Here is a 57671-nt window from a genome sequence, read left to right as displayed (position 1 = left end):
ATTAAAAAATCCAGAGGTCGATACAGTTTACGTTGGACTTCCCAACCATTTGCATTATGACTATGCCAAAAAAGCACTGGAAGCGGGTAAACATGTTATCTGTGAAAAGCCATTTACCTTGCGTTTGGCAGAATTAGAAGACCTGATTGCTCTAGCAGAAGAGAAGGGACTTTTCTTACTGGAAGCCATTACTAATCAATATTTAGAGAATTTTACCTATATCAAAAAAGAGCTGGAACGGCTAGGCGAAATCAAGATTGTGAATTGTAATTACTCTCAATACTCGTCGCGCTATGACGTCTTTAAACGTGGTGAAATCGCTCCTGCTTTTGATCCAGCAAAAGGTGGTGGCGCTCTACGCGATCTCAATATCTACAACATTCACTTTGTTGTCGGACTTTTTGGACGTCCTGAGCGTGTTGAGTATCTGCCAAACATGGAGAGAGGTGTTGATACATCAGGGATTTTGGTGCTTGATTATGGCACATTCAAGGCAGTTTGTATCGGTGCTAAAGATTGCAGTGCTGACATTAAATCAACTATTCAAGGAAACCAAGCTTCTATGGCGGTGCTTGGTGCTACAAACACCATGCCAGAGATTAGTCTTACCCTAAATGGTCAAGAGCCAGAAGTGATGAACTACAATAGCGATCGCCACCGTATGCATGCAGAATTTGTCGCTTTTGAAGACATGCTAGCAAATGGAAAGGTGGATCAGGTGAAAAAAGCCTTGGATCATAGCCTATCCGTGATGAAAGTGCTAGAAGCCGCAGTAGAGAGCATGCCCTCTTAGTGCCAATAATCGTTTAATTCGTCAAGCTTAGTAGCTTGGCTTTTTTATATCCTTTAATTATGCTATAATAACTATCGTTTAAAGATGTATGAAAGGCTATCAGACTATAGGTCTGATGAGAAAAAACAAAATGACAAATTATGCGATAATTCTGGCTGCGGGTAAGGGAACTCGTATGAAGTCTGACCTTCCAAAGGTCATGCACAAGGTAGCAGGTATTACCATGCTAGAACATGTTTTTCGTGCTGTTTCAGCCATAAAACCTGAAAAAAATGTGACCGTCATTGGACACAAAGCAGAATTGGTCAAGGAAGTGCTTGGTGAACAATCGCAATTTGCCATGCAAACCGAGCAATTCGGAACAGGCCATGCAGTTATGATGGCTGAAGAAGAGTTGGCGGATCTTGAGGGGCAAACTTTGGTTATCGCCGGTGATACTCCCTTGATTACAGGTGACAGTCTTCAAAGTTTGATTGAGTATCATATCAGTCATAAAAATGTGGCAACTATCCTAACGGCAGAAGCTGACAATCCATTTGGTTACGGTCGCATTGTCCGTAACAAGGACCAAGAAGTGACCAAGATTGTTGAGCAAAAAGATGCGAATGATTATGAACAAGCCATTACCGAAATCAACACAGGAACCTACCTCTTTGATAACAAACGTCTTTTTGAAGCCCTTAAAAATATCAATACGAACAATGCCCAAGGTGAATACTACCTAACAGATGTTATCGGTATTTTTAAAGAAGCAGGTGAAAAAGTTGGTGCCTACAAACTTCGTGATTTTGATGAAAGTCTGGGTGTTAATGATCGCGTTGCTCTTGCGACAGCTGAAGGTGTGATGCGCCGTCGCATCAACCACATGCACATGGTTAATGGGGTTTCTTTCCAAAATCCTGATACCACTTATATTGATATTGATGTTGAGATTGCTGAAGAAGTTGTTGTGGAAGCTAATGTTACGCTTAAAGGTCACACTAAAATTGGTCGTGAAACAGTCCTAACCAATGGTACTTATGTCGTTGATTCAGAAATTGGGGCAAATGCTATTATTACTAATTCGATGATTGAGGAAAGTGTTTTAGCTGACGGTGTGACGGTTGGTCCTTATGCACATATTCGTCCAGGTTCTGAGTTGGCTAACAATGTTCACGTTGGAAATTTTGTAGAAGTCAAAGGGTCAAAACTTGGTGAAAATACCAAATCTGGTCATTTGACTTACATTGGTAATGCGGAGATTGGTAAAGACGTTAATATTGGTGCTGGTACCATTACCGTTAATTACGACGGTCAAAACAAATACAAAACAGTCATCGGTGACAATGCCTTTGTTGGCAGCCAGTCAACATTGATTGCACCGCTTGAAGTGGGCGACAATGCCCTAACTGCTGCAGGTTCAACCATTACTAAGGATGTTCCTAAAGATAGTGTGGCTATTGGACGTAGCCGTCAAGAAAACAAAGAGTTTTACGCTCTTAAATTACCACATCATCCAACTAAAAAATAAGTTATAGTCTTTTGAATTAACTTTGCTACATGGTCATTTTCGACTTGCCGTACTCAAGTACTGTCCGCGTCTTAGTTCCTTGTTCTGAAAGTTAATTCATTTGATTATAGAAAGTAGTTTTGAGGATTTATTATGGATTTTGAAGAAAAAACGCTAAAACGTGAAATAATTTTCGAGGGACACATCTTTACCGTAGCGGTTGATGACGTGGAATTGCCCAACAACTTAGGTCAATCTAAGCGAGAACTGGTCTTTCACAAGGGTGCCGTAGCAACACTTGCTGTTACCCCAGAAGACAAGATCATCTTAGTCAAACAGTATCGCAAGGCTATTGAAACCATTTCTTACGAGATTCCAGCTGGAAAGTTAGAAGTTGGAGAAGCGGGGTCTGAAAAAGAAGCTGCAGCGCGTGAGTTGGAAGAAGAGACTGGTTATGTCGGTGACTTGACTTTCTTGTACGAATTTTACACAGCGATTGGCTTTTGTAACGAAAAAATCAAACTCTACTTGGCAAATCATTTGGTAAAGGTGCCAAATCCACTTCCTCAAGATGATGATGAAGTCCTTGAGATTTTAGAATTAAGTTACGATGAGTGCATGGCGATGGTAGCTTCTGGTCAAATCCAAGATGCGAAAACCATCATCGCCTTGCAATATTACGCACTTCATATGGGGAAATAATCAGTTATGGGAAAACCATTATTAACAGATGAAATCATTGACCGTGCCAATCGTGGTGAAAATTTTGACGATTTCTACGATGATGACTTTGATGGGCAAAAAACAAAGGTAATTTCGACAGAGGAGACCTTTGATGCTTCCGCCAAAAGAGGATTCTTTTCATCTAAGAAGGATAAGCCTATCATCAAGAGCCGTCGAATTGAAAATGCCAGAAGAAATGCTTTTCAAGCTAAAATCAATCGTATTCTTTTGATTGTCATTCTGCTCATTGCCATTTTACTGGCAGCTATCTTTTATTTATAGAAAGTATTTATGAAAATTGGAATTATTGCCGCTATGGAGCAGGAACTGCGTCTTCTAGTGGAAAAACTTATGGATAAAACTGAGGAACGGGTTCTCGGAAATACCTATTACACCGGACATCTGGGAAATCACGACCTGGTCTTGGTTCAATCAGGTGTTGGAAAAGTCATGTCTGCCATGTCAGTGGCTATCTTGGCGGATCACTTTCAAGTAGATGCTGTCATTAATACCGGTTCAGCTGGCGCAGTAGCGAAAGGTTTAGCTATTGGTGATGTGGTTGTAGCTGACAAGTTAATTTACCATGATGTTGATTTGACAGCTTTTGGCTATGATTACGGGCAGATGTCCATGCAGCCCCTCTATTTTGAATCTGATGGTCAATTTGTGTCGGTTTTCCAAGATGTCTTAAAGAAAGCTGATGTCAATGCTCAAGTTGGTTTGATTGCTACTGGTGATAGCTTTATTGCTGGTCAAGACAAGATTGATGCTATTAAAGGTTACTTTCCTCAAGTCTTAGCTGTTGAGATGGAGGGCGCAGCCATTGCTCAAGCAGCAACAGCTTGTGGCAAACCCTTTATCGTTGTTCGTTCGATGAGCGATACAGCAGCACACGATGCCAATATCACCTTTGATGAGTTTATTATTGAGGCAGGAAAGAAATCAGCTGAGATATTAGTAGCATTTCTTGAAAAATTGTAACGAAAAGAGGTTGGATTAAGTCCATCCTCTTTAACTTATTCTAGTACAAACATAGTTACCATTTTCCATAATCAAAATCAAATAGCCTTAGCGGAATGCGAAGCAGATAATGGTAACGGTAGATTCTACTACAGTGTAGGTTCTTTGGTAATTGGTGATATTCATTTTCCAGTAGTGGAAGCATAGGAGGTTTATAATGTTAGAGTTATTTATGTTAATATTATATATAGGATTCGTTATAGCAAATATTTTTGTTTTGGTAGTTGGTGTAAAAGCCCTTATTGACTGGATTAATATGTGAATTATGGAAACTAAAGGTATATATATTGACTATCTAGAAGTTGAAAAAGAGGTTAAATATTTAGCATTTACTTACAATATTTTATCTGTAGACTCTTTTATGGAAGATGTTTTATCTATACTAGAGAGGAATGAGACTGATGTACAAAATAACAGAAGAGAAACATAGACAAGAGCTTGATTATTTACCTGATACTTTTAAAAATAAAAATCATGACTACAGTAATTCTTCTGAAACCTCTTTAAATTCATTTGGGTTTGTAGCTGGTATGGTATCCTAAAGAAACCTAAACAGGTTGAAGAATCTGTCTAAAATGGACTTTTTCTTCAACCTGACATTTTATTTCATTTGAAATAGGATTTTTAACATTTTTCAACAAATAATTGTTCAGTGACTATTGATGGGAGAATAAGTCTTTTTTGGTCCATACGAATAGTCATGGTTTGCGTAAAGGTATCTATTTTTTCAAGTTCAAATCTGTCGGATAGTGAGAGTTGATTTTCTTCAAGGTAATTTAGAAGTTCAAGTTGGTCATGATGTCTTCTGAGACTATAGGTGCCTAATTCAGTGACGTCAGCTAATCGGTTAGTATAGACTTCATTGAGACTTTCATCTTTTCGGGGGATACTACCTCCATGAGGGCAGGTCTCAGGGAAATCAAGGATTTTTTCTAAACGATCGATAAATTTATCAGAAACGCTGTGTTCTAAAATTTCGGCTTCTTCGTGTACTTCCTTAAAGCTGTAACTGAGGTTCTTAATTAAAAATAGCTCAATCAAGCGGTGTTTGCGATAAAGTTTGGAGACTAGGCGCATCCCTTTTTCAGTAACAAGATAACCTTTTTTTTTGTCTTTTGTGATCCAGTTTTCTTGGATCATTTTTTTGACCATTTCAGAAGCAGCTGGTGGCGAAACGTTCATTTGTGCTGCAATTTCTTTGTTGGTAATCTTAGCATTGTGTTCACCTAATTCATAAATGCGTTTGAGGTAATCTTCTTTATTTGGAGTCATATTACTACTTTCTTAATTCATATGTTGAATTAAGTATAGCAAAATTTTCGGAAAATTGTTGACAAAATGAAGATAAAAGGGTAAGCTATTTATAAAATTAAGTATACCTAATTTATTTAATAAACATATTTAAGGAGTTTTTTGATGAAAAAAATACTAAAAAGCCTATTGCTGTTAGGTTTGGTTTTTGTCGGTTTGACAGCTTGTAGCTCAAAAGAGAGTAGTCAAGCGTCAGGTTCTAAGCATAAGCAACCAGTTGTTACAGTTACAACCTCTTTTCTAAATGATATGGTAAAACAGTTAGCAGGTGACTATGTCAAACGTGAATTGATTATTCCTGCTGGTGAAGACCCACACCTTTATGTTGCCAAATCAAGTGATTTGAAGAAACTACAAAAAGCTGATTTGGTCTTGTATCATGGTTTACACTTCGAAGGAAAAATGGTGGATGCCTTAGAATCTAAAGGTAGTGCTGTTACTAAAGGATTTTCAAAAGAAGATATTGGAACCATGGATGAAGATGGTGAAAAAGTAGTAGACCCTCACTTTTGGTTTGATATTGACTTGTATAAAAAGGCAGTCAAGGAAGCCTCTAAAGAGCTTAAGTCACTGGTACCCGAGCATAAAAAAGAGATTGCTAAAAACACAAAAGAATACCTCTCAGACTTAGACGAGTTGGACCAATGGAATAAGGAAGCCTTGTCCGTCATTCCAAAAGAAAGTCGTTACTTGGTAACGCCACACGATGCCTTTAATTATTTTGCTCGTCGTTATGACTTCACCCTATATGCGCCACAGGGTGTCAGCACCGATTCTGAAGTGGCAAACAGTGACATGATGGAAACTGTTAACTTGATTAATGAACACCACATCAAAGCAATCTTTACTGAGTCAACAACAAACCCTGAACGCATGAAAAAATTACAGGAAGCTGTTGCTGCTAAGGGTGGTAAAGTTGCCGTTGTGACTGGGCACGGTAAAGAACTTTTCTCAGATTCTCTTGCACCTGATGGGCAAGATGGAGATACTTATATCGACATGTACAAACACAACACCAACCTTATCGTGGAATCATTAAAATAAAAGCGATTGAGAGAAAAATCAACTTCTTCTCAAGTAGTCATGCCGTTTGGACTCATCGTCGAAAAAACAAGTTGTACAATCATCTCGTCTCGACAACTCATTAGAAAGGAAGGGCACTCTGAAAAGAGTGCTTAACTATTATGTATGGAAACAGCTATTCAGATTAAGGATTTATCTGTATCTTATCAATCAAATCAAGCCCTCTCTCACCTAGACTTGGAGATTCCTAAGGGGAGTCGTACGGCTATTGTTGGTCCAAATGGGGCTGGGAAGTCAACTTTATTTAAGAGTATTCTTCAGTTGGAGAAGGCACAATCTGGTCACATTTCCCTACTTGGCAATGACCAGCCTTCTACTCAGTGGTTAGCCCAAAAAGTTGCTTATATTCCCCAAGCGAGTCAAGTGAATTGGCAATTTCCAGCAAGGGTTTTTGATATTGTTTTGATGGGGCGATACTCCTTGATTGGAAACTGGTTTAAGAAACCTGGGAAAAAAGACAAGGAAGCAACCTTACTTGCTCTAGAAAAATTGGATTTGTTAGATTTACAAAAACGTCAGATTGACCAACTATCTGGCGGACAGAGACAACGGGTATTCTTAGCTAGAGCCTTGGCTCAAGAAGCAGAATTATATCTGATGGATGAGCCGCTGGCAGGTGTAGACATCAAGACAGAACAGAAGATTATGGACATTCTTTGTGATTTTCAAAAAGAGAAGAAAACTTCAGTCGTTATTCACCATGATCTGCAAAGCGTGAGGAATTATTTTGATTACCTTGTTTGGCTAAACAGAAGAACGATTGATCAAGGAGACATAGAGCGAGTCTTGACGCAAGAAAATTATCAAGCGACCTATCAAGCCATATCAGAGTCACCATTTTTGAAATCAAGTAAGGAGGTTTGAGATGCTATCTGTTTTGATGGACTATTCTTTTTTAACTGTAGCCTTTGGAACATCGGTTTTTGCACTCGCCTCCAGTTTGCTAGGTTCGCTTAGTGTCTTGAAACGCCAAAGTCTTATTGGCGATGCTATTGGTCACGCTTCCTATCCGGGGGTTATCTTAGCCTTTATGGTTTTTGAATCGCGCAATCCGTTACTTCTGATGCTGGGAGCGATGGTGACAGGCCTAGTCTCTTATGGGTTGATTTACATCATTAACACTTATAGTAAGCAGAGCTTTGTCAATGCTCTATCCTTAGTATCAGCCTCGTTTTTTGGCTTAGGGATGGTACTTAAGAACCTTCTTCAAGGCAATCCTCATTACCAAAACGCTTCTCAGGCTGGACTGCAGACTTATTTATTTGGTCAGGCTGCCTTTATTCAGAAATCAGATATTTATTTGATTTTAGGCGTTTCTCTTTTATCATTAGGACTTTTCTTTTGTTTTTTCCAGCGTTTAACCCTTTATCTCTTCGATGAAGGCTTTGCCCAAGTTAGTGGTCTACCGCTAAGCTTGATAAAAGGAGGTCAAGTTATTTTGATGACAGCCTTAATTGCCGTTGGTTTGAAGGTGGTAGGTGCCATATTAATGAGTAGTTTCTTAATTGCACCGAGTGTCTTTGGTTTACTCTTAGGAAAGACCTATAAACAAAGCTTAGTTTTAGGAAGTCTGATGGCAATTGCTTCAGCTTTTCTGGGGAGTTTAATGAGTTCTAGTATCCGTGGTATGTCTACGGGACCTGCCATCATTGTTTGCATGACGTGCTGTTTAGGACTTGCTTTTTTCTGGTCTACTTATATTCGAAAGGAGAATCGACGTGTCTGAAGTGCTATTAATAATGATTGTCATTGCTATGTCTTGCAGTTTGATTGGCAATATTTTAGTTATTAGCAATCAAAGTATGGTTGCAGATGCCTTGTCGCATTCAGTCCTTTTGGGAATTGTGTTGGGCTTTTTTCTGACACAAGATCTAAATTCACCCTTGCTCTTAATAGGGGCAAGTGTCTTTGGGGTTCTGACGATTGTTGTGATTGAAGCCATTCACAGTCAAAAAATTGCACAAGATGCAGCGACAGGTTTAGTTTTCACGTTCTTTTTTGCATTGGGAGTCTTGCTGATTTCATTATTTGCTAGAAATGTGCATCTGGATTTAGATATGGTCTTGATGGGAGAAGTTCTGTTTGCTCCTTTTGTTAGAAGTCAATTTCTAGGAGTGGATTTGCCGTTTGCCTTACTTAGAGGGATCATACTTTGTCTTTCTCTTATGCTCTTTTATGCCTTATTTTTTCGACGCCTATCTCTTTATTTATTTGATAAAACACAGGCTAAACTAGTGGGAGTAAAAATTAGGTTACTGAAAATTTCTCTCATGTTTTTGGTTTCTCTGACGATTGTGGCTGCTTTTGATAGTTTAGGTTCTATTACAGTCATTAGTTTCTTAGTCGCTCCTGCCATGATAGCCAGCTTATGGGCACAGACTTTTCTGAATTTTACAGCACTTAGTCTCATTTCATCCATTCTACTGGCTAGTTTGGGATATTACTTGGGCATGCTGTTTGATGTGACAGTTTCTGGCATGTCGGCAGTGGTTGCTTTGACTAGTTTTCTAGCCCTTTTGTTAGTTAAAAACATCGTGGTTCTCATTTCAAAGAGAAAATCAATCTAAAAAAACACAGGTAGAACATGGTCCTAACACCATGTTCTACCTGTGTTTTTGATGATAAGTGCACAATTCAAAAAGTTATCTTTGACCTATCCTTGATAACCTCACCTTATATCTGTGGGTAGCAGGCTAGTCACAGTTTGATTTTTACTGAGTATTAGTTGGTTTTGGCTTCTTGTTTAATCGTAATTTTTTTAATCGTGACGTCTTCTTTTGGCTTGTCGCCATCGCCAGTTTCGACGGCAGCGATTTTATCCACAACATCCATACCAGAAATCACTTGACCAAAGACGGTATAGCCACCATCTAAATTCAAATTACCACCATCTTTGTAGGCCTCGATGATTGGAGCAGGATAGTCTCCTTCTTTGATTTGATTGGCTTGGTTGTTGGGATTTTGATTGATGAAAAATTGACTACCATTGGTATCTGCTCCAGCATTGGCCATAGAAAGAGCCCCTCTAAGATTGTAGAGGTATGGTGTGATTTCATTTTTGAAACCAGTGCCTGAGTCAATTTTAGCATCTTTGCCATTCCAAATTGACTGGCCTCCACTACCATCACCATTTGGGTCACCTGTTTGGATCATAAAATCTTTGATAACTCTGTGGAAAGTTAGACCATGATAGTAACCTTCTTTAGCATGGGTCATAAAGTTTTCCACAGCTAGTGGAGCGTATTTAGGGAAAAGTTTGATGTTAATATCTCCCATGCTTGTTGATAGGATGACTTGACTCTCATCTTTTGCCACCTTGTTAGATAGTTGAGGAAAGGCATCTTTTCCTGATTTCAACGCTCTTTGGATTTCTTTTTGATATTTTTCGTTGGTTTCTTTGGCTTGTTTCAGTGCCTCTTTTTGATTGACATAATCATCGCCCTTGAGGGTTCGCTCCACCTTGTCGCAACCTGTTAAAAAAGCAAGACCAATTAAACTGATTAGAAATAATTTTTTCATAGTAACCTCTATTTAACGGATGAATTAGTGAAATTATACCATAATTGCGGTTAAATTTGATGAAAAATCTATGGAAACGATTTTAATTATGATAAAATGTATGGGAAAGAGAAAGGAGATACTTATGGCTACAAAAGAAGAATGGGTAGGATTATTTGAAACTGTTGTGGGGCGCAAACCAACAGCAGATGAGTTTATGGCAGCTAAGGAGGGGGGATTTGACCCATCGCAAATAATGAGTATTGCTGGTTTTCATCAGAATCAGGCGGATTCAGCAAAAGCGACTCCAGGTAAGAATACAGAGGCAGTGACTCCTTCTAAGCAACCAATGGGCGGTGTTAATTCGCAGATTCCAAGTGCAAGCCAACCTGCAACTGGAACTACTAAATCATCCGTTGATATTGGCATGGTTTTAGCGATTGTTTCATTAGTTTTATCATTGATTTTCTTATTGGCAGCTTGGTTAACACCATTTGCAGTGACTTTCTTGGTGCTTTCTGTCTTAAATCTCATTTTTGCTGGAGTTGTTCTTTTCTTAAATCTTAAGAAACAAGGAAAGCTCTTATCTATTGTTGCAACGGCGGTAGCTGGAATGGTTCTTCTTTCTTCACTGGGTGCTTTGGTTTTCCATAATTCACAAGAAAATCAAGCTACTGTTGATGAACGAAAAACCAGTCAAAAAACTGATAAAGATGCAGCAGATGATTCGGATAATGATGATAAGTCAGATGGCAAGGATTCAAAAGATGCAGCTGATGATGACAAAGCAGATAGTACAGACGTTAATGACTATATTGATAAGAATGCAAAATTTGATTGGACGGAAAAGAATTTCACTGCCTTAAAATTTGCAGGTTATGATAGTAAAGAAGGGACTAGCCTAAAAGAAATTATCAAAGAACATGGTAAGGCAAATGATGCTGAGGTTTCAGGCAATGATTTGACTTTGACTTACGAATCAGGAACAGGTACAAACCGTAAGGAAGCACGTCTTCGTTTTGAAAAACAATACGATGGTCGCTTTATTTTATCTAGTGGTAGTGCTTATGGTATCAGTGAAAGCGTTAAAGTTAATAACAACTACAAATCAAATTGGACTAAAGCAGAGTATGACGAGCTAGCAGAAGGCGATAGTGAAACAGGTGATGGTGGAAGTAAGTGGACTGATATTCAGAAGAAATATGGAGATCCAAAAGATGCTTTTATTCACCTATCTAACTATGGAAATGGTTTTTCAAAAATGTTAGATGTCACCTATAGTGATTATGACTCGGATGATTCTAAGTTGTCCTATGTTGCCCTTGATTTTGTAGAAAAAGACGGCGAATACTACCTTGTTCATAAATACTCAGATCAGGATAACGATTAAGAAAAAGCAGGCTGATGCCTGTTTTTTTGATTGTGTGTCAAGAGATACAAAAACGGTTAAATAGTGTATAATAAAGATTATTTAAACAGGAAAATGGCTAAAAATGTTTTAAAAGAATGAACTTAGCTGATAACAAGAAAGGATTTGCCTTGCGAAAAGAAGTTTTACCAGAGCAACTTAATTATAATAAATTCCCGGGTCCTACTTTTCTTCATTTTGGTGACGTGGTTAAGAGTGAAGATGGGGCTATCAACTTTAAACTGCTTCAGAATGAGAAGAATGCCTTTAACCCAGAAACGTTTGGACAGCGTTTTTCAGAGCTCCTTTTGAAATATGATTACCTTGTTGGTGACTGGGCGAGCGATCAGTTACGGATTAAAGGTTTTTTTATTGATAATCATAATATCCGAAAATCAAGTCGACTGTCTAGAATTGATGATTATTTGAAAGAATACTGTGCTTTTGGGTGTGCCTACTTCATTTTAGAGAATGAACAGCCTGTGGAAATTGCCTTTGAGGAGGAAAAACTTCCCAAGCGCAAACGTAGCCGCAAACGCAAATCTACTAGAGCGATAGCGACTGATATTGCATCTTCAAAAGAGATAGAGAAACCTAGAAAAGCAAAATCACATAAAAACAAGCCCAAACAGTCCACGCTTTCAAAAGATAATGAGCATTTTTCAAGTCGAAAACGCCGACCAAAAACACAAGGTCAACAGCAAAAACAAAAGAAAGACAATTCAGTTAAGACCTCAGGTAAATCAGGTGGGCAAAATCAGCATTTTACCATCCGCAAGAAAAGTTAGGCTGATAGGACAATGCTAGGACATTTTTTAAACGAACAAGCTCAATTAAACGAAAACTATCGGAAGCCTATTTACGTTGCATTATTACTTTACGCATGCTTGATTGGCATCATGTGCTTTGTACCTCAATCATCAATAGCTGGCATTACAACACCCAATATCATTTATTTTGGTCGTTTGCGATTGCTCCTTGTCCCTTTCAATTCTTTTGTGAATTTCAATGAATTGGATACTTTTTGGGAAAAGTCTTGGGTTGTTGGGCAAAATATTGCCAATGTTTTTTTACTCTATCCCTTGGGGATTTGTATTCATCTGCTTTGGGATAAATGGTCAACACCACGAAAAGCCCTGCTATTAGGCTTTTGTGTGAGTGTCTTTATTGAAACAACCCAGCTTGTCCTAGACTTATTATTTGATTTCAATCGTGTATTTGAAGTGGATGATTTGTGGACAAATGCTTTAGGAGTATTTTTAGCCTATCTTACGATAAAGTGGTTAAAAAATAAGCGGTTGTCAAACAAGCATCATATGGCTTGATATGCTACAATTTAAAAGATAAAAAATTCTAATAGGGAAGTTTCGTCTCACTAAATGATCAAACTTATGAGAGAGTATGATGGTTATCAAATGATTCTTTGAACAGAATCAAATCTAACGCAAAAAAATGGGAAGTGGAGATATGCTCAGCATTACTGGGCTCAATCCACTCCCTTTTCCTATTGATAAAAAGGAGAGTTATGAAAAATAAAGAGAAAAAAGCTAGACCAAAGAATATTTTGATTCGGTTGGGTTGGTTCTTTAAATTTGAGAAAAAAGCCTATTTAATTGGAATTATTTCCTTAATTTTGGTTTCAGTGCTTAATTTAATTCCCCCGATGATTATGGGGAGGGTCATTGATAAGATTACAACACAAAGTTTACAAGAGTCAGCACTTCTGTGGAATCTCTTTCTGTTAGTTCTGGCGGCGGTTGGCATGTATGCCTTGCGGTATGTCTGGCGTATGTACATTTTAGGAACTTCCTACCGTTTAGGACAAATTATGCGCTCACGTCTTTTTGAGCATTTCACACGCATGTCGCCATCTTTTTACCAAAAATACCGTACGGGTGACTTGATGGCTCATGCGACTAACGATATTAATGCCCTAACACGTTTAGCAGGTGGTGGAGTCATGTCAGCAGTTGATGCGTCTGTCACAGCAGCAGTGACTCTTTTAACCATGTTTTTAAGCATCTCGTGGCAAATGACCTTGATTGCGATTATCCCCTTACCATTTATGGCTTATGCAACTAGTCGACTTGGTCGAAAAACACATAAGGCTTTTGGTCAATCTCAAGCAGCTTTCTCAGAACTCAATAACAAGGTTCAAGAAAGTGTAGCAGGTATCAAGGTAACCAAGTCTTTTGGCTATCAAGCTGAAGAGTTGGCTTCATTCCAAGAGATTAATGATATGACCTTTAAAAAGAACATGTACACTAAAAAATACGATGTCCTTTTTGATCCACTAGTTCTTTTATTTATTGGAGCATCCTACACTCTCACTTTGGTCATGGGATCTATTATGGTATCAAAAGGTCAAGTCACTGTAGGTAATTTAGTTACTTTCATTACCTATCTTGACATGTTGGTGTGGCCTTTGATGGCGATTGGCTTCTTGTTTAATATGGTTCAACGTGGAACGGTCTCTTACGATCGTATCGAAAATCTGTTGAATCAAGAATCAGATGTTCAAAATCCAGAAAAACCACTGCCAAGTATTCAGAACGGGGATATTACTTTTGACATTGATCATTTTGATTATGACGATGCTTCTTATACAACCTTAGAAGATATTCATTTCACCTTGAAAAAAGGTCAAACTTTAGGTTTAGTTGGCCAGACGGGTTCAGGTAAAACAACTCTCATCAAGTTACTTCTACGAGAGCATGACGTGACAGAAGGTCGGATTATCTTGGATGGACATAACATCAAGGATTATAATTTAGCTGATCTGCGTCAATTGACAGGATATGTTCCCCAAGATCAGATGCTATTTGCGACAAGTATTATCAATAATGTCCGTTTCGGAGACATTAATTTGGATATTGATAGAGTTGAACGTGCGACACAACTGTCACATGTTTATGATGATATTAAGGCCATGCCGGAAGGCTTTGATACCCTAATTGGAGAAAAAGGGGTATCCCTTTCTGGTGGTCAAAGACAACGTATTGCCATGAGTCGTGCGATGATTTTGGATCCTGATATTTTGATTTTAGATGATTCTCTGTCGGCAGTTGATGCTAGAACAGAACATAGCATTATCGAAAATCTAAAAGCAAGTCGTCAGGATAAGACAACTATTATTTCTGCCCATCGCCTATCAGCAGTGGTGCATGCAGACCTAATCTTAGTGATGCAAAATGGGCGTATCATCGAGCGAGGAAACCATGAAGAACTCTTAGCGCAAAATGGTTGGTACGCGCGCACTTATGAATCACAACAATTGGCTGAAGCAGTAGAAGAGGAGGTGGGTTATGACATCTAAAGGTCAACAATGGCAAGTTTTTAAACGATTAATTGGTTATTTGAAGCCTTATAAATTATGGACAATCTTGGCGCTAGCCTTACTATTACTCACTTCGGTGGTTAAGAGCTTGATTCCTTTGGTAGCTTCACATTTTATTGACCAATACCTTTCCAATATCACAAGTGTCGCAATCATGGTTTTGGTTGGCTACTATGGCATGTATCTTTTGCAGACGCTTATCCAGTATTTGGGCAATTATTTCTTTGCGCGTGTGTCTTACAGCGTTGTGCGTGATATTCGTCGCGATGCCTTTTCTAATATGGAAACCTTAGGCATGTCCTATTTTGATCAGACACCGGCAGGTACCATTGTCTCTCGTATAACGAATGACACTGAAGCTGTTAGCGAGATGTTTTCAGGCATCCTATCCAGCTTTATTTCTGCGATTTTTATTTTTACTGTAACGCTTTACACCATGTTAACTTTGGACGTGCGTTTGACAGGATTTGTCGTTCTCTTTTTGCCACTTATCTTTATTCTGGTGAATCTTTACCGTAAGCGTTCGGTAGTTATCATTGCTAAAACACGTGCCTTCTTGGGTGAAATCAATTCTAAGTTGGCTGAGAGCATCGAAGGTATTCGTATCATCCAAGCATTCGGGCAAGAAGTTCGTTTGCAAGAAGAATTCGATGCCATCAATGACCAACATTTTGAGTATTCAAGACGGTCAATGTCGCTGGATAGTCTCTTCTTGCGCCCAGCGATGAGTCTGTTAAAACTCTTAGCCTACACCGTTTTGATGGCATACTTTGGCTATCGTGGTAATGAGCTTGGTATCACGGCAGGTATGATGTACGCCTTTATCCAATACATTAATCGGCTCTTTGATCCGCTTATTGAAGTCACACAAAACTTTTCAGTTCTTCAAACCTCAATGGTATCAGCAAGTCGTGTCTTTGAATTGATTGATGAAACAGTCCATGAGCCAAAACAAGAGGCTCAAGATATTCAGATGATTGATGGCAATATTGAATTTAAGAACGTTTCTTTCTCATACGATGGGAAACGCCAGATTCTTAACGATATTTCCTTTAAGGTGAATAAGGGAGAAACGATTGCCTTTGTTGGTCCGACAGGGTCTGGAAAATCATCTATTATTAACGTCTTTATGCGTTTTTATGAGTTCCAATCTGGTCAAGTTTTAATCGATGGCATTGACATTCGCAACTACCCAGCTCATGAGTTGAAGAACAATGTTGGTCTGGTTTTACAAGACCCCTTCCTATACCATGGTGATATAAAATCAAATATTGCCATGTATAAAGATTTAACAGATGAAGAGATTAAAGCAGCAGCAGAGTTCGTAGATGCCGACCAGTTTATCCAAAAACTGCCAGACAAATACGACCATGCAGTTGCTGAGCGCGGTTCTGGATTTTCAACAGGTCAACGCCAACTTCTTGCTTTTGCAAGGACAGTTGCCGCCCAGCCTAAGGTACTCATCTTAGATGAAGCCACTGCAAATATTGACTCTGAAACTGAGAACCTCGTGCAAAATTCTCTCGCGAAGATGCGACAAGGTCGAACTACCATTGCCATCGCTCACCGCTTGTCAACTATCCAAGATGCGGATTGTATCTACGTTTTGGATAAGGGACATATCATTGAAAGTGGTCGCCACGAAGAACTCCTTGCTCTGGGAGGAACCTATCAGAAAATGTACCAATTACAAGCTGGTATGATGGAAGAGTAACAAAATCACATAAGCCAAACTGAGATAGGGGACAAATGCTAGTTCCCTATCTTTTTTACTGCTCAATATCAAAATACCCATGAGGGAAGCGATTTGAATAATCCATAAAATTTCTTCAAAAGACATAGCTAAGGAAAGCAGGGCAAGATAGAGAAAATCTCCGCTCCCCATTTTAATGTCTTGGATTTCAGCCAAAATGCCTAGAAGAATAAAGACTGATGTCACAGGCTGCCAATGATTTATTAATGCCATAGGGATAAAAATCATCAACCAGATGACTAAAGGAAAAGAATGTGATTTGAAATCGTAAAGAGACAAGCACAAGCTAGCTGCTAATAAGATGACTTGACTGGGGTTCAGGATTTGCCAAAAAGCTAGTAAGCTCAAAAGGCCGTAGCCTATTTCGATGAGGGCATAATGTATGGGAATGTTTGCTTGACAATAGCGACAGCGACTTTTGGTGAGAAGTTGAGAGATGATAGGAAGGAGGTCGTACCATTTGAGGCGGGTCTGGCAGGCAAAACAATGACTCGAAGGCGAGACGATGGATTTCTCGGGAAAGCGGTCAAGGACAAGCCCTACAAAGGAACCGATTGTGGCACCGATAAAAAAGATTAAGATAGTCATACCTTATTATTCGAAAATAAAATAGCTTTTTGCTTGACTTTTATTTAGAATGATTCTAAAATAGAGTTATAAAAAATAAAGGAGAACTTTCATATGGTATACGAAAAAACACAAATAGTTCTTAATCAAGCAGTTGCAGATCTTTCAAAAGCAGCATCAATTGTTCACCAAACACATTGGTACATGCGTGGATCTGGTTTCTTCTATCTACATCCTAAAATGGATGAATTGATGGACGAATTGAATGAAACACTTGATATTGTGAGTGAACGTCTAATCACTATTGGTGGTGCACCGTACTCTACTTTGAAAGAATTTGACGAGCATTCTAAATTAGTAGAAGAAGTGGGATCTTACGATAAGTCTATGACGGAACGTTTAGAAAAGTTAGCTGATGTTTATGCTTACCTTTCAGACCTCTTCCAAGAAGGTTTAGAGATTAGCGACGAAGAAGGAGACAACCCATCAAATGGCATTTTCTCAGATGCTCAAGATGCCGTACAAAAAACATTGTGGATGCTCCAAGCTGAAATTGGTCGTCCTTCAGGATTGTAAGAAATGAAGAGTGCTGTTATGAACAGTCCTTTTCTGCCATTTGTCAAGTAGACAGTAAAAAATTTTAAGCCACGGTCTTGGTTCTCAGTTTAAGAGGTGCAAGGTCGTTTGGCTTTTTTAAATCCCCTTGCTTATATAGTCAAATGAATTAGCTTTCAGACAAGGAACTGAGACGCAGACAGTACTCGCGTACGGCAAGTCGAAAGTGACGATGTATCAAAGTTAATCAAAAGACTATTTTCGAGTTTTTGATATGGAAAACAAGCCTTAAAATTTCGAATGAATACTGGTTTTTCCACTGTTTCTTAGAAGGGGAGTAGGTTACTAAGTTTTTTTGTGAGCGGAAGTGCAAACGATTGCGAAAAAACTTGAAAAAAGCCTCTAATTTTGCTAAAATTCTTCTATGAAAACTCTCTACGATGTCCAACAATTACTCAAACAATTTGGTATCTATATTTATGTCGGTAAGCGTCTTTTTGATATTGAACTCATGAAATTAGAATTGGCTAGGCTCCATGATAATGAACTGATTGAACGTGACCAATATTTACAGGCTGAATTGATTTTAAGGCGAGAACATCGTTTAGAACTAGAAAAGGAAGAGAAAAATGGGTAAAAAATTATTAGGCATTGATCTTGGTGGAACAACTATTAAATTTGGTATCTTAACAGAGGCTGGAGAAGTTCAAGAAAAATGGGCGATTGAAACCAATATCCTTGAAGATGGAAAACACATTGTTCCAGATATTGTGACTTCCATTAAACATCGTTTGGATTTGTATGGTTTAACCAGTGAAGATTTTATTGGCATTGGTATGGGATCCCCTGGTGCGGTCGATCGCGATAAAAAAACAGTTACAGGTGCTTTCAACCTTAATTGGAAAGAAACGCAAGAAGTGGGTTCTGTTATTGAAAAAGAAACAGGCATTCCATTTGCTATTGATAATGATGCTAACGTTGCTGCTCTTGGAGAGCGCTGGGTGGGTGCTGGTGCTAACAATCCAGATGTTGTTTTTGTAACATTAGGAACTGGTGTCGGTGGTGGTGTTATCGCTGATGGAAACCTTATCCATGGTGTTGCTGGCGCTGGAGGTGAGATTGGTCACATGGTCGTTGAACCTGATACAGGATTTGAATGTACCTGTGGTACGATTGGCTGCCTTGAAACGGTTGCCTCAGCTACAGGTGTTGTTCGTGTAGCCCGCCGTTTAGCAGAAGGTTATGAAGGGGACTCATCTATTAAAGCAGCTATTGATAATGGCGATAATGTATCAAGTAAAGACATTTTTGAAGCGGCTCAAAATGATGATAGCTTCGCCAACAGTGTTGTCGATAAAGTTTGCTTCTATCTTGGATTAGCAACTGCCAATATTGCAAACCTTTTGAACCCTGATTCAGTCGTAATTGGTGGTGGAGTTTCTGCGGCTGGCGAGTTCTTGCGTAGCCGTGTTGAAGCTAACTTCAAAAAATACACTTTCCCTCAAGTTCGCCAATCAACACAAATTAAATTGGCAGAGCTAGGAAATGACGCTGGGATTATTGGTGCAGCAAGCTTGGCAAGACCTGAGAACTAAGAAAGAGGTTGTTAGATAATGATTTGGATTATTTTAATTGTTGTCAGCTTGCTGATTCTCGCTTACTCAGCTTGGAACTATTTCCGCTTGAAAAAAGCTGCAACTTTTTTGGATAATGCAGAATTCACCCAGCTCATGCGAGTTGGTCAGCTGATTGATATTCGTGACCCTAGTCGCTTTCATCAAAAACACATTCTAGGAGCACGTAACTTTCCTTTTCAACAGTTTGAAGCATCACTTGGAGCTTTGACTAAAGAAAAACCAGTTCTCATCTATGATGACAATCGTGGGGCTTTGATTCCTCGAGTGGTAAATATTCTTAAAAAGGCTGGATTTGAACGTATCTATGTTTTAGAAAATGGATTTGACGGCTGGGATGGCAAAGTAAAATAATATAGAATTTTTTAAAAGGGCTATATTATTCAGATTGAAGGAAAAGTTCATTTTGTACTTTTTTTCTTCAATCTTTTTTTTGTAGCCAAAAACAAAAAAGCACTCAAAAAAGGGGATAACAAGGTTCCTAAAAGTTTATACTCATCCAAAATCAAAAACTAACTTTCTGTAACCATTGTCTGTTGACGATGATTTTTAATACTCTTCAAAAATCAAAAGCAGATCTTATTGACGTGATTTGATGGACTTTAGTTCTATCTGCATCGGCGTTACCTAGTTTGTTTTTGATTTTCATTGAGTATTAATTATTATCTGAATCCCTGCAAAATTTCCTCAATTATCACATTTTCAAGGGTTATCTACGTTCTGGAACTAATAATATAGCTCTTTTTTGTTAAATTTTAAGAATTATGCTGATATTTTTCGTGAAAAGTAGTACAATACTCTCATTATCAAAAAAGTAAGGAGAATGGTATGCAGAAAAGTTTCATTCATCAGCAAGAAGAGATTTCTTTTGTAAAAAATACATTTACGCAATATCTTAAAGATAAACTTGATGTTGTTGAAGTTCAAGGTCCGATTTTAAGCCGTGTTGGAGACGGCATGCAGGATAATTTATCCGGTATTGAAAACGCGGTTCGGGTTAATGTGAAATTGATTCCTGACGATGAGTATGAAGTTGTCCATTCACTTGCAAAATGGAAACGCCACACTTTGGCTCGCTTTAACTTTGGTGAAGGAGAAGGGCTTTTTGTTCATATGAAAGCTCTTCGACCAGACGAAGACTCTCTTGATCCCACCCATTCTGTGTTTGTGGATCAGTGGGATTGGGAAAAGGTTATCCCAAGTGGACAGCGTAATTTGGCATATCTGAAAGAAACTGTTGATCAGATTTATAAAGCGATTCGGTTGACAGAATTAGCAGTCGAAGCACGCTACGATATTGAATCAGTTCTTCCTAAGAAGATTACATTTATCCATTCTGAGGATTTGGTCAAGGCGTATCCTTTCATGACACCAAAAGAACGTGAAAATGCCATTACTAAAAAATACAAGGCAGTCTTTTTGATTGGGATTGGTGGAGAACTTAGTGATGGTCAACCTCATGACGGACGCGCACCAGACTATGATGACTGGACATCAGAGACTGAAGGTGATTACAAAGGTTTAAATGGTGATATTCTTGTCTGGAATGACCAGCTAGGTGCAGCTTTTGAGCTATCTTCTATGGGCATTCGTGTTGACCAAGAAGCCCTTCAAAAACAAGTTGCCATCACAGGAGATGAGGAACGCCTTCAATACGATTGGCACCAATCACTACTCAATGGTGACTTTCCATTGACCATCGGTGGGGGTATTGGTCAGTCTCGCTTGGTAATGTTTTTACTTCGTAAACAGCATATCGGTGAAGTTCAATCAAGTGTTTGGCCGACAGATGTTCGCAATGCCTTTGAACATATTTTGTAAATAGAAAATCAAAGCTCTGTAAGTTCATGTAATTTATGGAGTTTTTTCGCTGCAATTACCATAAATAGACGTGAAAACATTTACACTTGACTTGGTTCAGCTTTTTAAACATTTTTGTGATATACTTGTACAGTTAATAAAACATATTACAGAGGAAAACATGACAAATTTAAGAACAGACATCCGTAACGTTGCGATTATTGCCCACGTTGACCACGGAAAAACAACCCTTGTTGATGAGCTTTTGAAGCAATCACAGACGCTTGATGCTCGTAAAGAACTTGAAGAACGAGCAATGGATTCTAATGATATTGAAAAAGAGCGTGGTATTACCATTCTTGCGAAAAATACAGCTGTTGCTTATAATGACACGCGTATCAATATCATGGATACCCCAGGTCACGCGGACTTCGGTGGTGAAGTAGAGCGTATCATGAAAATGGTTGACGGTGTTGTTCTTGTCGTGGATGCTTATGAAGGGACAATGCCTCAAACGCGTTTTGTATTGAAAAAGGCGCTTGAGCAAAACCTTACTCCAATCGTCGTTGTTAACAAAATTGACAAGCCATCAGCTCGTCCAGCAGAAGTTGTTGACGAGGTTCTTGAGCTTTTCATAGAGCTTGGTGCAGACGACGATCAGTTGGACTTCCCAGTTGTTTACGCTTCAGCTATCAATGGAACATCCTCACTTTCTGATAATCCTGCAGATCAAGAAGCTTCAATGGCACCAATCTTTGATACTATCATTGATCATATCCCAGCTCCAGTTGATAACTCAGATGAGCCACTTCAATTCCAAGTATCTCTTCTTGACTATAATGACTTTGTTGGTCGTATCGGTATTGGACGTGTCTTTCGTGGAACAGTCAAAGTTGGTGACCAAGTTACACTTTCAAAACTTGATGGTTCAACTAAAAACTTCCGTGTTACGAAACTCTTTGGTTTCTTCGGTCTTGAACGCCGTGAAATCCAAGAAGCTAAAGCAGGTGATTTGATTGCCGTTTCAGGGATGGAAGACATCTTCGTTGGTGAAACGGTAACGCCGCAAGATGCGATTGAGCCACTTCCAATTCTTCGAATTGACGAGCCAACGCTCCAAATGACGTTCTTAGCGAATAACTCACCATTTGCTGGTCGTGAAGGTAAGCACGTGACATCACGTAAAGTTGAAGAGCGTCTTCTTGCAGAACTTCAAACGGACGTATCCCTTCGCGTTGAAGCGACTGATTCACCAGATAAATGGATCGTATCAGGTCGTGGTGAACTCCACTTATCAATTCTTATCGAAACAATGCGTCGTGAAGGTTACGAGCTTCAGGTATCAAAACCTGAAGTTATCATCAAAGAAATTGATGGTGTGCAATGCGAACCATTTGAGCGTGTGCAAATTGATACACCAGAAGAGTACCAAGGCGCTATCATTCAAGCCCTTTCTGAGCGTAAAGGTGATATGCTTGATATGACCATGGTCGGTAACGGACAAACACGTTTGATCTTCTTGATTCCTGCTCGTGGTTTGATTGGCTTCTCAACAGAATTCCTTTCAATGACCCGTGGTTATGGTATCATGAACCATACTTTTGACCAGTACCTACCGCTTGTTCCGGGTGAAATCGGTGGACGTCATCGTGGCGCCCTTGTCTCTATCGACGCTGGTAAGGCAACTACTTACTCGATCATGCGTATTGAAGAACGTGGTACCATCTTTGTTAACCCAGGAACTGAAGTCTACGAAGGAATGATTATCGGCGAAAATGCTCGTGAAAATGACCTAGGTGTTAACATCACAACTGCTAAACAAATGACCAACGTGCGTTCAGCAACGAAAGATCAAACATCAGTTATCAAAACGCCACGTATTTTGACTCTTGAAGAATCTATTGAGTTTTTGGATTACGATGAGTATATGGAAGTTACGCCAGAATCTATTCGTTTGCGTAAACAAATTTTGAATAAAGCTGCGCGTGACAAAGCAAACAAAAAGAAAAAATCAGCTGAATAAGAAGCAGTGATTGAAGGGTAAAATAGTAAGGAGAGACATGTTTTATTTATTAGTATTACTTGCCATAGTGCTTTACTATTTCTTTATGGCTCCCAAAACCATTCGCAATACTATTAATTCAATTGTTCTTATGGCTGTGATGGCCTTGTTGCTTATCTTAGCGGGAATGAGTTTTATGAAACTCATTCAGTCCCCAGGAGAAGTTTATATCATTGCTATCATGCTTGTCTTTGGATTTTTAGCGATTCGAGATGTGATTCGCTTGTCCTCAAGACCGATTCAGCCCCGTTTGCCTTTCAAAAAAGAAAAATAGCGGAAAATCACATCTAACATATGTTGATTTGCACCCCAAAAGTTAGACATAAAATCTAACGATTGGGGTGTTTTTGCTTAACTGTCTGAGCCAAAAATACCAAATGTATGAAGAAAGTTTGGCTTTTAAATAACGCATAGCCTTTTGAATTACCTTTGCTACATGGTCACTTTCGACTTGCCGGACTTATACTCAATGAAAATCAAAAGCAAACTAGGCGACACAGATAGCAGATAGAACTGTCTTCATCAAATCAAGTCAACAACGCCTGCGTTTAATTTTCGAAGAGTATCAAGTACTGTCTGCGTCTTAGTTGCTTGTTCTGAAAGTTAATTCATTTGGCTATATTTTCATAAAAACTATATTTTAAATGATGACATTTTGTTACAATAGCGATGAAAATGAGGGAATCCCCATGCTAGAATATAAAAATCATAGAAACATCTAAAAAAATGCATGCCATCAGAAAAATGGTTTCATGTATTTTCTTTGAGCCTATACCGTACTGAGAAAAGTAGTCTTCTTGAAAAATGCCTTGATAAAAGGTAAAATAAGACAATAGTATTGAATGAAAAAGGAAATAGACAGTTGTGATAAATGCGGCAAATATCAACGAACTGACAGGTTTTATAATAATATGAAAACTATCTCAAATTTTGAAAATAAAAAAGTTCTTGTTCTAGGTTTAGCTAGGTCTGGACAAGCGGCAGCTCGCCTTTTAGCTAAGTTAGGCGCCATTGTTACTGTTAACGATGGAAAACCGTTTGAAGAAAATCCTTCTGCACAAACTTTATTAGAAGAGGGGATCAAGGTTGTTTGCGGAAGTCATCCTTTGGAACTATTGGATGAAGATTTTGCCTTGATGGTGAAAAATCCAGGTATCCCTTACTCTAATCCCATGGTACAAAAGGCTAGTGAGCGAAAAATCCCGATTTTGACAGAAGTAGAGCTTGCAGGACTTGTTTCTGACGCTCCAATTGTTGGCATTACAGGATCAAATGGGAAAACAACAACAACGACCATGATTGCAGAAGTTTTTAATCATTCTGGTCAATCTGGTCTTTTAGCTGGTAATATTGGTTTTCCAGCATCAGAAGTGGCTGTGGATGCTAGTGAAAACGATACCCTGATTATGGAATTGTCTTCCTTCCAACTGATGGGGGTTGATGCCTTTAGACCCCATATTGCTGTTATTACAAATCTTGAACCAACGCATTTGGATTATCATGGCACTTTTGAAGACTACGTTGCTGCTAAATGGAATATCCAAAATAACATGACTGCCTCTGATTTTCTTGTCCTTAATTTTAATCAGGGCATTGCGCATCAATTGGCTGAAAAAACCAAAGCCACAGTTGTTCCTTTTTCAACGATTGAAGAAGTAGATGGTGCTTATTTCAAGGATGGTCAGTTATTCTACAAAGGTGAACTGATTATGGCAGCTGATGAAGTTGGTGTACCGGGTGAACATAATATTGAAAACGCCCTAGCAACAATTGCAGTCGCTAAATTGTCAGGTATTTCAAACCAAGCTATTAAGGAAACACTTTCAGCTTTTGGTGGTGTTAAACACCGCTTGCAAGATGCTGGTTCAGTCAATGGCGTTTCTTTTTTCAATGATTCCAAATCGACTAATATTTTAGCGACACAAAAAGCCTTGTCAGGCTTTGATAACAAACACTTAATTTTGATAGCAGGTGGTTTAGATCGAGGTAATCCCTTTGATGAACTCCTTCCTCATATCAAAAATCTAAAGGCAATGGTTGTTCTTGGTGAAACAGCAGATAAGTTAGCTGAAACAGCAAAAACAGTCAATATTCCAGTAGAATATGCCAAAGACGTTGCGGATGCGACAAGAAAATCATATGGATTGGCTGAAGCTGGAGATACAGTACTGCTAAGTCCTGCAAATGCAAGCTGGGATATGTATAAGAATTTTGAAGTTCGTGGAGATGAATTTTTAAGGACAGTCAGCTCCTTGAAGGGGGCTGCTCATGAATAAACGCAAAATTGTCCTGACAGGTGGCGGTACAGTAGGACATGTAACGCTTAATTTGTTGCTGATTCCTAAATTAATCCAAGACGGCTGGGAAGTTCATTACATTGGAGATAAGCACGGAATTGAATATGAAGAAATTCAACGTTTAGATGAAGGCGTTATTTTCCACGCTATAGCAACTGGGAAACTAAGACGCTACTTCTCTTGGCAAAACTTACTGGATGTTTTCAAAGTTAGTTTTGGTGTCCTACAATCACTTGTGATTATTGCTAAATTAAGACCAAAAGCTCTCTTTTCAAAAGGCGGATTTGTCTCTGTTCCCCCTGTTATTGCAGCTAAACTGCTCGGTGTTCCCGTTTTTGTTCATGAATCTGATCTATCAATGGGTCTGGCAAATAAAATTGCTTATAAGTTTGCAACAAAAATGTACACCACTTTTGAACAAGATTCTTCTTTAACAAAAGTTGAGCATATTGGTGCTATCACTAAGGTTGAACCCTATTCTGTTCAATACGACCAGATGGTTGAAGATATAAAAGAACAATTTGATGATTCTAAAAAGACTCTTCTTTTTATTGGTGGATCGGCTGGTGCCAAAGTTTTTAATGATTTTATCACAAAACATCTAGCAGCATTAACAGCTAACTACAATATCATCAATATCTCTGGTGATTCCAACTTAAATACTTTAGAAAAGAATCTATATCGTGTAGACTACGTTATAGATTTATATCAACCTTTGATGAATCTAGGGGATTTAGTTGTTACTCGTGGTGGCTCAAATACTATATTCGAACTGGTTGCTCTTCAAAAACTACACTTAATTATTCCTCTCGGGAAAGAAGCAAGTCGTGGTGATCAATTAGAAAATGCAGCTTATTTCGAAAAGAAAGGCTATGCTCTTCAACTAGCAGAAGAACAGTTGTCTTTGGAGAGTTTAAATCAGAAGATTCAAGAATTGTTTGTTCATGCTCCTAAATTTGAAGAAGCTATGAAAAATAGTCAAGAGCTAACGTCTCAACAAGCCTTCTATCATGAATTGACAGAATCTATCAAGAAGGTAAAGGGATAAGAATATGGCAAAAGATAAGGAAACAACTAAAGATTCTGAAAAAGAAGAGCCAGTTTTAACTGAGTGGCAAAAACGCAATCAGGAATTTTTAAAGAAAAAAGAACAGGATAAAGCTGAACAAGAAGAAGCTGAAAAACGTCTCCAAGAGCTTAGACGTTCTCAATTTCTAGGTGACAAAACAGAGGAAAAAGAGCAAGAAAAGAAGCCTAAAAAACTGAAGAAGCGAAAAGAAAAGAAGAAAAAAGAACCTAAACCTAAAAAAGTTAGGGAAAAAAATCCACATTTTAATCGCTTTATCATAGTGGTTTCGTTAGGGGTTCTTGTGTTTTTGTTTTCCGCTTTCATGATTAGCCCTTTGAGTACATCAAAAACTGTCATTGTTTCAGGACAGCATTTCACGAACACGGCTACGATAAAGCAGGCTTCTGGGATTAAAAAAGATGATTATTTAGTCAGTGTCTTCATGAACCGACACCAGATTGAAAAATCCATCGTAAAAAAAGACCCTTGGGTTAAGGACGCTAAAGTTAATTTTGAATTACCAAATCGTTTTAACATTAAGGTCAAAGAGGAACGTATTGTTGCTTACCGTCAGGAAAAAGACCTGTATTACCCCATTTTATCGAACGGTATGGTAGTCCAAGAAAATGTCAAAAAATTACCAGCTACTTTTTTGAGTGTTAATTTAGATACCCAAAAAGATGTTAAAGAATTTATTGAAGCAAGAAATTCTTTGGCAAAAAGGATTCGACGAAACATTCAATCCGTTTCAAAAGAAGAATCAAAATCGACGGATGACTTGGTAAGGTTAACCATGTATGATGGCAATACGGTTATTGTTCCGCTTTCTAAGATTAAAGAACGTTTACCGTATTATTCCCAAATAGCCAGCAAAATGGAAGCTCCAGCTACCATTGATATGGAAGTTGGGATTTATGTCAGAAATGAAACAGTAGACGATTCTGAGGAACAGTTGAAACAGGCTCCAAATGAAACTTCGGTAGAAACTTCTATTCCTCAAGAAAAACCAGAAAGTCAAGAAAGTCAAGAAAGTCAAGAAAGTCAAGAAAATCCAGAAGCACCAACTGACAGCCAAGAGGTTGAAGCGGGTGTGGAACAACAAGCTGAAACAACAGTGCAATAAAGGTTGAAAAGAGATTTTACTTGTTTACATTTATATAACAAAAAGCACAAAAGTTATTTATTTTGTGCTTTTTTATGATATAATATGCTTTGAATAATTCCGCCCTTGCGTGGTTTTTAGAATAGTAAGTAATGGAAAGAATGAGAGGTTGGGTAATGGCAAGAAACGGCTTTTTTACGGGCTTAGACATCGGTACTAGCTCGATTAAAGTACTCGTTGCAGAATACATCGATGGTGAAATGAATGTTATCGGTGTTAGCAATGTTAAAAGTTCTGGTGTAAAAGATGGCATTATTGTTGACATCGATGCAGCAGCAAAAGAAATTAAATTAGCAATTGAACAAGCAGAAGAAAAATCAGGGATTTCAATCGAAAAAATAAATGTTGGGCTTCCAGCAAATCTTTTGCAAATTGAACCTACACAAGGAATGATTCCTGTCACCAGCGAATCAAAAGAAATTAAAGACGAAGATGTTGAAAGTGTTGTGAAGTCTGCATTAACTAAAAGCATCACCCCAGAACGTGAGGTGATTTCTTTAGTTCCTGAAGAGTTTATCGTTGATAGTTTCCAAGGGATTCGTGATCCTCGGGGAATGATGGGAATTCGTCTAGAGATGCGTGGTCTTCTCTACACAGGTCCAACAACAATCCTGCATAATCTTCGTAAAACAGTTGAGCGTGCAGGCATCTTAGTTGAAAACATCATTATTTCTCCATTGGCAATGGCCAAGTCAGTGCTTAATGAAGGAGAACGCGAATTTGGTGCAACTGTTATCGACATGGGTGGTGGTCAAACGACTGTCGCTTCAATGCGAGCACAAGAACTACAATATACCAATATCTATCCAGAGGGTGGAGAGTATGTTACCAAAGATATTTCAAAAGTCTTGAAGACATCTGTACAAATTGCGGAAGCATTGAAGTTTAATTTTGGTAATGCTAATGTTAGAGAAGCAAGCGCAACAGATAGTGTTCAAGTTGAAGTTGTAGGGAGCGATACTCCAGTTGATGTTACCGAAAAATATCTTGCAGAAATTATTTCAGCTAGAATTAAACATGTCTTAGAACGTGTAAAGCAAGATTTGGAACGCGGTCGCTTACTTGAACTTCCTGGAGGAATTGTCATCGTCGGTGGTGGCGCTATTTTGCCAGGAGTAGTTGAAATAGCACAAGAAGTGTTTGGAACTAAGGTTAAACTTTTTGTACCACATCAAGTTGGTATTCGTAACCCCATGTTTGCAAATGTCATTGGCTTGGTTGAATATGTTGGAACCTTGACTGATGTAGATATTATCGCTCAGTTAGCCGTTACTGGAGAAGAAATTCTTCGCCGTAAACCTATTGACCTTGGTCCAAGTGACACGATGCTAAAACAACCGCAACAACCTATCCAAAATGATTTTACTTTCAATGAAGCAGATCATTTTGACCAAGATGTGAACATCCAAGAAGCGCCTAAGCCACGCGAACCTAAACAAAATATTGGAGATAGAGTTCGGGGAATCTTCGGCAGTATGTTTGATTAAAAAAGTGAGGAATTAAAATGTCATTTTCATTTGATACAGCGTCTATGCAAGGTGCCATCATCAAAGTTATCGGAGTCGGTGGCGGTGGTGGCAATGCCATCAACCGTATGATTGATGAAGGACTTGCTGGCGTAGAATTTATTGCAGCTAATACTGATATTCAAGCACTAAGCTCGTCAAAAGCTGAGACTGTTATCCAATTGGGTCCCAAATTAACTCGTGGGCTCGGTGCTGGAGGACAGCCTGAAGTTGGACGCAAAGCCGCTGAGGAAAGTGAAGAAGTTCTAACAGAAGCTCTTAACGGAGCAGACATGGTCTTCATTACTGCCGGAATGGGTGGTGGATCAGGTACTGGTGCGGCACCTGTCATTGCACGCATTGCTAAAAGTTTAGGTGCTCTTACAGTTGCGGTAGTAACTCGTCCTTTCGGTTTTGAAGGCAACAAACGTGGAAACTTTGCGATTGAAGGTATTCAAGAATTGCGTGAGCAAGTAGATACACTCCTTATCATTTCAAACAACAACTTGCTTGAAATTGTTGATAAGAAAACACCACTTCTTGAAGCACTTAGTGAAGCTGACAACGTTCTTCGTCAAGGTGTGCAAGGTATCACGGACTTGATTACAAGTCCAGGTCTTATCAACCTTGACTTTGCCGATGTTAAGACAGTTATGGCCAATAAAGGGAATGCTCTTATGGGTATCGGTATTGGTTCAGGTGAAGAACGTATCGTTGAAGCTGCTCGTAAAGCAATCTACTCTCCATTACTTGAAACAACAATTGATGGTGCAGAAGATGTTATTGTCAACGTAACAGGTGGTCTTGATATGACTCTTACTGAAGCTGAAGAAGCATCAGAAATTGTCGGTCAAGCAGCTGGTAACGGTGTTAATATTTGGCTTGGTACATCCATTGATGACACGCTTAAGGATGAAATCCGTGTAACTGTTGTTGCGACTGGTGTTCGTCAAGATCGTACAGAACAAGTGTCAGGTATTCGTTCAACGCCACGTACGTTTAATAATCCGACTTCAACACCATCATCATCTCAATACGACAACCAACGTTCTGATGAGCCAGCGCCATCATTTGATCGTCGCCAAATGAACTTCGATATGGCGCAAAATGTTGATATGCCTTCTTCTTCACGAACATCTCAAACTGATTTTAATCAACCTAACCAAAATTCTGCGTTTGGTAACTGGGATCTTCGTCGCGATAATATTGCTCGCCCAACAGAAGGTGAACTTGATGGAAAACTAAATATGTCAACTTTCTCAGGTGCTTCTGAAGCAGATGACGAACTTGATACACCTCCATTCTTCAAAAACCGTTAAAAAAACGATGGATTTAGCAAAAAATAAGGCAAAGATTTTCAAAAGTGTAGAAGAAGCCGCTGAAGCTGAAAATAACACTCAGGGAGTTAATGTTATTGCAGTTACTAAATACGTTGAAGCAGAAGTAGCTCATCAATTAGTTGAAGTCGGTGTCAGACATATTGGCGAGAATCGTGTTGACAAATTTTTAGAAAAATACCATGCCTTAGCGGGTCAGCCAGTTACCTGGCATTTGATTGGTAGTCTTCAACGCCGAAAAGTTAAGGATGTGATAAATCTAGTAGATTATTTTCACGCCTTAGATTCGGTAAAATTAGCTAAAGAGATTAACAAACGGGCAGACCATAGTATCAATTGCTTTTTACAGGTAAACTTATCGGAAGAACCGAGTAAACATGGTTTCCTAAAAAACGAGATAGAAGAAGCTCTACTTGAAATAGCAGAACTGCCTAATATTAATCTCGTTGGATTGATGACAATGGCTCCGCTAAAAGCAAGTCAAGCTGAATTAGAAGCTTTGTTTGACGAAACTTACCGATTAAAAGAAGATATTAAAGCTAAAAATATAAAGAATATGCCGATGACAGACTTGAGCATGGGAATGAGTGGTGACTATTTAGTAGCCATCAAGCATGGTGCAACATTTGTTCGAATTGGTACAGCTTTCTTTCAATAGGGGAGAGATATGGCATTTTTAAAAGATCTGTTTGAAAAACTATATTCATACTTTGCTACAGATGAAGTTAGTGATGTTGAGGAATTTGAGCAAGCACTACCTCAGCAAGAAGAAAAAAGAGTTTCTTCAGCACAAACCTCTTCTGTATCACAAGAACGAACATCGCAGTCAGCTGCGATGCACCGACAAGCACAAGCGCGAAGTCAAAGACAAGCACCTTCTGGACAATCAGAAAAAGCTCATCGCGAAAGTGTTTCTTCCACACAGTATTATAATAGAAAAGAGCAAATGAGTAATCCATCACAAGAGCATATGCAATCACGAACAGCAGCATCCCAACCAACTATCGCTTTAAAATATCCACGTAAATACGAGGATGCAACAGAAATCGTTGATTTGTTAGCTGGGAATGAATGTGTCTTGATTGACTTTCAATATATGTTAGAAGCTCAGGCACGTCGCTGCCTAGACTTTGTTGACGGAGCAAGCCGTGTCTTGTCTGGCAATCTTCAAAAAGTGGGCTCTTCAATGTATTTATTGACACCACAATTTGTTATTGTTGATGTAGAAGAAATGAACATTCCAAATGCAGGTCAAGATGTTAATTTTGACTACGATATGAAACGACGTTAATTATGTTTTTACTATATATTATACTAGCTAGACTAGTACAAGTTTATTCGACACTTTTAGTAATTTATGCTTTACTCTCTTGGTTTCCAGGAGCTTATCAAACTAAGTTAGGGGAGATTCTTGTTGCAATTGTTGAGCCGACCTTGGCTCCGTTTCGACGCTTAAGACTTCAATTTGGTGGAATCGACTTTACGATTGTTGCAGTTTTCTTTGTACTTCAGTTACTACTTAGACTCTTTTCATACTTACTATTATTCTAATGGAAAAGCAATCGAAACACCTATATCAACATTATGATGTCAGTGAACATGCCTTTATAGACAAAGTCCAAGACATGATTTATTCTGTTGAGAATACCTATAGCATGTATTTGACAGACTTTCTTAATCCGAGAGAAGAAGTCATTGTTAATGAGCTGGTTTCTCAAACAACTTTGACATTTTATTCAAGTCGTGATATTCTTACCGAGGAGTATCATAGGGTCATTATTGCTCCAGATTATTATCAACTAAATGTCGATGATTTTGAAATAAGTTTGCTTAACATCCAATACACTAAAAAATTTAATCACCTCAATCATTCCCAAATTATGGGAACGTTGATTAATCAATTAGGTATTAAACGTTCTGTTTTCGGTGATATTTTAGTAAACGGTGATGATGCGCAACTATTTCTTGAGAAATCAATGGTTACTTATTTTGAAACAAATGTCAGCAAGATAGCTAAGGTCCCTGTTAAACTTCAAGAGATTGACTTTAGTCAGAAGATTGAGTATTTTGAGGAGGGGAGAGAGCAGCTTTATCTTGTTTCGAGTTTAAGATTAGATAAAGTAATTGCTACAGTCCACAAACTACCGAGGCAGACTAGTCAAAAGCTGATTGAGTCTCAGAAAGTAAAAGTTAACCATAAACTAACGACGAAAACGACTGAAATAGTACTTGTTAATGATTTACTCAGTGTTCGAGGATACGGTAGATGTCGTGTCATTTCAGACAATGGTGTAACATCAAAAGGAAAACATAAATTGGTCGTCAAAAAATTAGACAGAAAATAGGGGAGGTTGTAATGGCTATTACAGCACTTGATATTAAAGATAAAACGTTTAAACTAAAATTCCGCGGATATAGCGAAGAAGAGGTTAATGAATTCTTAGACATCGTTGTTGACGACTATGAAAAACTAACCCGTGAAAATCGTGAGCAAGAAGCAAAAATTAAAATGCTTGAAGAAAAGTTAGCCTACTTTGATGAAATGAAAGAATCATTGAGTCAGTCAGTCATCTTGGCACAAGAAACTGCTGATAAAGTGAAAGCCTCTGCTCGTACAGAGTCTGAAAATATTTTGACACATGCTAATAATCAAGCGACGCTTCTTTTAGAAGAAACAAAACAAAAAGCGAACGACATGCTTCGCGATGCTGCTGATGAGGCTAAACGAGTTGCTATTGAGACTGAAGATTTGAAACGTCAAACTCGTGTGTTCCATCAACGTCTATTATCATCTGTTGAAAGTCATCTAGCATTGGTTAATTCGCCTGAATGGGATGAATTGTTACAACCTACTGCTTCATATATTCAAAATTCAGATGTTGCCTTTAGAGAAGTTGTAGAGTCAGTACTTGATACTGATGCCGATCACGAAGCGCCACAAGTAGCTGATACAGCAGCTATCGATGCAACTCGTCAGTTCTCGCCTGAAGAAATGGCAGAATTACAGCGTCGTGTTGAAGAAAGTAATCGTCAATTGGAAGAAACAATTGCTGGTCAAGCTCCATTGTTAACTGATGAACTTTTATTTGAAACCAGTTCTTCTGAAGCCTTTACTTTTGAGTCTGATGTAGCTGAAGAGGAATCTTTGAGTTTTGAGAATGAACCAGTAATCTCTGATTCCGAGACACATTCCGATAATCCAATACATGTTATCGATGAGTCAGAACTAAGCTTAAACGAGACACAAACTTTTAAATTGAATTTCGAAGATTAAGAAAAACGCGATTTTTTAAGTACATGCTAAGCGAGTAGGAGTTGGTGTGAGTCCTGTCATCACTGCTTAAAAAATTATCATTTTCTATCTTTCTAACTGAAATCAGTAAGTTAGGAGGGGTGAACTCCCTTATCGGTTCAAGAGGGAAAATATCGTCAATTTTTAGTGCGTCTTGCTCTTCAAAAATTGGCATAATGATATTTTCTGAATTAAGGTGGTACCACGAGCTTTCGTCCTTTTTGGATGAGAGCTTTTTTATTTTTTAAGGAGTTTTATATGAAGTTAAAAGATACATTGAACCTCGGAAAAACAGCATTTCCAATGCGTGCCGGTCTTCCAAATAAAGAACCCCAATGGCAAAAAGCTTGGGAAGAAGCAGCCATTTACCAAAAACGTCAAGAATTGAATGAAGGAAAACCGTCTTTCCATCTTCATGATGGTCCTCCCTATGCCAATGGTAATATCCATGTCGGACATGCTTTGAACAAAATTTCAAAAGATATCATTGTTCGTTCTAAATCAATGTCTGGTTTTTCAGCCCCCTATGTACCCGGTTGGGATACACATGGGCTTCCAATTGAACAAGTCTTAGCAAAACAAGGCGTCAAACGTAAAGAAATGGATTTGGCTGAATACCTTGAAATGTGTCGCCAGTACGCCCTATCTCAAGTTGATAAACAACGTGATGACTTTAAACGTCTAGGTGTTTCTGCTGATTGGGAAAATCCATATATCACGCTTGATCCTAAGTTTGAAGCAGATCAAATTCGAGTTTTTGGTGCAATGGCTGATAAAGGGTATATCTACCGTGGTGCCAAACCTGTCTACTGGTCATGGTCTTCTGAGTCAGCTCTTGCAGAAGCAGAAATTGAATACCATGATATTGAATCAACATCACTCTATTATGGAAATAAAGTAAAAGATGGTAAGGGTATTCTTGACACAGATACCTATATCGTGGTTTGGACAACTACGCCATTTACCATCACAGCTTCACGTGGCTTGACAGTCGGTGCTGATTTAGATTACTTGGTTGTTAAAACTTCTAATGATGACCGTAAATTTGTCGTAGCGGAAGCTCTTGTTGATACACTTGCTGCAAAATTTGGTTGGGAATCATTTGACGTTCTTGAGCGCCACAAAGGTTCAGCCTTAGAATACATCGTTACCGAACATCCATGGGATAAAGAGGTTGACGAGCTTGTTATCCTTGGTGACCATGTTACAACCGACTCTGGTACTGGTATCGTCCATACAGCCCCATCATTTGGTGAGGATGACTACAATGTTGGGATGAAATACGGTCTTGAAGTTTATGTAACAGTAAACGAACGTGGACTTATGAATGAACTTGCCGGACCAGATTTTGAAGGGCAATTTTATGACAAAGTGGTTCCAACAGTACTTGAAAAATTGGATAATTTACTTCTTGCTAAAGAACTCATTACTCACTCATACCCATTTGATTGGCGTACCAAAAAGCCAATCATCTGGCGTGCAGTGCCACAATGGTTTGCTTCAGTTGCGAAATTCCGTCAAGAAATTCTTGATGAAATTGAGAAAACGACCTTCCATCCATCATGGGGTAAAACTCGTCTCTACAACATGATTCGTGACCGAGGCGACTGGGTTATCTCTCGTCAACGTTCATGGGGTGTCCCTCTTCCAATCTTCTATGCTGAAGATGGCACGGCAATCATGACCAAAGAAGTAACTGATCATGTCGCAGATTTGTTTGCTGAACACGGTTCTGTTATTTGGTGGCAACGTGATGCTAAAGACCTTCTTCCCGAAGGCTTTACACATCCAGGTTCTCCAAATGGTGAATTTACTAAGGAAACTGACATCATGGATGTTTGGTTTGATTCAGGATCATCATGGAATGGCGTTATGAATGCCCGTGAGAACCTTTCTTACCCAGCAGATCTCTACCTTGAGGGCTCTGACCAATACCGTGGATGGTTTAACTCATCACTCATTACCTCTGTCGCTGTTAACGGCTATGCGCCATATAAAGGCATCCTTTCACAAGGTTTCGTTCTTGATGGTAAAGGTGAGAAAATGTCTAAATCAAAAGGTAACATCATCTCACCAAATGATGTGGCTAAGCAATACGGTGCTGAAATTCTTCGCCTTTGGGTAGCATCTGTGGACACTGACAATGATGTTCGTGTGTCTATGGAAATTTTAGGTCAGGTTTCTGAGACCTACCGTAAAATCCGTAACACCCTTCGTTTCTTGCTCGCCAACACGCATGATTACAATCCTTCAACTGATGCCGTTGCTTATCAAGATTTAGGTGCGGTAGATAAATACATGACAATCAAGTTTAACAAGCTTGTTGAAACAATCAACAAAGCCTACGAAAATTATGATTTCATGGCTATCTATAAAGCAGTTGTTAACTTTGTGACGGTTGATTTATCTGCATTCTACTTGGATTTTGCTAAAGATGTAGTATATATCGAAGCAGCGAATAGCCCAGAGCGCCGTCGTATGCAAACTGTTTTCTATGATGTCCTTGTCAAAATCACTAAGTTATTGACGCCAATCCTGCCTCACACAGCTGAAGAAATCTGGTCCTACCTCGAACATGAGGAAGAAGAGTTTGTTCAACTATCAGAGATGCCTGTAGCTCAAACTTTTGAAGGGCAAGAAGCTATCTTAGAAAAATGGGATGTTTTCATGGAATTCCGCACCCATGCGCAAAAAGCACTTGAAGAAGCACGTAATGCTAAAGTTATCGGTAAATCATTAGAAGCTCATCTGACAGTTTACGCTAGTGAAGAAGTGAAAACGTTATTAGCTTCATTGGATAGTGATATTGCACTTTTATTGATTGTGTCACAATTAACGATTGCTGATGAAGCTGACAAACCAGTAGATGCTGTCGCATTTGAAGGAGTAGCCTTCAGCGTAGAGCGTGCAGAAGGTGAAGTTTGTGAGCGTTCTCGTCGCATCGATCCTACAACACGCATGCGCTCTTATGGTGTTAAAGTATGTGATGCCAGTGCAAAGGTAATCGAAGAAAACTTCCCTGAAGCGGTCGCAGAAGGATTTGAAGTCAAGGCTTAATTTTATGATATTAGCCTACATAGTCAAATGAATTAACTTTCAGACAAGGAGCTGAGACGCGGACAGTACTTGAGTACGGCAAGTCGGAAGTGACGATGTTTCAAAGTTAATTCAAAAGACTATATATCTGATAATGCAGACGAGTTATTAGATTTTAGGCTCATTATTAAGAGTAGTAGTGGAAATTTGTCAAGAAATAGACGAGAAGACGATTTTGTCTTCTCGTTTTTTAGGCTCATTGTCAACTGTAGTGGGGAGATGAAAAGCTAACACCTAGAGAGGACCAGATTGTTCGCAAGCGCTCCATAACGGAGTATATTAAAAACGTTCCACAGGTTGGAACGTTTTGTTACTTGCACGTATTCTGAATGTTTTTGGACCATGGAAATCTTTTTGGTTTCGCACTATAAAGGCTTAAGAATCAAGCCTCTAAGACGTTTAATGAAGTGATGGAAATGCTGCCAGAAAGTTATTTAAAACTTGCATTGGTCTGACTTAATACTCTTTTAAAATCACCTTCAGCCCTTGTTGATTTGATGTGATGACCTTCAGGTCTAACGACATCGTCTAATCTGATTTTCATTGAGTATAAAATTATAGTCACATGAATTAACTTTCAGACAAGAAACTAAAACGTGGACGGTACTTGAGTACAGCAAGTCGAAAGTGACGATGTTTCAACGTTAATTCAAAAGTCTATCATTATGGTTGCATTGCAGTTTTCAACTCATATCTTGCATGATTTGAATCGTTTTCTTGTAAAAAAAACAAGCCTTCGCGGCTTGTTAAACAGTTGTTGGAATAGAGATATTGATGAGATTTTCAGTGTGTGATGTCTTCAAGTTTTCTTTCAAAACAATAGTTCTATCTATTTTACGTTTTAGGAAGAATTCTCGGATAGCTTCTAATTCAGAATCTTTGATGGCACGGTATTTATTTGAAATGAGGATTTCATAGTGTCTTGGTGCCTGTGAAAAGATAACGTCAGTGTTACCTGCAGAATAGACTTCAACTAAAGTTGCATCAGTATTTCGGAGTTGGTTTTTAACGAGCCTAGGGTGGCTACTTGTAACATTGATAAGTCTCATGTGTATCCTCCAATAGAACTTTTTCTGTTTATATTATAACACTTATTAGCTTGAAAACGTCATTTCTTGTGCTTTTTTTCCCACATTTCAATCCCCCATTTATGACTGCCACGTTTTAATTTTTCTATAGCTTCTTGAATAGGAAACCAAGCCAGATTATTAAAATCTTCCAAAGGATTTCCCAAATCTTCGAAGGAAGTCACCTCGTAGATATAAGCGGGATTGTAAAAATGCGTATCACGATGGCTGGAGTAGAAGTACTCATCGGCTTGTCCAAAATAGTCTCCAAGTTTTGCTTTAAAACCAAGTTCTTCAATAAGCTCACGTTCGAGAGCTTGAAAATGATCCTCATCTCCCTCAATTTCGCCACCAGGGAGGAACCAAGATCCATTTGGTGCTTGAACTAGAATGATTTTATTTTGCTCTTCATTTGGAATAACAGCGTAAACGCCGTAACGATTTTGATAGTTAACATTGTCTTCTTTGTGACCGAATGTAGGATTTGTCATAGTTTTCCTCGATAGTTTTTTTCTTATTATACTAAAAATTAGACTAATAAACTAGAAAAGTTTCCGAAAAATTTTGACATTTCTTGAAAATGTTGGTATAAATGATTACAAGGTTTAAAGCTTCAGGAGGTTGTCTATGTCAGCAAGGCGAGTAACGATTTCAGCTCTTTTTATGGCGGTAACGATTATTTTGAGTGCCAGTTTCTTATCGATTCCTGTACCTGGAGGGCATTTTTATTTCAATGGTATTGTCATATTTTTAGTAGGTCTTTTGTTTCCACCTCTGGAAGCGATGATTGTTGCAGGAATTGGATCATTTTTAGGAGATTTTTTCTTTTATCCGGCACCTATGTTTGTTACTCTTGTAACGCATAGCTTACAAGTGTTGGTCATTTCTGTTGTCGTTGGCTCCAAGTTAAAAAAAGCAGGCAAGGGACGTTTTTGGTTGGTTATGTCTCTGGGGGCTTTGGTTGATATTATTGGTTATGGATTGGGGAGAGCTTTCGTCTACGCCAATGTTCAATATGCCATGTTGAAATTACCCTTTGATTTACTGGCAGTTATTCTCTCAATGGCAGTTGTTTATTTTCTATATTTTAAAACATCAATTTTTAAGGATTTTCAGGCTTACTGGAATCGTTGAGCATACAAAAGGTTGTGTCACCAATATGGATGACACAACCTTTTTCTAGTTTTCTTCGACAACAGCTTCAGATTTTGTGTCTGATTTGATGACGATGTTTCCATTTGAAGTCATGATTGCACGGAGATTTTTCTCTGAAGGATTTTCAAGATAAAAATCTGTGATGGCATCTTCGATATGGTCTTGAATGGTTCGACGTAGTGGGCGAGCCCCCATTTTTGGATCGTAGCCAAGGTCAACCAGTTTTTCCTTAACTTTATCGGTCACATCAAGGTGAAGACCGTTGACAGAGAGGCGGTCGTTAACATCTTTAAGCATAAGGTCAACGATGGTAAGAAGATTTTCTTTTTCGAGGGCTTTGAATTCGATAATACCATCAAAACGGTTCATAAATTCTGGGCTGAAGAAATCGCTAAGTTGGTTAAGAACGGAGTTTGTCCTACCTTCACGAGCAGCACCGAAACCTACAGAAGCTTCGACCTTACCAGTACCGGCATTAGAGGTCATGATGATGATGGTATCTTTGAAGCTAACGGTACGGCCTTGACCATCGGTCAAACGACCGTCATCAAGAACTTGAAGGAACATGTGCATGACATCTGGATGGGCCTTTTCTACTTCATCAAGTAGAATGAGAGAGTATGGGTTGCGGCGGACTTTTTCGGTTAGTTGTCCAGCTTCCTCATAGCCAACATATCCTGGAGGGGCACCGACAAGTTTGGCAACAGCGTGTTTTTCCATGTATTCAGACATGTCGAAGCGAATCATGCTGTCGGCTGAACCGAAGAGTTCGATAGCTAATTGTTTAGAAAGCTCTGTTTTACCGACACCAGTTGGCCCTACAAAGAGGAAGGAACCGATTGGACGATTTGGTGAGCCAAGACCTACACGATTACGGCGGATAGCTTTTGCAATTTTATCGACAGCATCGTCTTGTCCGATGACATGTGATTTAAGATCATCAGCTAAATGAACCAATTGACTTTGTTCTTTTTCTTTAAGATCACCAACAGGAATATTAGTTTTTTGCTCGATGATGGCTTCGATATTTTGTTCAGTAATAACAGGGATGTCGTGCTCATCGATTTTTTGAGCTTGCATTTCCTTATATTTAGCGATTTGATCGCGGAAGTAAGCTGCACGTTCATAGTCTTCATCACGTGTTGCTTGAGTTTTGAGATTCTCAGCTTCGACTAGACGTTGGTCTATTTCTTGCGGATCGACAAAATTCAAGGTTAGATTCATTTTAGATCCAGCTTCGTCAAGAAGGTCAATAGCTTTATCGGGAAGGAAGCGATCTTGGATATAACGATTAGAAAGGACGGCTGCTGCTTCAATCGCATCAGAGCTGTATTTGACATGGTGATAGTCTTCGTATTTTGGTTGAATTCCCTTTAAGATGGTGATAGTTTCTTCAACACTTGGTTCATCGACTTTAACGGGTTGCATACGGCGTTCCAAAGCGGCGTCTTTTTCAATAATACGGTACTCATTGAGAGTCGTTGCACCAACTAATTGGAGTTCACCACGTGCAAGAGCAGGTTTTAAGATATTACCAGCATCCATATTGCCGTCTCCAGCATTACCGGCACCGACAATTTCATGGATTTCATCGATAAAGAGAATCACATCTTGGCGATTACGGATTTCTTCCATGAGTTTTTGCATGCGCTCTTCAAATTGACCGCGGATACCAGTTCCTTGAACAAGACTGACAACATCCAAGCGGATGACTTGCTTGCCTTGGAGTTTTTGTGGGACATCAGCATCGACAATTTTTTGAGCTAGACCTTCTACAACAGCTGTTTTACCAACACCGGGTTCGCCGATAAGGACAGGATTATTCTTAGTTCGGCGGTTTAGAATTTCAATGACACGAAGGATTTCATCGTCGCGACCGATGACAGGGTCAATATCACCTCGGCGAGCGATGTCAGTGATATTGATGCCGAATTCTTCTAGAAGACCTTGAGGTTTTTGTTGGGTAGAGCTGGGACCATTTGGACGACGATTTCCAGGACCCTTATTTCCCCCTTGGCCGCCTGATTGTGTTGTCGGACTATTTGGTAGGTCGCCACTGAAGGCGCGGAAGTTATTTAGATCACCAAAGAAATCATCAAAAAATGGGTTCATAGATGATGATGCTTTTTCTTGGCCTAGATTTGACAAAAGGCTGTTTTTAGGATCAGTTTTCATGATTTGATAACAGTTTTGGCAAAGATCAACTTGTCTTTGTTTTCCGTTAACATTAGTGTATAAATGGATGGTTGATTCGTTTAATTGACAATTTTGACAAAGCATAGATATACCTCGCTTTTTGAGAGATTTTTAAAATGAAATATTTAAATAGATAGATATAGGACTGATATTGAACCGAATTAGGTTTGGTCAAATATAGTCAAACTTTATCTGACTTTATTATAGCACGATAGTTCTGCATTGCAAGTAAAAAGTTTAAAAATTAGCACTCCGACCAAAAGAGTGCTAACGACTATTTTTATTTACGCTTAATATCAGGAAATTGGTGTATTTGGAGTTACTTTGCCAGCTATTTGTGGTAAAATAATAGAAATTAATAGAAATATAGGAGTATGATATGGAATCACATTTGGTGAGAATCATTAATCGTCTTGAGCTTATGGCTACAGATGGTGGTAATTTAAAACGTAATTTTGAACGTGAAGGAGTTGTTGTTGCAGAAGTGTCGTTCAGTAACGATCCAGAAAACGGATCAGTTTTCACTTTACGTGATGTTGAAGCTAGAGAATCATATTCATTTGATAGCATTGACTTGATAGCAATGGAAATTTACGATTTGCTTTATTAAGTTGATCGACATGAGTTTGGAACATGATCCCAAGCTCATTTTTTTGTATTTTAGTTCAAGATGAGACAGACAGTAGGGATATTGCTAGAGAGTAATCCTAAATAGATGGCGATTGGCTAATAACAAAAAAGTTAGGACTTGGAAATGTATGAGTTGTCTGAGTGTTTCAATACATTTTTATCTATTTATATTAATTTTGATGTTATTTTTGCATAAAAATACTAAATGCATTGTATTTTTCGAGCTTATATGCTATGATTGCTCTTATATTTAATTAACAGGAGTTCATTATGGATTTTTCATTCCTTCCCAAGTATTGGGCTTATTTTAACTACGGTGTCTTAGTGACAATCATGATTTCGGCCTGTGTCGTTTTCTTTGGGGCGATTATTGGTATCTTAATTGCCTTACTAAAAAGAAGTTCTTTTAAACCCTTGTCATGGTTGGCAAGTTTTTACGTGTGGATTTTCCGTGGAACTCCGATGGTTGTTCAAATCATGATTGCTTTTGCTTGGATGCATTTCAATGGTGCACCAACCATTGGCTTTGGTGTATTAGATATGGACTTTACTCGTCTTTTACCCGGTGTCATTATTATTTCATTAAATAGTGGGGCATATATTTCGGAATCTGTTCGTGCCGGTATTGAGTCTGTGCCAAAAGGACAGCTTGAAGCAGCTTATTCCCTTGGTATTAAACCTAAGAATGCCATGCGTTATGTCATCTTGCCTCAAGCGATAAAAAATATCTTGCCAGCTTTGGGTAATGAGTTTATTACTATCATCAAAGACAGCTCGCTCTTACAAACAATCGGGGTTATGGAACTTTGGAATGGTGCTCAATCAGTAGTCACAGCAACCTATATTCCTGTTGAGCCACTCCTATTTGCGGCATTCTACTATTTGATGGTTACAACAGCTATGTCTGGTTTATTAAAACTCCTTGAAAAGCGTATGGGTAACGGGGGAACATTATAATGACAGAAACCTTAATTTCAATTGAGAATTTACATAAGTATTTTGGTAAAAATGAAGTATTAAAAGGGATTGACCTTGATATTCATAAGGGTGAAGTTGTGGTTATCATCGGCCCTTCTGGATCAGGGAAGTCAACTTTCCTTAGAACCATGAACTTACTAGAAATACCAACTAAAGGCAGTATTACTTTTGAAGGTGTGGATATTACGGATAAAAAGAATGATGTCTTTAAGATGCGTGAAAAAATGGGAATGGTTTTCCAACAATTTAACCTTTTCCCCAATATGAGCATTTTGGAAAACATCACCTTGTCGCCGATTAAAACAAAAGGTTTGTCCAAGGCTGAAGCAGAGGCAAAGGCCTATGAACTCCTAGATAAAGTCGGTCTTCGTGACAAGGCGCATGCCTATTCACCAAGTTTATCTGGTGGGCAACAGCAGCGTATTGCTATCGCGCGTGGCTTGGCTATGGATCCAGATGTTTTGCTTTTTGATGAACCAACATCAGCTCTTGACCCTGAAATGGTAGGAGAAGTTTTGGCTGTCATGCAAGATTTGGCTAAATCTGGTATGACTATGGTCATTGTCACCCATGAAATGGGATTTGCACGTGAAGTGGCTGATCGTGTTATCTTCATGGATGGTGGTAGTATCGTGGAAGATGGCACACCCCAACAAATCTTTGAAAATACTCAGGAAGAAAGAACGAAAAATTTCTTGAGTAAAGTATTATAAAAAAGCTAGGTATCGGCCTAGCTTTTCGGTATAATGGATAATGGTCAAAAAGTATAGTATAGGAGTGTATGATGGTAAGATTAATCGATGGTAAGGGCATGGCTCAAAAGATGCAGGCTGAATTGGCTGAAAAGGTTGCTCGTTTAAAGGAAAAAGAAGGACTTGTTCCAGGATTAGTAGTCATCTTAGTTGGTGCTGATTCCGCCAGTCAAATCTATGTTAAAAATAAAGAACGTTCGGCAACAAAAGCTGGATTTTACAGTGAAACGGTTCGTTTGTCAGCAGATATTACTCAAGAACAGCTCCTTGAAGTGATTGAACAGTATAATCGGAACAGTCGTTTCCATGGTATTCTAGTGCAGTTACCCCTGCCAGATCATATTGATGAGGAAGAAGTTGTTTTAGCGATTGATCCTAATAAGGATGTTGATGGCTTTCACCATGTTAATACTGGTCGTCTGTGGTCTGGAAAACCGGCTATGATTCCTTGCACCCCTGCTGGTATCATGAAGATGTTTGAAGTTTACGGTGTTGATTTGGAAGGTAAAAATGCGGTTGTCGTTGGTCGTTCCAATATTGTTGGTAAACCGATGGCTGCCCTTCTTCTAGAAGCTGATGCCACCGTAACCTCAACGCATTCAAGAACGAAAAATTTGGCTGATATTACCAAGACAGCTGATATTTTGGTGGTTGCTATTGGGCGCTCAAAATTCATCACAGCTGATTATGTCAAACCCGGTGCAGTCGTTATTGATGTGGGCATGAATCGTGATGAGAACGGTAAACTATCAGGTGATGTTGATTTTGAAGCGGTTGAACCGATAGCTGATCTGATTACCCCAGTTCCCGGTGGCGTTGGTCCAATGACTATCACTATGTTATTGGAGCAAACCTATGAAGCTGCTTTAAGAACCTTAAAATAACAGTCAAATGAATTAATGTTCAGAACAAGGAACGGAAAAAGACGCAGACAGTACCTGATACTCTTCGAAAATCAAAACCGGACCTTGTTGATTTGATGTGGTGAAGACAGTTCTATCTGTATCAGCGTCGCCTAGTCTGTTTTGATTTTCATTGAGTGTGAGTAGGGCAAGTCGAAAATGACCATGTATCAAAGTTGATTCAAAAGACTATAACAGTGAAATCTTGTCTATGGGCAAGGTTTTTTCTTGTTTAATTTTATATAAATGATATAATCTAGTTATGAAAACTAGATGTAATATTTTTGAGGAAATTAATTTAGAAAAATTACCACTGTGGGAAGATTTACCAGAGTTGGAACTCTATTTAGACCAAGTGCTTTACTACGTTAACAAGGTTAGTCAGACATGTGTTGATAGGGATGCTAAAGGGATTACATCTTCTATGGTAAACAATTATGTCAAGCATGGTCATTTGGAAAAACCGTTTAAGAAAAAATACCAACGTCATCAGGTAGCTCGTTTAATTGCTATTGCTTTTTTGAAAAATGTTTTTAGTTTGCAAGAAATTGGTGAAACCTTAAGTATTTTGAAGCAGAACTATAGCTCGGAAGATTTATATAATTTGTTTGTCACTTGTATGAATGAAGAGGCAGAGGTGCCAGAGGTTATTGCTTACTCTTGTTTGGCTGTAAAGTCTTATTATAAGGCTCGCTTGCTGACGATTGAACTGGGAGGAAAAAACAGTGAATCAAACCTTTAAATTAAGTAATCCATTATCGTTTGGAGAAGAAATTGCCAATGCTACAACACATGGGGTGGGATCAGTTATTATGCTAGGTCTTTTACCTGTTACAGCTATTAGGGCTTATCAAGCCTATGATCTGACAGCAGCAGTAGGGATGTCTATTTTTGTAATCAGCCTTTTCTTGATGTTTTTATCATCAACGGTTTATCATTCGATGACTTATGGGACGCCGCAAAAATACGTCTTGCGGATTATTGACCATAGTATGATTTACATCGCTATTGCAGGCTCTTATACGCCAGTAGCTCTCTCTCTGGTTGGTGGATGGCTTGGTTTTACCATTATCGTTTTACAGTGGGGAGCCACCATTTTTGGGATTCTTTATAAAATCTTTGCTAAAAATATTAATGAAAAATTTAGTCTTTTTCTTTATCTCTTTATGGGCTGGCTGGTCGTTTTTATTCTCCCAGTAATTATCCAGAAGACTAATCCTATCTTTGGACTGCTCATGTTGGCGGGGGGATTATCCTATACAGTTGGTGCCTTCTTTTATGCGAAGAAACGCCCTTATTTTCACATGATTTGGCATCTCTTTATCCTTTTAGCATCAGCTTTGCAATATATCGCTATCGTCTTTTATATGCTTTAACAGTCAGATACTATCTGATTGTTTTTGTTTTATCATGAAAACGCTTGACTTGGAGTTGACTCTAAGGGGTATAATGACATTATATTAACAAATGGAGGTCAATCATGGAATACACAAGATTAGGAAATACAGGATTGGACGTTTCAAAATTATGTTTGGGTTGTATGAGTTTTGGTGATGCAAGCAAAGGGTTTCATTCTGGTTGGTTACTTAATGAAGAAGACAGTCGCCATATTATCAAAAAAGCTCTGGATATGGGAATCAATTTTTTTGATACAGCCAACACCTATGCTCAAGGAACTAGTGAAGAGTATCTAGGTCGTGCGCTTCATGACTTTGCCAAGCGTGATGAGGTGATTATTGCTACTAAAGTCTTTTTTGGTGATGGGCATTCTGACAGTCCAAATACTAAAGGCTTGTCTCGGAAGGCTATTTTTAACCAAGTGGAGGCTAGTTTAAAACGCTTGGGGACAGATTATATTGATATTTTATATATCCACCGTTGGGATTACAATACGCCGATTGAAGAAACCATGGCAGCTTTGAATGATTTGGTGCGTGCGGGTAAGGTGCATTATCTTGGCGCTTCAGCCATGTATGCTTGGCAATTCCAAAAGGCACAATATGTCGCTGAAAAGAATGGCTGGACAAAATTCTCAGTTATGCAAAATCATTACAATATGCTTTACCGTGAAGATGAGCGTGAGATGATTCCATTTTGTAAAGATTCTGGGGTTGCCTTGGTGCCTTATAGCCCCTTGGCAGCTGGACGCGTTGTTCGAGATTGGAAGGCTGATACAGCTCGTAGTCAAACGGACCAAGTTGCGCAGGCTAAGTATGATTCTACAGAAGACCAGGATCGCGCTATTGTGGAGCGTGTTGCAGAATTAGCAGGTAAAAAAGCTGTTTCCAGAGCTCAAATCGCCCTGGCTTGGCTATGGCAAAAGGGGATTGATTCGCCCATTGTTGGGGTTACTAAGGAGAAATACTTGGATGATTTCATAGGAGCTTTTGATGTCCATCTGACAGAAGAAGAGATGGCATACTTGGATGATTGCTACCAACCACATCGCATTGTTGGTGCCTTGTAGATAGATTTATAAGAAAGATTTTAAAAAATAGAGTTGGGAGTGCTTGTTTGAAAAACGCTTCCAACTTTTTTTAAACTGTCAATTTCTACCGTTTGCTTTTCTGTTTATTTATTTAAAAAATGATATAATGAATAAAGAATTTTGCATAAAAATGGAAAGGGAGTAGATGTCGGATTATTTAACGGTTAGCCATTTAACCAAATATCTTAAAATGAAATTTGATCGCGATCCCTATTTGGAGCGGGTTTATTTGACTGGGCAAGTCTCTAACTTTCGACGTCGTCCCAATCACCAGTATTTTTCGCTCAAGGATGAAAATGCGGTTATACAGGCTACCATGTGGGCTGGTCAATTCAAAAAGTTAGGTTTTGACCTTGAAGAAGGCATGAAAATTAATGTCATCGGTCGAGTTCAGCTCTATGAGCCGAGTGGTTCTTATTCTGTAATTATTGAAAAAGCAGAGCCAGATGGTATCGGTGCTCTTGCCCTTCAATTTGAACAACTTAAAAAGAAATTGACGACAGCGGGTTATTTTGATGATAAGCATAAACAGCCGCTTCCACAGTTTCCCAAAAAAATTGGGGTAGTAACTAGTCCTAGTGGTGCTGTTATTCGCGATATTATCACGACAATCTCAAGGCGTTTTCCCGGGGTAAACATTCTGCTTTTTCCAACCAAGGTTCAAGGAGAGGGAGCTGCTCAAGAAGTGGCAGCTAATATTGCTAAGGCTAATGAAACAGAGGACTTAGATCTTTTAATCATCGGTCGCGGTGGTGGCTCTATTGAAGACTTGTGGGCATTTAACGAAGAAATTGTGGTGGAAGCCATTTTTGAATCACGATTGCCTATTATTTCAAGTGTCGGACATGAGACGGATACCACTTTGGCTGATTTCGTAGCAGATAGACGTGCTGCCACGCCAACAGCAGCAGCTGAATTAGCCACACCTGTTAGTAAGGCAGATATTCTAGCGTGGATTGGTGAGCGCAAGCAACGAGCTTATCAGGCTACTCTTCGGCAGTTAAAATGGCAGGAAGATCGTTTGAATCAATTACGGCAGTCTGTTATTTTTAGACAACCTGAACGCCTTTATGATGGAATTTCGCAAAAATTAGACCATTTGACTAGTCGTTTGACACAGTTAATGACTAATGAACTCAATCAAGCACAACAGCAGGAGAGGCTTTTAAACCAACGCCTCTTGACAACAGGATTGTCTGAAAGAGTTAACCGCTATGATGAACGCCTAGCCGTTTTAAAGCGGCTTCTCATGTCAAATATGACGAGTGTTTATGACGGTAAGGTCAATCGATTTGAAAAGGCTCAAGATGCGCTTTTATCGCTAGATACGACCAGAATTGTAGCGCGTGGCTATGCCATTGTCCAAAAAAACCAAAAGGCTATTACAAGTATTAGTGATGTCAAAAAAGGAGATCATCTCTCTATTCGAATGAAGGATGGTCAGATAGAAGTAGAGGTAGAAAATGCCAAGCAAGAAAAAAACATTTGAAGATAATTTAAAAGATTTAGAAACCATTGTGGCTCAGTTGGAAAATGGAGAGGTGCCTTTAGAAGAAGCTATTGAACAATTTCAAAAAGGAATGCTTTTGTCTAAAGAACTCCAAAAAACGTTACAGGATGCTGAAAAGACTTTAGTTAAGGTGATGCAACCTGATGGTTCAGAAGTGGAAATGGATGTCTAATGGATAAGATAAAGCAAGTTGATCAAGCCATTCGTGCTTATTATCATAGTCAAGATAGTGTCTCAAAAGACTTGATTGAAGCCATTCTTTATTCGATTGATAGTGGCGGAAAACGGATTCGCCCGATGATTTTACTGGATTTGTTGGAAGGTTTTGGTCTCGAAGTAACGGACGCACATTTTGACGTTGCAGCAGCACTTGAAATGATACACACTGGAAGCCTGATTCATGATGATTTGCCAGCTATGGATAATGATGATTATCGTCGCGGTCACTTGACCAGTCATAAAAAATTTGATGAGGCAACAGCCATTTTAGCTGGAGATTCCCTTTTTTTAGATGCTTCAGGACTGATTGCTGAGGCTGACTTGGCGACAGACATTAAGTTAAGTCTCATTCAAAGTTTATCACGATTTTCAGGAACTTTTGGCATGGTCGGCGGGCAGATGCTTGATATGAAGGGTGAAGGAAAAAAATTGACACTTGAGCAAATTCAGCTGATTCACACCAACAAAACAGGTGCTCTCTTAGCCTTTCCTTTTATTGCGGCAGGTTATATTGCTGAACAAGATGATGCAACCATGAATCAATTAACGAAAGCCGGTCGTTTAATTGGTCTTGCCTTCCAAGTTCGGGATGATATTTTAGATGTGACAGCAGATTTTGAAGCTCTAGGTAAAACGCCGAATAAGGACTTGCTTGCTGATAAATCAACCTATCCAGCTCTTTTAGGTTTGGATAAATCTTATGAAATTCTAGAAGATTCTCTTAACAAAGTAGTAGCTATTTTCCAAAAACTAGAGCAGGAAAGAGCTTTTAAGGCTGATGCCATCATGGTCATCATAGAAAGGTTACGACTTCATGCCTAAAGAAAGAGTAGATGTTTTAGCCTACAAACAAGGGCTTTTTGAAACACGTGAGCAAGCCAAGCGTGGGGTCATGGCAGGATTGGTGGTCAATGTCATCAATGGGCAACGCTATGACAAACCGGGTGAAAAAATTGATGACACCACCGAACTAAAACTAAAAGGTGAGAAACTCAAATATGTTAGCCGTGGCGGTCTTAAACTAGAAAAAGCCCTTGAGGTTTTTGACCTCTCAGTTGAAGATGCGACGACGATTGATATTGGTGCTTCAACAGGTGGTTTTACCGATGTCATGCTACAAAATGGTGCCAAACTAGTCTATGCTGTTGACGTAGGAACCAACCAACTAGTTTGGAAATTACGTCAAGATGAACGTGTGCGCTCGATGGAGCAATATAATTTCCGCTATGCCCAAAGTCAGGACTTTGCGGAAGGCTTACCGTCATTTGCCAGCATCGATGTGAGTTTTATATCGCTCAACTTGATTTTGCCAGCGTTAGCCAATATTTTAGTTGACGGCGGTCAGCTTGTCGCTCTTGTCAAACCGCAATTTGAAGCGGGGCGTGAGCAGATTGGAAAAAACGGCATCGTCAAAGACAAGGCTGTTCATGAAAAAGTTTTAGAAAAAGTGACTTCTTTTGCTGTGGATTGCGGATTTACTGTTAAAGGGTTAGATTTTTCTCCAATCCAAGGTGGTCACGGGAATATTGAATTTTTAGCATATATGGAAAAATCAGCAACACCTGAACAGCTAGTATCGGCTGAGATTTGGCAGGTTGTTGCAAAAGCACACGAGGAATTTAAGAAAAATGCGCAAGAGTGAACGATTAGAGTTAATTCGAAAAATTGTTACTGAACAAGAAATTGAAACGCAACAAGAATTAGTAGCTATTCTAGAGACTAAGGGTGTCGTGGCGACTCAGGCAACGGTTTCTAGGGACATCAACACCATCGGTATTATCAAGGTAAAAAGTAATCGTGGTGGCTATGTTTATGGTCTATCCAATGAGGCTGCCAAACGTTACATGAGCCCCTTGCAACGTGCAGCTGAAAATATTCTGGAAGTGACACAAGGACAGTCCGAGTTTGTTAATATGATTAATATTGCGGTAGTACCTGGCTCAACAAAATATTTAAAGCGATTGATTTTAGAGGAATATTCCGATCATATTTTTAGTTTAATTGGTGATGATGATAGTTTGCTTTTGGTTGCGACAACTGCAGAAAATGCTCGTGAACTGACAGTGACTTTTCAAAGTTGGATAAAAAAGAAATAGAAAACGAGGACATTCATGTTATTAGAAATTTCCATAAAAAACTTTGCTATCATTGAGGAGATTTCATTGACTTTTGATAATGGAATGACAGTCCTAACTGGTGAAACAGGGGCCGGTAAGTCTATTATCATTGATGCTATGAACATGATGCTTGGCGCGCGTGCTTCAACGGAAGTAATCCGACACGGACAGCCCAAAGCTGAAATTGAGGGATTGTTTTCAGTTGAAAAGAGTCCTCAGCTTGTTGCTATTTTGGAAGAAAATGGTATTAATTTTGAAGATGACCTTATTATTCGACGAGATATTTTCCAAAATGGTCGTAGCGTCAGTCGTGTTAATGGTCAGATGGTCAATCTGACAACATTAAAGTCAATTGGACAACATTTGGTTGATATCCATGGGCAGCATGATCAGGAAGAATTGATGAAACCGAGTTTGCATATCCGTATGTTGGATGAATTTGGTGACGCTGATTTTTCTGGCATCAAGGCAACTTATCAAGAAACCTTTGAAGCCTACCGTTTATTACGTAAACGAGTTCTTGAGCAACAAAAAAATGAACGCGAGCATAAGGCGCGGATTGAAATGCTAGAGTTTCAAATGGCAGAAATTGAAGCAGCAGCTCTCAAATCAGGTGAAGATGAAAAATTAGTCCAAGAACGTGATAAGTTGATGAATCACAAGCAGATTGCTGATACCTTAACCAATGCCTATGCCATGCTTGATAACGAGGAGATGTCCAGTCTATCAAACGTTCGTTCTGCTATGAATGACATGATGACCTTGGAAGAGTTCGATCCTGACTACAAAGAATTATCAACACATCTCTCTGAAAGTTACTATGTTTTAGAAGATGTTGCCAAGCGGTTGGGAGACTTCGTTGATAATTTAGATTTCGATGCAGGGCGCCTGTTAGCTGTTGAAGCCCGTCTAGATATCTTGAATACTATTACACGTAAATATGGTGGTAGTGTGGATGATGTTCTGGATTACTTAGACAATATCACTAAGGAATACAATCTCTTGACAGGTAACGATGGTAGCTCAGAAAGTTTAGAGATGGATCTTCGTCTTTTGGAAAAAGATCTACTAGTCGCTGCTGCTAAGTTATCCGAAGCCAGACATGACATTGCTCTGTCGCTTGAACAAGAGATTAAGGCTGAACTAAGAGAGCTATATATGGAAAAGGCTGATTTTCAAGTGCAATTCAACAAGGGAAAATTCAGTAAAGAAGGCAATGAGTTAGTTGAATTTTACATTTCGACCAATCCGGGTGAAGGCTTTAAACCACTTGTCAAAGTAGCGTCTGGCGGAGAACTCTCCCGCCTCATGTTAGCCATCAAATCTGCCTTCTCACGCAAAGAAGATAAGACAAGTATTGTCTTTGATGAAGTGGATACTGGGGTTTCGGGACGCGTTGCGCAGGCGATTGCTCAAAAGATTTATAAAATCGGAAGCCACGGGCAGGTGCTGGCTATTTCGCATTTGCCACAAGTTATTGCAGCGGCAGATTATCAATTTTATATTTCTAAAGAAAGTGATGAAACATCAACGGTGTCTACGGTACGGCTTCTTAGTCAAGAAGAGAGAATTGAAGAGATTGCCAAAATGATTGCAGGCAGTGATGTTACCACTTCGGCGCGTGAGCAGGCTAAGGAGCTTCTTCGAAAATAAGGGGTCAATAGCTTGATGACTTGACAGGAAACGTAAACGGTTCCTAAAAAGACTGTTTTTTGATATAATGTAACACACATAACAAAGAAATTAAGATTAGAACAGGTTTTGACATGAGTAAGATAAAAATCGTAACAGATTCATCTATTACAATAGAACAAGACATTGTAGAAGCGTTGGATATTACTGTTGTTCCACTTTCTGTAATGATTGATGGTGAGTTTTTTTCTGATGCTGACTTAAAGGAAGAAGGAAAGTTTCTTTCTTTGATGAAATCTGGTAAGGCATTACCAAAAACAAGCCAACCACCAGTAGGACTTTTTGCAGAGGTCTATGAAGGTCTGGCATCAGAAGGTGCAGACCACATTGTATCGATTCATTTATCTCATTCTTTATCTGGAACTGTAGAGGCCTCTCGGCAAGGAGCAACAATTGCGGGTGTTGAGGCGACGGTTATTGATTCTAGCTTTACAGATCAAGCCATGAAATTTCAAGTTGTCAAAGCTGCTAAACTTGCTAAAGAAGGCGCTAGTTTAGAGACAATTCTAGCTTCTATCGAAGAAGTTCGTAAGAAGACGGAACTTTATATCGGTGTTTCAACTTTGGAAAATCTTGTTAAAGGTGGTCGTATTGGTCGTGTGACTGGGCTTTTGAGTTCCCTATTAAATATTCGTGTTGTCATGGAAATGACAAATCACGAGCTTGTTCCTATTGTTAAAGGACGCGGGGCTAAAACCTTTACAAAATGGTTAGATAGCTTTCTTGCTAGCGTTGAGGGCCATGCAATTGCAGAAATCGGTATTTCCTACGCAGGAAAAAAAGATTTTGCTCTAACGCTGAAGGATAAATTACAAGGTTTGGTAAATCAAGAAATCTCTGTTTTAGAGACTGGCTCAATTATCCAAACTCACACAGGTGAAGATGCTTTTGCGGTGTTGGTGCGTTATGACTAAAGCGATTAAAAGTGAACTTGCTGTATTTTTAGCAAGTCTTTTATTATTTATACTTATTTTCTGGTTCTTAATCCCAGCTTCAAATGCTCAATTAAAGAAGTCGGATTTTTTAAAGGAAAAGCAGGAAGAGTTCCATTTGTTGGCAATTGGAGATTCATTGACCCAAGGGGTAGGAGATACGACCAATCAAGGTGGTTTTGTGCCTTTATTAGCCAAGCGTTTGGATGAGACTTACCGGTATCATACGGTCGCTAGTAACTATGGCATTTCAGGAAATACCAGTCGCCAGATTTTGAATCGTATGAAGAAACAAAAAGCGATTCAAAAAAACCTAAAAACGGCTAATTTAATGACCTTAACTGTTGGCGGTAATGATGTTATGAAAGTGATTCGAGAGAATTTGGATCACCTAAAGTCGGATAACTTTAAAGCTGGTTCAAAGGCTTATAAAAGCAATCTTAGACAGATTATCGATTTAGCTAGAAAAGAGAATCCAGATTTACCAATCTATATTATTGGTATCTATAATCCTTTTTACCTTAATTTTCCTGAGATGACCCAAATGCAAGATATTGTTGATAATTGGAATCTTGGAACAGAAAACTTAACAACCGAATATGATAAGGTTTATTTTGTGGGCATTAATGATCAACTCTATAAGGGGATTGACGGACAAGAAGGTGTTGTCTCAGTATCAGGCGATCAGACAACTGTTGTTAATGACGCTCTCTTTACAGAAGATCATTTTCATCCCAACAATACTGGTTACAGTATCATGGCAGATGCTATCATGGAAAGGATAAGTCAGACACATGAAAACAAATAAACTTAGTTTATGGAAATACCTCTTCTTGATTTTATTGGCGATGAACCTAGCTTTTGTAGGAGTGGTTGCTTACCGAGTGATACAACCTCGCGAGCAAAAGATTAGTCAAAAATCAGAGTCAAAAGGTAAAGCAACCGCAGTAAAAGCTGGGAGTTTTGTCACAACAAGAGAAGAGTTAAATAATACAGCTGCTGCCTTTTTGGAAGATTATCAATCAAAAGGATTGAAGTATGAATTTTACACGACATCGAGTCAAGTACTTTTTCAAGGTTCTTATCGATTACTAGGTTATGAAATTCCGCTTTATGTTTACTTTGAACCATATGTTTTAAAGAATGGTGACGTTCAATTAGAAGTGACATCCGTCTCAGCTGGTACCTTAACCCTACCTAAAAAAGAAATCTTAAGTTACATTTCAAACGCATATGATATTCCTGATTTTCTTGCTATAAAACCCAAGAAATCTGAAATCATTTTGTCATTGAAAGATATTAAATTGTCAAATGGTCTTTATGCAAAAGCAACAGAGTTTGACTTGGCAAATGACCGAATTAGCTTTGATTTATTTAAAGGGTCTTAAAGTTATAAAAAATAGGGAAATAACTCTCATAGAGCGTTAAATACTTGACCTTACAGGCTTTTTCCGATATGATAGAGACTGTTAATAAGCGTTAAGCTTAAAATTTATGGAGGATTTGTTCAAAATGGCAAATAAACAAGATTTGATCGCAAAAGTTGCTGAAGCAACAGAATTGACTAAGAAAGATTCAGCTGCAGCAGTTGATGCAGTGTTCGAAGCAATCGAAGGCTTCCTTGCAAAAGGTGATAAAGTTCAACTTATCGGTTTTGGTAACTTTGAAGTTCGTGAACGTGCAGCCCGTAAAGGTCGCAACCCACAAACTGGTGAAGAAATCTCAATCGCAGCTTCAAAAGTTCCAGCATTCAAAGCTGGTAAAGCACTTAAAGATGCAGTAAAATAATGCAATCTAGAAAAGTCTATCGTATCAACCTTCCAGCGTTGCACGGTAGGCTTTTTTGCTTTAAGATTGAGTATTTTGAAAATTCATACTTAACAAAAAACAAAAATAGGTATATCATAGATACTGTGATATACTCCCTTTAATAGCGGACAGTGACAAAATAACTCCCTTCCTACGACAGTCCTATCCAATGCATTCTTCTACGTCATGCTTAACCTTTTTAGTTATTGGCAAGCTTCTTAGTTTTGCGCCACAAACGGTTAAGAATCAAGCTTGGAAAACACTTGATGAAGAGATTGAAAAGTTGCGTAAAGTCTTTCAAAACTTGCATTGGGTTGGCTTAATACTCTTCGAAAATCAACTTCAGACCTTGTTGATTTGATGACCTTGGGTTCTATCGGCATTGGCGTCGTCTAGTCTGCTTTTGGTTTTCATTGAGTGTAAAATCAATTGTTCAGAGAAGTTGGAGTGGAATCCATTGTTGATTTTTTAGTATCAATGGTCCTTTTATTAGCAGAAAATGCTAATGGGTCATGTTTTTAATCCTATTTTTTATAAAAGATATTAAGATTATTTTGTTCTATTTTATTGTTATATAGTCAGATGAATTAGGTTTCAGGCAAGTCGAAAGCGACGATGTATCAAAGTTAATTCAAAAGACTATCATAAATGGGATTTGAGTAAACTTTTCATCTTTTTGGATATTGTATCACTTATGAAACTTTCATTTCTAAGAGCTGAATAGTTCTTTAGCAAAATATCTTACTTTCTCTACATTTTTGTTACAATCTAAAGATTTTAGATGTTCTGACCATTTCGTTTGAAATAGGAGTGGTCAGAATTGTTTCTTTAGTATTTTTTGAAAAAATAAGTTATAATAATAGGACTATAAAGAAGAGAGAAGCGCAATTTATTGGGAGATAAACGAAATAAACAGGAGGTAAGCGGTTATATGGAGGGAGAAAATTCTCGTTCCAATTTAGTATTGCCGTTATTTTTTGATAAGTATAGAACTACTCAGGGCGTTGCTGCATTGTTAGCAATAACAGCTCTTTCAACAGGAATTGTATCAGGGCGAGGATATGCGGATGAGTTAACGGAGTCAGATGAGCCTGTTGTTTCTGTAACGAGTGAGACGGCAATTCCAAATGGTTCAGAAGAACATAGTGATGTCGATGATAATCAAGTTGTTGTTAATAGTGATGATTCTGAAAAAGTAGAGAGTAAACTTGATTCGACTGCTAGCGAGAAGACTTTGGGTGATGATAATAACCCATCTACTAGTCAAACATTATCGGAAGATACTATCGAAACAACTAATTCTCAAAAATTAGTGAATGAATCATCCTCTCAAGATACAACAAAAACCATAACAGATGAAGAAGTGAGGCAATTTGATTTATGGACTGCTGTTGGTTTTGAGCGAGCAGCAGCTAATGATCCTACAAAAATAGCATTAGCTAATTTCCCAATTTCATCAACCAGGTCTGATATTCCTTTAGTCATTTCGCCAAATGTAAAATCTACAATCCTTGAATTTTCAGGAGCTAATTACTATTCCGAAACTGAAGGTGTCTTAACTGAGAAAGATGCTAGATATGACCTGTTAGTTACTTACGATGATGTGACAGACACTTGGTGGGGGCAACCTTATTTTTCCAATTCCCAAATAAGAAGTAGCGCATTTGTCGTTAAATCTACTCAAAATGAAAATGGTTCAATCACGCTTTATGTACCAGTAACGAAAGAGCAAATTTCTGTTTTTGAAAAAGGCTTATATACTGTGACGGCTATTCATTCAAAAGACCTACATGTTACTGCTAGTGATTGGATTATAAATACAGAGCCAACTATTGACATTTCTAAGAAAACAGTTGTTGCAGAAGTTGATGAGGTTGTTGATTTATTGTCAACGGTCACTATCACTGATAAGGAAGATGATTTTTCAAACAATGATGGTTACACGACGCGCATTGAAACGTTATCATATGAGAATCTATCCACAGGTAAAATCACTGTTTTAAAAAGTGGAACAACTACTGTAAAAATAAGTGATCCGGGGGATTATCGAGTAAGAATTTCTGTGAAAGATTCTGATGGTCAAAGTGTTCAAAAGGATTATACATTGACTGTCTCATCGCCATCTCCAGCACATCCAGAGACTGATCCAGATTCTCCCGAACCTGAATCTCCTGTAGATTCTACCCCTGAAGAGGCTGATTCCTCACCGCAGCCTCCAGCAGATACTTCTGAAGTTTCATCAGATAGTGATAATGAGTTAGTTGATAGTGATTCCAATACTAAACCTGAATCGCATCCAGAGACTGATCCAGATTCCCCCGAATCGGAAGTTCCTGTAGATTCTACCCCAGAAGAGGATGATTCCTCCCCGCAACTTCCTACCGATACACCTGAAGGTTCATCAGATAGTGATGATGAGTTAGTTGCTAGTGA

57 protein-coding genes and 2 pseudogenes (1 of these 59 running past the window's edge) are annotated in these 57671 nt (G+C 38.7%); 53 read left to right on the top strand and 6 right to left on the bottom strand.

Annotation, left to right across the window (positions count from 1 at the left end):
• From A3IA_RS0110700 to A3IA_RS13145, 7 genes and pseudogenes are all read left to right on the top strand, one after another.
• On the top strand, window positions 1–793 hold the 3' portion of the coding sequence (locus A3IA_RS0110700) for a Gfo/Idh/MocA family oxidoreductase (RefSeq protein ID WP_018381324.1). 176 nt of this gene lie to the left of the window's left edge; only the last 793 of its 969 coding nucleotides appear in the window; its start codon lies beyond the left edge, outside the window; its stop codon occupies window positions 791–793.
• Window positions 794–923: 130 nt separating this feature from the next.
• A complete protein-coding gene (glmU, locus tag A3IA_RS0110695; protein WP_018381323.1) occupies window positions 924–2303 on the top strand; it encodes a bifunctional UDP-N-acetylglucosamine diphosphorylase/glucosamine-1-phosphate N-acetyltransferase GlmU in 1380 nt (459 codons plus the stop codon).
• Between the two features lie 132 nt (window positions 2304–2435).
• A complete protein-coding gene (locus A3IA_RS0110690) occupies window positions 2436–2984 on the top strand; it encodes an NUDIX domain-containing protein (protein ID WP_018381322.1) in 549 nt (182 codons plus the stop codon).
• Window positions 2985–2990: 6 nt separating this feature from the next.
• A complete protein-coding gene (gene macP, locus A3IA_RS0110685) occupies window positions 2991–3287 on the top strand; it encodes a cell wall synthase accessory phosphoprotein MacP (RefSeq protein WP_018381321.1) in 297 nt (98 codons plus the stop codon).
• A 9-nt stretch (window positions 3288–3296) separates the two neighbouring features.
• Window positions 3297–3986, top strand: coding sequence for a 5'-methylthioadenosine/adenosylhomocysteine nucleosidase (locus A3IA_RS0110680; protein WP_018381320.1), 690 nt, complete (start codon window positions 3297–3299; stop codon window positions 3984–3986).
• Window positions 3987–4034: 48 nt separating this feature from the next.
• Window positions 4035–4172, top strand: a pseudogene (locus A3IA_RS13725) (DUF7448 domain-containing protein); the annotation flags it as partial.
• A 254-nt stretch (window positions 4173–4426) separates the two neighbouring features.
• A complete protein-coding gene (locus A3IA_RS13145) occupies window positions 4427–4567 on the top strand; it encodes a hypothetical protein (RefSeq protein ID WP_018381318.1) in 141 nt (46 codons plus the stop codon).
• An 82-nt stretch (window positions 4568–4649) separates the two neighbouring features.
• On the opposite strand, the gene A3IA_RS0110665 is transcribed toward A3IA_RS13145, so the two are convergent.
• The gene (locus tag A3IA_RS0110665; protein ID WP_018381317.1) at window positions 4650–5297 is read right to left on the bottom strand and encodes a metal-dependent transcriptional regulator; all 648 of its coding nucleotides are present in this window, start codon (window positions 5295–5297) and stop codon (window positions 4650–4652) included.
• 144 nt (window positions 5298–5441) lie between these two features.
• Between A3IA_RS0110665 and A3IA_RS0110660 the strand changes: the two genes are divergently transcribed.
• The 4 genes from A3IA_RS0110660 to A3IA_RS0110645 all read left to right on the top strand — a co-directional run bounded on the left by A3IA_RS0110660 (window position 5442) and on the right by A3IA_RS0110645 (window position 8986).
• Entirely contained in the window at window positions 5442–6380 is a 939-nt protein-coding gene (locus A3IA_RS0110660) for a metal ABC transporter solute-binding protein, Zn/Mn family (RefSeq protein ID WP_018381316.1), read from the top strand.
• A gap of 144 nt (window positions 6381–6524) precedes the next feature.
• Entirely contained in the window at window positions 6525–7283 is a 759-nt protein-coding gene (locus A3IA_RS0110655) for a metal ABC transporter ATP-binding protein (protein WP_018381315.1), read from the top strand.
• Between the two features lies 1 nt (window position 7284).
• Window positions 7285–8145, top strand: a complete 861-nt coding sequence (locus tag A3IA_RS0110650; protein ID WP_018381314.1) for a metal ABC transporter permease — start codon at window positions 7285–7287, stop codon at window positions 8143–8145.
• Entirely contained in the window at window positions 8138–8986 is an 849-nt protein-coding gene (locus tag A3IA_RS0110645; RefSeq protein WP_039828182.1) for a metal ABC transporter permease, read from the top strand. The genes A3IA_RS0110650 and A3IA_RS0110645 overlap by 8 nt, the downstream gene beginning before the upstream one ends.
• Before the next feature lie 154 nt (window positions 8987–9140).
• On the opposite strand, the gene A3IA_RS0110640 is transcribed toward A3IA_RS0110645, so the two are convergent.
• On the bottom strand, window positions 9141–9938 hold the full coding sequence (locus A3IA_RS0110640; RefSeq protein ID WP_018381312.1) for a peptidylprolyl isomerase: 798 nt from the start codon (window positions 9936–9938) through the stop codon (window positions 9141–9143).
• 124 nt (window positions 9939–10062) lie between these two features.
• Between A3IA_RS0110640 and A3IA_RS0110635 the strand changes: the two genes are divergently transcribed.
• The 5 genes from A3IA_RS0110635 (at window position 10063) to A3IA_RS0110615 (ending at window position 16376) form a co-directional block, all read left to right on the top strand.
• Window positions 10063–11307, top strand: coding sequence for a CD20-like domain-containing protein (locus A3IA_RS0110635; protein ID WP_018381311.1), 1245 nt, complete (start codon window positions 10063–10065; stop codon window positions 11305–11307).
• A gap of 149 nt (window positions 11308–11456) precedes the next feature.
• On the top strand, window positions 11457–12113 hold the full coding sequence (locus tag A3IA_RS0110630) for a YutD family protein (RefSeq protein WP_039828195.1): 657 nt from the start codon (window positions 11457–11459) through the stop codon (window positions 12111–12113).
• A 12-nt stretch (window positions 12114–12125) separates the two neighbouring features.
• Window positions 12126–12650 (top strand): VanZ family protein, encoded by a 525-nt coding sequence (locus tag A3IA_RS0110625; RefSeq protein ID WP_018381309.1) that lies wholly within the window; start codon window positions 12126–12128, stop codon window positions 12648–12650.
• A gap of 200 nt (window positions 12651–12850) precedes the next feature.
• Window positions 12851–14641, top strand: a complete 1791-nt coding sequence (locus A3IA_RS0110620) for an ABC transporter ATP-binding protein (RefSeq protein ID WP_018381308.1) — start codon at window positions 12851–12853, stop codon at window positions 14639–14641.
• Window positions 14631–16376 carry an ABC transporter ATP-binding protein gene (locus A3IA_RS0110615; RefSeq protein ID WP_018381307.1) on the top strand — a complete coding sequence of 582 codons (1746 nt, stop codon included), beginning with the start codon at window positions 14631–14633 and terminating at the stop codon, window positions 16374–16376. The genes A3IA_RS0110620 and A3IA_RS0110615 overlap by 11 nt, the downstream gene beginning before the upstream one ends.
• On the opposite strand, the gene A3IA_RS12815 is transcribed toward A3IA_RS0110615, so the two are convergent.
• Window positions 16350–17003 carry a prepilin peptidase gene (locus A3IA_RS12815; protein ID WP_026217682.1) on the bottom strand — a complete coding sequence of 218 codons (654 nt, stop codon included), beginning with the start codon at window positions 17001–17003 and terminating at the stop codon, window positions 16350–16352. The genes A3IA_RS0110615 and A3IA_RS12815 overlap by 27 nt on opposite strands.
• A gap of 93 nt (window positions 17004–17096) precedes the next feature.
• Here A3IA_RS12815 and A3IA_RS0110605 point away from each other — a divergent pair, with 93 nt between their 5' ends.
• The 18 genes from A3IA_RS0110605 (at window position 17097) to ileS (ending at window position 36752) form a co-directional block, all read left to right on the top strand.
• Window positions 17097–17558, top strand: a complete 462-nt coding sequence (locus A3IA_RS0110605) for a Dps family protein (protein ID WP_018381304.1) — start codon at window positions 17097–17099, stop codon at window positions 17556–17558.
• 403 nt (window positions 17559–17961) lie between these two features.
• Window positions 17962–18174: a YqgQ family protein gene (locus A3IA_RS0110600; RefSeq protein WP_018381303.1), complete on the top strand. Its 213-nt coding sequence runs from the start codon at window positions 17962–17964 to the stop codon at window positions 18172–18174.
• Complete coding sequence (locus A3IA_RS0110595; protein WP_018381302.1) at window positions 18167–19132, top strand: ROK family glucokinase; 966 nt, start codon at window positions 18167–18169, stop codon at window positions 19130–19132. Before A3IA_RS0110600 ends, A3IA_RS0110595 begins: the two co-directional genes overlap by 8 nt.
• Before the next feature lie 18 nt (window positions 19133–19150).
• Window positions 19151–19525, top strand: a complete 375-nt coding sequence (locus A3IA_RS0110590; RefSeq protein WP_018381301.1) for a rhodanese-like domain-containing protein — start codon at window positions 19151–19153, stop codon at window positions 19523–19525.
• A 474-nt stretch (window positions 19526–19999) separates the two neighbouring features.
• Window positions 20000–20992, top strand: coding sequence for an aspartate--ammonia ligase (asnA, locus tag A3IA_RS0110585; protein ID WP_018381300.1), 993 nt, complete (start codon window positions 20000–20002; stop codon window positions 20990–20992).
• Between the two features lie 160 nt (window positions 20993–21152).
• Entirely contained in the window at window positions 21153–22994 is a 1842-nt protein-coding gene (gene typA / locus A3IA_RS0110580; protein WP_018381299.1) for a translational GTPase TypA, read from the top strand.
• A gap of 37 nt (window positions 22995–23031) precedes the next feature.
• Entirely contained in the window at window positions 23032–23307 is a 276-nt protein-coding gene (locus tag A3IA_RS0110575; RefSeq protein WP_018381298.1) for a DUF3165 family protein, read from the top strand.
• A gap of 637 nt (window positions 23308–23944) precedes the next feature.
• Window positions 23945–25309, top strand: a complete 1365-nt coding sequence (gene murD / locus A3IA_RS0110570) for a UDP-N-acetylmuramoyl-L-alanine--D-glutamate ligase (protein WP_018381297.1) — start codon at window positions 23945–23947, stop codon at window positions 25307–25309.
• Entirely contained in the window at window positions 25302–26378 is a 1077-nt protein-coding gene (locus tag A3IA_RS0110565) for a UDP-N-acetylglucosamine--N-acetylmuramyl-(pentapeptide) pyrophosphoryl-undecaprenol N-acetylglucosamine transferase (RefSeq protein ID WP_018381296.1), read from the top strand. The genes murD and A3IA_RS0110565 overlap by 8 nt, the downstream gene beginning before the upstream one ends.
• 4 nt (window positions 26379–26382) lie before the next feature.
• The gene (locus tag A3IA_RS12150; RefSeq protein WP_018381295.1) at window positions 26383–27522 is read left to right on the top strand and encodes a cell division protein FtsQ/DivIB; all 1140 of its coding nucleotides are present in this window, start codon (window positions 26383–26385) and stop codon (window positions 27520–27522) included.
• 155 nt (window positions 27523–27677) lie between these two features.
• Window positions 27678–29048: a cell division protein FtsA gene (gene ftsA / locus A3IA_RS0110555; protein ID WP_018381294.1), complete on the top strand. Its 1371-nt coding sequence runs from the start codon at window positions 27678–27680 to the stop codon at window positions 29046–29048.
• A gap of 17 nt (window positions 29049–29065) precedes the next feature.
• Window positions 29066–30385, top strand: a complete 1320-nt coding sequence (gene ftsZ, locus A3IA_RS0110550; RefSeq protein WP_018381293.1) for a cell division protein FtsZ — start codon at window positions 29066–29068, stop codon at window positions 30383–30385.
• Between the two features lie 7 nt (window positions 30386–30392).
• A complete protein-coding gene (locus A3IA_RS0110545) occupies window positions 30393–31061 on the top strand; it encodes a YggS family pyridoxal phosphate-dependent enzyme (protein WP_026217681.1) in 669 nt (222 codons plus the stop codon).
• A gap of 9 nt (window positions 31062–31070) precedes the next feature.
• Window positions 31071–31694, top strand: a complete 624-nt coding sequence (locus A3IA_RS0110540) for a cell division protein SepF (protein ID WP_018381291.1) — start codon at window positions 31071–31073, stop codon at window positions 31692–31694.
• 2 nt (window positions 31695–31696) lie between these two features.
• Window positions 31697–31954, top strand: a complete 258-nt coding sequence (locus A3IA_RS0110535; protein WP_018381290.1) for a YggT family protein — start codon at window positions 31697–31699, stop codon at window positions 31952–31954.
• Window positions 31954–32748 carry a YlmH family RNA-binding protein gene (locus tag A3IA_RS0110530; protein WP_018381289.1) on the top strand — a complete coding sequence of 265 codons (795 nt, stop codon included), beginning with the start codon at window positions 31954–31956 and terminating at the stop codon, window positions 32746–32748. The genes A3IA_RS0110535 and A3IA_RS0110530 overlap by 1 nt, the downstream gene beginning before the upstream one ends.
• An 11-nt stretch (window positions 32749–32759) precedes the next feature.
• Entirely contained in the window at window positions 32760–33677 is a 918-nt protein-coding gene (locus tag A3IA_RS0110525; RefSeq protein ID WP_018381288.1) for a DivIVA domain-containing protein, read from the top strand.
• Window positions 33678–33953: 276 nt separating this feature from the next.
• Window positions 33954–36752: an isoleucine--tRNA ligase gene (gene ileS, locus A3IA_RS0110520; protein WP_018381287.1), complete on the top strand. Its 2799-nt coding sequence runs from the start codon at window positions 33954–33956 to the stop codon at window positions 36750–36752.
• A gap of 785 nt (window positions 36753–37537) precedes the next feature.
• Here ileS and A3IA_RS0110515 read toward each other — a convergent pair.
• Together A3IA_RS0110515 and A3IA_RS0110510 are read right to left on the bottom strand one after the other, a co-directional pair.
• Complete coding sequence (locus A3IA_RS0110515; RefSeq protein WP_018381286.1) at window positions 37538–37840, bottom strand: DUF1827 family protein; 303 nt, start codon at window positions 37838–37840, stop codon at window positions 37538–37540.
• A gap of 59 nt (window positions 37841–37899) precedes the next feature.
• Complete coding sequence (locus tag A3IA_RS0110510; RefSeq protein WP_018381285.1) at window positions 37900–38349, bottom strand: NUDIX hydrolase; 450 nt, start codon at window positions 38347–38349, stop codon at window positions 37900–37902.
• Window positions 38350–38485: 136 nt separating this feature from the next.
• On the opposite strand from A3IA_RS0110510, the gene A3IA_RS0110505 reads away from it, so the two are divergent.
• Window positions 38486–38992: an ECF transporter S component gene (locus A3IA_RS0110505; RefSeq protein ID WP_018381284.1), complete on the top strand. Its 507-nt coding sequence runs from the start codon at window positions 38486–38488 to the stop codon at window positions 38990–38992.
• A 45-nt stretch (window positions 38993–39037) separates the two neighbouring features.
• Here A3IA_RS0110505 and A3IA_RS0110500 read toward each other — a convergent pair whose 3' ends face one another.
• On the bottom strand, window positions 39038–41293 hold the full coding sequence (locus A3IA_RS0110500; protein ID WP_018381283.1) for an ATP-dependent Clp protease ATP-binding subunit: 2256 nt from the start codon (window positions 41291–41293) through the stop codon (window positions 39038–39040).
• Window positions 41294–41588: 295 nt separating this feature from the next.
• Between A3IA_RS0110500 and A3IA_RS0110495 the strand changes: the two genes are divergently transcribed.
• The 18 genes and pseudogenes from A3IA_RS0110495 to A3IA_RS13285 form a co-directional block, all read left to right on the top strand.
• Complete coding sequence (locus A3IA_RS0110495) at window positions 41589–41819, top strand: DUF1797 family protein (RefSeq protein ID WP_018381282.1); 231 nt, start codon at window positions 41589–41591, stop codon at window positions 41817–41819.
• A gap of 290 nt (window positions 41820–42109) precedes the next feature.
• Entirely contained in the window at window positions 42110–42796 is a 687-nt protein-coding gene (locus tag A3IA_RS0110490; protein ID WP_018381281.1) for an amino acid ABC transporter permease, read from the top strand.
• Window positions 42796–43530, top strand: a complete 735-nt coding sequence (locus A3IA_RS0110485) for an amino acid ABC transporter ATP-binding protein (RefSeq protein ID WP_018381280.1) — start codon at window positions 42796–42798, stop codon at window positions 43528–43530. Before A3IA_RS0110490 ends, A3IA_RS0110485 begins: the two co-directional genes overlap by 1 nt.
• A gap of 71 nt (window positions 43531–43601) precedes the next feature.
• A complete protein-coding gene (locus A3IA_RS0110480) occupies window positions 43602–44453 on the top strand; it encodes a bifunctional methylenetetrahydrofolate dehydrogenase/methenyltetrahydrofolate cyclohydrolase (RefSeq protein WP_018381279.1) in 852 nt (283 codons plus the stop codon).
• 280 nt (window positions 44454–44733) lie between these two features.
• Window positions 44734–45213 carry a DUF1836 domain-containing protein gene (locus A3IA_RS0110475; protein ID WP_018381278.1) on the top strand — a complete coding sequence of 160 codons (480 nt, stop codon included), beginning with the start codon at window positions 44734–44736 and terminating at the stop codon, window positions 45211–45213.
• The gene (gene trhA, locus A3IA_RS0110470) at window positions 45197–45847 is read left to right on the top strand and encodes a PAQR family membrane homeostasis protein TrhA (protein ID WP_018381277.1); all 651 of its coding nucleotides are present in this window, start codon (window positions 45197–45199) and stop codon (window positions 45845–45847) included. The genes A3IA_RS0110475 and trhA overlap by 17 nt, the downstream gene beginning before the upstream one ends.
• A gap of 104 nt (window positions 45848–45951) precedes the next feature.
• Entirely contained in the window at window positions 45952–46938 is a 987-nt protein-coding gene (locus A3IA_RS0110465; RefSeq protein WP_018381276.1) for an aldo/keto reductase, read from the top strand.
• A gap of 166 nt (window positions 46939–47104) precedes the next feature.
• Window positions 47105–48448 carry an exodeoxyribonuclease VII large subunit gene (gene xseA, locus A3IA_RS0110460; protein WP_018381275.1) on the top strand — a complete coding sequence of 448 codons (1344 nt, stop codon included), beginning with the start codon at window positions 47105–47107 and terminating at the stop codon, window positions 48446–48448.
• Window positions 48423–48641 carry an exodeoxyribonuclease VII small subunit gene (locus A3IA_RS0110455; RefSeq protein WP_018381274.1) on the top strand — a complete coding sequence of 73 codons (219 nt, stop codon included), beginning with the start codon at window positions 48423–48425 and terminating at the stop codon, window positions 48639–48641. The genes xseA and A3IA_RS0110455 overlap by 26 nt, the downstream gene beginning before the upstream one ends.
• On the top strand, window positions 48641–49510 hold the full coding sequence (locus tag A3IA_RS0110450; RefSeq protein WP_018381273.1) for a polyprenyl synthetase family protein: 870 nt from the start codon (window positions 48641–48643) through the stop codon (window positions 49508–49510). Before A3IA_RS0110455 ends, A3IA_RS0110450 begins: the two co-directional genes overlap by 1 nt.
• Window positions 49503–50330 carry a TlyA family RNA methyltransferase gene (locus A3IA_RS0110445; protein WP_018381272.1) on the top strand — a complete coding sequence of 276 codons (828 nt, stop codon included), beginning with the start codon at window positions 49503–49505 and terminating at the stop codon, window positions 50328–50330. The genes A3IA_RS0110450 and A3IA_RS0110445 overlap by 8 nt, the downstream gene beginning before the upstream one ends.
• Window positions 50317–50784: an arginine repressor gene (locus A3IA_RS0110440; protein WP_018381271.1), complete on the top strand. Its 468-nt coding sequence runs from the start codon at window positions 50317–50319 to the stop codon at window positions 50782–50784. Before A3IA_RS0110445 ends, A3IA_RS0110440 begins: the two co-directional genes overlap by 14 nt.
• A 15-nt stretch (window positions 50785–50799) precedes the next feature.
• Complete coding sequence (gene recN / locus A3IA_RS0110435; protein WP_018381270.1) at window positions 50800–52458, top strand: DNA repair protein RecN; 1659 nt, start codon at window positions 50800–50802, stop codon at window positions 52456–52458.
• A 113-nt stretch (window positions 52459–52571) separates the two neighbouring features.
• On the top strand, window positions 52572–53411 hold the full coding sequence (locus tag A3IA_RS0110430) for a DegV family protein (protein ID WP_018381269.1): 840 nt from the start codon (window positions 52572–52574) through the stop codon (window positions 53409–53411).
• Complete coding sequence (locus A3IA_RS0110425; protein ID WP_018381268.1) at window positions 53404–54237, top strand: SGNH/GDSL hydrolase family protein; 834 nt, start codon at window positions 53404–53406, stop codon at window positions 54235–54237. The genes A3IA_RS0110430 and A3IA_RS0110425 overlap by 8 nt, the downstream gene beginning before the upstream one ends.
• Window positions 54224–54817 carry a YpmS family protein gene (locus A3IA_RS0110420; protein WP_018381267.1) on the top strand — a complete coding sequence of 198 codons (594 nt, stop codon included), beginning with the start codon at window positions 54224–54226 and terminating at the stop codon, window positions 54815–54817. Before A3IA_RS0110425 ends, A3IA_RS0110420 begins: the two co-directional genes overlap by 14 nt.
• 124 nt (window positions 54818–54941) lie before the next feature.
• Window positions 54942–55217, top strand: coding sequence for an HU family DNA-binding protein (locus A3IA_RS0110415; protein WP_017769711.1), 276 nt, complete (start codon window positions 54942–54944; stop codon window positions 55215–55217).
• Between the two features lie 952 nt (window positions 55218–56169).
• Window positions 56170–57671, top strand: a pseudogene (locus A3IA_RS13285) (hypothetical protein); the annotation flags it as partial.

Source organism: Streptococcus thoraltensis DSM 12221 (assembly GCF_000380145.1).
Taxonomy (GTDB): Bacteria; Bacillota; Bacilli; order Lactobacillales; family Streptococcaceae; genus Streptococcus; species Streptococcus thoraltensis.
The sequence above is the reverse complement of the archived record's forward strand: the minus strand, read 5'-3'. Positions and strand labels throughout refer to the sequence as shown.

What these genes read in the sequence shown, in the direction of transcription:
- A3IA_RS0110510 (WP_018381285.1), bottom strand. Translation starts at nt 38,349, where the DNA reads ATGACAAATCCTACATTCGGTCACAAAGAAGACAATGTTAACTATCAA.
- ftsZ (WP_018381293.1), top strand. Translation starts at nt 29,066, where the DNA reads ATGTCATTTTCATTTGATACAGCGTCTATGCAAGGTGCCATCATCAAA.
- A3IA_RS0110540 (WP_018381291.1), top strand. Translation starts at nt 31,071, where the DNA reads ATGGCATTTTTAAAAGATCTGTTTGAAAAACTATATTCATACTTTGCT.
- xseA (WP_018381275.1), top strand. Translation starts at nt 47,105, where the DNA reads ATGTCGGATTATTTAACGGTTAGCCATTTAACCAAATATCTTAAAATG.
- A3IA_RS12150 (WP_018381295.1), top strand. Translation starts at nt 26,383, where the DNA reads ATGGCAAAAGATAAGGAAACAACTAAAGATTCTGAAAAAGAAGAGCCA.
- A3IA_RS0110425 (WP_018381268.1), top strand. Translation starts at nt 53,404, where the DNA reads ATGACTAAAGCGATTAAAAGTGAACTTGCTGTATTTTTAGCAAGTCTT.
- A3IA_RS0110495 (WP_018381282.1), top strand. Translation starts at nt 41,589, where the DNA reads ATGGAATCACATTTGGTGAGAATCATTAATCGTCTTGAGCTTATGGCT.
- A3IA_RS0110660 (WP_018381316.1), top strand. Translation starts at nt 5,442, where the DNA reads ATGAAAAAAATACTAAAAAGCCTATTGCTGTTAGGTTTGGTTTTTGTC.
- A3IA_RS0110690 (WP_018381322.1), top strand. Translation starts at nt 2,436, where the DNA reads ATGGATTTTGAAGAAAAAACGCTAAAACGTGAAATAATTTTCGAGGGA.
- A3IA_RS0110485 (WP_018381280.1), top strand. Translation starts at nt 42,796, where the DNA reads ATGACAGAAACCTTAATTTCAATTGAGAATTTACATAAGTATTTTGGT.
- A3IA_RS13145 (WP_018381318.1), top strand. Translation starts at nt 4,427, where the DNA reads ATGTACAAAATAACAGAAGAGAAACATAGACAAGAGCTTGATTATTTA.
- A3IA_RS12815 (WP_026217682.1), bottom strand. Translation starts at nt 17,003, where the DNA reads ATGACTATCTTAATCTTTTTTATCGGTGCCACAATCGGTTCCTTTGTA.
- recN (WP_018381270.1), top strand. Translation starts at nt 50,800, where the DNA reads ATGTTATTAGAAATTTCCATAAAAAACTTTGCTATCATTGAGGAGATT.
- A3IA_RS0110655 (WP_018381315.1), top strand. Translation starts at nt 6,525, where the DNA reads ATGGAAACAGCTATTCAGATTAAGGATTTATCTGTATCTTATCAATCA.
- A3IA_RS0110665 (WP_018381317.1), bottom strand. Translation starts at nt 5,297, where the DNA reads ATGACTCCAAATAAAGAAGATTACCTCAAACGCATTTATGAATTAGGT.
- A3IA_RS0110490 (WP_018381281.1), top strand. Translation starts at nt 42,110, where the DNA reads ATGGATTTTTCATTCCTTCCCAAGTATTGGGCTTATTTTAACTACGGT.
- A3IA_RS0110590 (WP_018381301.1), top strand. Translation starts at nt 19,151, where the DNA reads ATGATTTGGATTATTTTAATTGTTGTCAGCTTGCTGATTCTCGCTTAC.
- A3IA_RS0110545 (WP_026217681.1), top strand. Translation starts at nt 30,393, where the DNA reads ATGGATTTAGCAAAAAATAAGGCAAAGATTTTCAAAAGTGTAGAAGAA.
- murD (WP_018381297.1), top strand. Translation starts at nt 23,945, where the DNA reads ATGAAAACTATCTCAAATTTTGAAAATAAAAAAGTTCTTGTTCTAGGT.
- A3IA_RS0110650 (WP_018381314.1), top strand. Translation starts at nt 7,285, where the DNA reads ATGCTATCTGTTTTGATGGACTATTCTTTTTTAACTGTAGCCTTTGGA.
- A3IA_RS0110440 (WP_018381271.1), top strand. Translation starts at nt 50,317, where the DNA reads ATGCGCAAGAGTGAACGATTAGAGTTAATTCGAAAAATTGTTACTGAA.
- A3IA_RS0110640 (WP_018381312.1), bottom strand. Translation starts at nt 9,938, where the DNA reads ATGAAAAAATTATTTCTAATCAGTTTAATTGGTCTTGCTTTTTTAACA.
- A3IA_RS0110450 (WP_018381273.1), top strand. Translation starts at nt 48,641, where the DNA reads ATGGATAAGATAAAGCAAGTTGATCAAGCCATTCGTGCTTATTATCAT.
- A3IA_RS0110475 (WP_018381278.1), top strand. Translation starts at nt 44,734, where the DNA reads ATGAAAACTAGATGTAATATTTTTGAGGAAATTAATTTAGAAAAATTA.
- A3IA_RS0110595 (WP_018381302.1), top strand. Translation starts at nt 18,167, where the DNA reads ATGGGTAAAAAATTATTAGGCATTGATCTTGGTGGAACAACTATTAAA.
- A3IA_RS0110445 (WP_018381272.1), top strand. Translation starts at nt 49,503, where the DNA reads ATGCCTAAAGAAAGAGTAGATGTTTTAGCCTACAAACAAGGGCTTTTT.
- A3IA_RS0110600 (WP_018381303.1), top strand. Translation starts at nt 17,962, where the DNA reads ATGAAAACTCTCTACGATGTCCAACAATTACTCAAACAATTTGGTATC.
- A3IA_RS0110420 (WP_018381267.1), top strand. Translation starts at nt 54,224, where the DNA reads ATGAAAACAAATAAACTTAGTTTATGGAAATACCTCTTCTTGATTTTA.
- A3IA_RS0110430 (WP_018381269.1), top strand. Translation starts at nt 52,572, where the DNA reads ATGAGTAAGATAAAAATCGTAACAGATTCATCTATTACAATAGAACAA.
- ileS (WP_018381287.1), top strand. Translation starts at nt 33,954, where the DNA reads ATGAAGTTAAAAGATACATTGAACCTCGGAAAAACAGCATTTCCAATG.
- A3IA_RS0110575 (WP_018381298.1), top strand. Translation starts at nt 23,032, where the DNA reads ATGTTTTATTTATTAGTATTACTTGCCATAGTGCTTTACTATTTCTTT.
- A3IA_RS0110625 (WP_018381309.1), top strand. Translation starts at nt 12,126, where the DNA reads ATGCTAGGACATTTTTTAAACGAACAAGCTCAATTAAACGAAAACTAT.
- A3IA_RS0110680 (WP_018381320.1), top strand. Translation starts at nt 3,297, where the DNA reads ATGAAAATTGGAATTATTGCCGCTATGGAGCAGGAACTGCGTCTTCTA.
- A3IA_RS0110605 (WP_018381304.1), top strand. Translation starts at nt 17,097, where the DNA reads ATGGTATACGAAAAAACACAAATAGTTCTTAATCAAGCAGTTGCAGAT.
- A3IA_RS0110635 (WP_018381311.1), top strand. Translation starts at nt 10,063, where the DNA reads ATGGCTACAAAAGAAGAATGGGTAGGATTATTTGAAACTGTTGTGGGG.
- A3IA_RS0110535 (WP_018381290.1), top strand. Translation starts at nt 31,697, where the DNA reads ATGTTTTTACTATATATTATACTAGCTAGACTAGTACAAGTTTATTCG.
- A3IA_RS0110500 (WP_018381283.1), bottom strand. Translation starts at nt 41,293, where the DNA reads ATGCTTTGTCAAAATTGTCAATTAAACGAATCAACCATCCATTTATAC.
- A3IA_RS0110620 (WP_018381308.1), top strand. Translation starts at nt 12,851, where the DNA reads ATGAAAAATAAAGAGAAAAAAGCTAGACCAAAGAATATTTTGATTCGG.
- A3IA_RS0110465 (WP_018381276.1), top strand. Translation starts at nt 45,952, where the DNA reads ATGGAATACACAAGATTAGGAAATACAGGATTGGACGTTTCAAAATTA.
- glmU (WP_018381323.1), top strand. Translation starts at nt 924, where the DNA reads ATGACAAATTATGCGATAATTCTGGCTGCGGGTAAGGGAACTCGTATG.
- A3IA_RS0110455 (WP_018381274.1), top strand. Translation starts at nt 48,423, where the DNA reads ATGCCAAGCAAGAAAAAAACATTTGAAGATAATTTAAAAGATTTAGAA.
- A3IA_RS0110515 (WP_018381286.1), bottom strand. Translation starts at nt 37,840, where the DNA reads ATGAGACTTATCAATGTTACAAGTAGCCACCCTAGGCTCGTTAAAAAC.
- asnA (WP_018381300.1), top strand. Translation starts at nt 20,000, where the DNA reads ATGCAGAAAAGTTTCATTCATCAGCAAGAAGAGATTTCTTTTGTAAAA.
- A3IA_RS0110415 (WP_017769711.1), top strand. Translation starts at nt 54,942, where the DNA reads ATGGCAAATAAACAAGATTTGATCGCAAAAGTTGCTGAAGCAACAGAA.
- A3IA_RS0110530 (WP_018381289.1), top strand. Translation starts at nt 31,954, where the DNA reads ATGGAAAAGCAATCGAAACACCTATATCAACATTATGATGTCAGTGAA.
- macP (WP_018381321.1), top strand. Translation starts at nt 2,991, where the DNA reads ATGGGAAAACCATTATTAACAGATGAAATCATTGACCGTGCCAATCGT.
- ftsA (WP_018381294.1), top strand. Translation starts at nt 27,678, where the DNA reads ATGGCAAGAAACGGCTTTTTTACGGGCTTAGACATCGGTACTAGCTCG.
- typA (WP_018381299.1), top strand. Translation starts at nt 21,153, where the DNA reads ATGACAAATTTAAGAACAGACATCCGTAACGTTGCGATTATTGCCCAC.
- A3IA_RS0110505 (WP_018381284.1), top strand. Translation starts at nt 38,486, where the DNA reads ATGTCAGCAAGGCGAGTAACGATTTCAGCTCTTTTTATGGCGGTAACG.
- A3IA_RS0110615 (WP_018381307.1), top strand. Translation starts at nt 14,631, where the DNA reads ATGACATCTAAAGGTCAACAATGGCAAGTTTTTAAACGATTAATTGGT.
- A3IA_RS0110480 (WP_018381279.1), top strand. Translation starts at nt 43,602, where the DNA reads ATGGTAAGATTAATCGATGGTAAGGGCATGGCTCAAAAGATGCAGGCT.
- A3IA_RS0110525 (WP_018381288.1), top strand. Translation starts at nt 32,760, where the DNA reads ATGGCTATTACAGCACTTGATATTAAAGATAAAACGTTTAAACTAAAA.
- A3IA_RS0110565 (WP_018381296.1), top strand. Translation starts at nt 25,302, where the DNA reads ATGAATAAACGCAAAATTGTCCTGACAGGTGGCGGTACAGTAGGACAT.